The 56,360-nt window shown below is 64.1% G+C and carries 54 protein-coding genes and 1 pseudogene (2 of these 55 only partly in view); 25 read left to right on the forward strand and 30 right to left on the reverse strand.

What is annotated here, in order from left to right; translation table 11 throughout:
* Positions 1–736, reverse strand: partial view of a DUF6515 family protein gene (locus IAE33_RS02450; protein WP_201161954.1) — the 5' portion only. Its footprint begins 113 nt before the window's first position; 736 of the gene's 849 nt are visible here — the first part of the coding sequence; it begins with the start codon at positions 734–736; the stop codon falls past the left edge of the window.
* Between the two features lie 397 nt (positions 737–1,133).
* On the opposite strand from IAE33_RS02450, the gene IAE33_RS02455 reads away from it, so the two are divergent.
* Positions 1,134–1,610: an Lrp/AsnC family transcriptional regulator gene (locus tag IAE33_RS02455; protein ID WP_003249795.1), complete on the forward strand. Its 477-nt coding sequence runs from the start codon at positions 1,134–1,136 to the stop codon at positions 1,608–1,610.
* Positions 1,611–1,664: 54 nt separating this feature from the next.
* Positions 1,665–1,868 (forward strand): DUF2788 domain-containing protein, encoded by a 204-nt coding sequence (locus IAE33_RS02460; protein ID WP_028632729.1) that lies wholly within the window; start codon positions 1,665–1,667, stop codon positions 1,866–1,868.
* 3 nt (positions 1,869–1,871) lie between these two features.
* Here IAE33_RS02460 and IAE33_RS02465 read toward each other — a convergent pair whose 3' ends face one another.
* The 4 genes and pseudogenes from IAE33_RS02465 to IAE33_RS02480 form a co-directional block, all read right to left on the reverse strand.
* The gene (locus IAE33_RS02465) at positions 1,872–2,504 is read right to left on the reverse strand and encodes a pseudouridine synthase (RefSeq protein ID WP_236405982.1); all 633 of its coding nucleotides are present in this window, start codon (positions 2,502–2,504) and stop codon (positions 1,872–1,874) included.
* A gap of 6 nt (positions 2,505–2,510) precedes the next feature.
* A complete protein-coding gene (gene amn, locus IAE33_RS02470) occupies positions 2,511–3,974 on the reverse strand; it encodes an AMP nucleosidase (protein ID WP_060481677.1) in 1,464 nt (487 codons plus the stop codon).
* 146 nt (positions 3,975–4,120) lie between these two features.
* A pseudogene (locus IAE33_RS02475) lies at positions 4,121–5,772 on the reverse strand (acyl-CoA dehydrogenase family protein).
* Positions 5,773–6,005: 233 nt separating this feature from the next.
* Positions 6,006–7,994: a sensor histidine kinase gene (locus tag IAE33_RS02480; RefSeq protein WP_201161956.1), complete on the reverse strand. Its 1,989-nt coding sequence runs from the start codon at positions 7,992–7,994 to the stop codon at positions 6,006–6,008.
* Between the two features lie 257 nt (positions 7,995–8,251).
* Here IAE33_RS02480 and IAE33_RS02485 point away from each other — a divergent pair, with 257 nt between their 5' ends.
* From IAE33_RS02485 to lnt, 8 genes are all read left to right on the forward strand, one after another.
* Entirely contained in the window at positions 8,252–9,049 is a 798-nt protein-coding gene (locus IAE33_RS02485) for a hydroxymethylpyrimidine/phosphomethylpyrimidine kinase (RefSeq protein ID WP_201161958.1), read from the forward strand.
* A gap of 13 nt (positions 9,050–9,062) precedes the next feature.
* Complete coding sequence (thiE, locus tag IAE33_RS02490; protein ID WP_201161960.1) at positions 9,063–9,686, forward strand: thiamine phosphate synthase; 624 nt, start codon at positions 9,063–9,065, stop codon at positions 9,684–9,686.
* Positions 9,687–9,702: 16 nt separating this feature from the next.
* Positions 9,703–10,986: a glutamate-1-semialdehyde 2,1-aminomutase gene (gene hemL, locus IAE33_RS02495; RefSeq protein ID WP_201161962.1), complete on the forward strand. Its 1,284-nt coding sequence runs from the start codon at positions 9,703–9,705 to the stop codon at positions 10,984–10,986.
* Between the two features lie 189 nt (positions 10,987–11,175).
* A complete protein-coding gene (locus IAE33_RS02500) occupies positions 11,176–11,721 on the forward strand; it encodes a tetratricopeptide repeat protein (RefSeq protein ID WP_028632737.1) in 546 nt (181 codons plus the stop codon).
* Between the two features lie 101 nt (positions 11,722–11,822).
* Positions 11,823–12,821 carry a PhoH family protein gene (locus IAE33_RS02505; protein WP_028632738.1) on the forward strand — a complete coding sequence of 333 codons (999 nt, stop codon included), beginning with the start codon at positions 11,823–11,825 and terminating at the stop codon, positions 12,819–12,821.
* Positions 12,814–13,287, forward strand: coding sequence for an rRNA maturation RNase YbeY (ybeY, locus tag IAE33_RS02510; protein ID WP_201161964.1), 474 nt, complete (start codon positions 12,814–12,816; stop codon positions 13,285–13,287). Before IAE33_RS02505 ends, ybeY begins: the two co-directional genes overlap by 8 nt.
* Positions 13,288–13,312: 25 nt before the next feature.
* Positions 13,313–14,152 (forward strand): HlyC/CorC family transporter, encoded by an 840-nt coding sequence (locus tag IAE33_RS02515; protein ID WP_028632740.1) that lies wholly within the window; start codon positions 13,313–13,315, stop codon positions 14,150–14,152.
* 8 nt (positions 14,153–14,160) lie between these two features.
* Entirely contained in the window at positions 14,161–15,678 is a 1,518-nt protein-coding gene (gene lnt / locus IAE33_RS02520) for an apolipoprotein N-acyltransferase (RefSeq protein ID WP_201161965.1), read from the forward strand.
* 106 nt (positions 15,679–15,784) lie between these two features.
* Here the strand turns inward: lnt and IAE33_RS02525 are convergent, their stop codons facing one another.
* Entirely contained in the window at positions 15,785–16,546 is a 762-nt protein-coding gene (locus IAE33_RS02525) for a YdcF family protein (RefSeq protein WP_201161967.1), read from the reverse strand.
* A gap of 116 nt (positions 16,547–16,662) precedes the next feature.
* A complete protein-coding gene (locus tag IAE33_RS02530) occupies positions 16,663–16,977 on the reverse strand; it encodes a hypothetical protein (protein WP_028632743.1) in 315 nt (104 codons plus the stop codon).
* Between the two features lie 229 nt (positions 16,978–17,206).
* Here IAE33_RS02530 and leuS point away from each other — a divergent pair, with 229 nt between their 5' ends.
* From leuS to IAE33_RS02555, 5 genes are all read left to right on the forward strand, one after another.
* Positions 17,207–19,813, forward strand: a complete 2,607-nt coding sequence (gene leuS / locus IAE33_RS02535) for a leucine--tRNA ligase (protein WP_201161969.1) — start codon at positions 17,207–17,209, stop codon at positions 19,811–19,813.
* Between the two features lie 61 nt (positions 19,814–19,874).
* The gene (locus IAE33_RS02540) at positions 19,875–20,480 is read left to right on the forward strand and encodes an LPS-assembly lipoprotein LptE (protein ID WP_028632745.1); all 606 of its coding nucleotides are present in this window, start codon (positions 19,875–19,877) and stop codon (positions 20,478–20,480) included.
* Positions 20,481–20,519: 39 nt separating this feature from the next.
* A complete protein-coding gene (holA, locus tag IAE33_RS02545) occupies positions 20,520–21,557 on the forward strand; it encodes a DNA polymerase III subunit delta (RefSeq protein ID WP_028632746.1) in 1,038 nt (345 codons plus the stop codon).
* A 124-nt stretch (positions 21,558–21,681) separates the two neighbouring features.
* Entirely contained in the window at positions 21,682–21,846 is a 165-nt protein-coding gene (gene arfA / locus IAE33_RS02550; RefSeq protein ID WP_028632747.1) for an alternative ribosome rescue factor ArfA, read from the forward strand.
* 60 nt (positions 21,847–21,906) lie between these two features.
* Complete coding sequence (locus IAE33_RS02555) at positions 21,907–23,223, forward strand: lytic murein transglycosylase (RefSeq protein WP_201161970.1); 1,317 nt, start codon at positions 21,907–21,909, stop codon at positions 23,221–23,223.
* A gap of 40 nt (positions 23,224–23,263) precedes the next feature.
* Here the strand turns inward: IAE33_RS02555 and IAE33_RS02560 are convergent, their stop codons facing one another.
* The 13 genes from IAE33_RS02560 to IAE33_RS02620 all read right to left on the reverse strand — a co-directional run bounded on the left by IAE33_RS02560 (position 23,264) and on the right by IAE33_RS02620 (position 35,711).
* Positions 23,264–24,202 carry a S66 peptidase family protein gene (locus IAE33_RS02560; RefSeq protein WP_201162040.1) on the reverse strand — a complete coding sequence of 313 codons (939 nt, stop codon included), beginning with the start codon at positions 24,200–24,202 and terminating at the stop codon, positions 23,264–23,266.
* Between the two features lie 106 nt (positions 24,203–24,308).
* Entirely contained in the window at positions 24,309–25,325 is a 1,017-nt protein-coding gene (gene lipA / locus IAE33_RS02565) for a lipoyl synthase (RefSeq protein WP_028632750.1), read from the reverse strand.
* A 2-nt stretch (positions 25,326–25,327) separates the two neighbouring features.
* Entirely contained in the window at positions 25,328–25,975 is a 648-nt protein-coding gene (lipB, locus tag IAE33_RS02570) for a lipoyl(octanoyl) transferase LipB (protein ID WP_201161972.1), read from the reverse strand.
* Positions 25,975–26,250 (reverse strand): DUF493 domain-containing protein, encoded by a 276-nt coding sequence (locus IAE33_RS02575; RefSeq protein WP_028632752.1) that lies wholly within the window; start codon positions 26,248–26,250, stop codon positions 25,975–25,977. Before IAE33_RS02575 ends, lipB begins: the two co-directional genes overlap by 1 nt.
* A gap of 72 nt (positions 26,251–26,322) precedes the next feature.
* Positions 26,323–27,483 (reverse strand): D-alanyl-D-alanine carboxypeptidase family protein, encoded by a 1,161-nt coding sequence (locus IAE33_RS02580; RefSeq protein WP_028632753.1) that lies wholly within the window; start codon positions 27,481–27,483, stop codon positions 26,323–26,325.
* A gap of 268 nt (positions 27,484–27,751) precedes the next feature.
* On the reverse strand, positions 27,752–28,753 hold the full coding sequence (locus IAE33_RS02585; RefSeq protein ID WP_201161974.1) for a septal ring lytic transglycosylase RlpA family protein: 1,002 nt from the start codon (positions 28,751–28,753) through the stop codon (positions 27,752–27,754).
* On the reverse strand, positions 28,754–29,764 hold the full coding sequence (gene mltB / locus IAE33_RS02590) for a lytic murein transglycosylase B (protein WP_028632755.1): 1,011 nt from the start codon (positions 29,762–29,764) through the stop codon (positions 28,754–28,756).
* A 17-nt stretch (positions 29,765–29,781) separates the two neighbouring features.
* Positions 29,782–30,885, reverse strand: a complete 1,104-nt coding sequence (gene rodA, locus IAE33_RS02595; protein ID WP_042139378.1) for a rod shape-determining protein RodA — start codon at positions 30,883–30,885, stop codon at positions 29,782–29,784.
* A gap of 38 nt (positions 30,886–30,923) precedes the next feature.
* Entirely contained in the window at positions 30,924–32,813 is a 1,890-nt protein-coding gene (mrdA, locus tag IAE33_RS02600) for a penicillin-binding protein 2 (RefSeq protein WP_201161976.1), read from the reverse strand.
* A 16-nt stretch (positions 32,814–32,829) separates the two neighbouring features.
* Positions 32,830–33,297 carry a 23S rRNA (pseudouridine(1915)-N(3))-methyltransferase RlmH gene (gene rlmH / locus IAE33_RS02605; protein ID WP_028632757.1) on the reverse strand — a complete coding sequence of 156 codons (468 nt, stop codon included), beginning with the start codon at positions 33,295–33,297 and terminating at the stop codon, positions 32,830–32,832.
* A 6-nt stretch (positions 33,298–33,303) separates the two neighbouring features.
* On the reverse strand, positions 33,304–33,735 hold the full coding sequence (gene rsfS / locus IAE33_RS02610) for a ribosome silencing factor (protein ID WP_201161978.1): 432 nt from the start codon (positions 33,733–33,735) through the stop codon (positions 33,304–33,306).
* A 43-nt stretch (positions 33,736–33,778) separates the two neighbouring features.
* Positions 33,779–34,471, reverse strand: coding sequence for a nicotinate-nucleotide adenylyltransferase (gene nadD, locus IAE33_RS02615; RefSeq protein WP_201161980.1), 693 nt, complete (start codon positions 34,469–34,471; stop codon positions 33,779–33,781).
* Positions 34,440–35,711 carry a glutamate-5-semialdehyde dehydrogenase gene (locus IAE33_RS02620; RefSeq protein WP_201161982.1) on the reverse strand — a complete coding sequence of 424 codons (1,272 nt, stop codon included), beginning with the start codon at positions 35,709–35,711 and terminating at the stop codon, positions 34,440–34,442. Before IAE33_RS02620 ends, nadD begins: the two co-directional genes overlap by 32 nt.
* Before the next feature lie 171 nt (positions 35,712–35,882).
* On the opposite strand from IAE33_RS02620, the gene IAE33_RS02625 reads away from it, so the two are divergent.
* Positions 35,883–36,551 (forward strand): DNA-3-methyladenine glycosylase, encoded by a 669-nt coding sequence (locus IAE33_RS02625; protein WP_028632761.1) that lies wholly within the window; start codon positions 35,883–35,885, stop codon positions 36,549–36,551.
* Between the two features lie 3 nt (positions 36,552–36,554).
* A complete protein-coding gene (locus IAE33_RS02630) occupies positions 36,555–37,874 on the forward strand; it encodes a bifunctional DedA family/phosphatase PAP2 family protein (protein WP_201161984.1) in 1,320 nt (439 codons plus the stop codon).
* Between the two features lie 9 nt (positions 37,875–37,883).
* On the opposite strand, the gene IAE33_RS02635 is transcribed toward IAE33_RS02630, so the two are convergent.
* The 3 genes from IAE33_RS02635 to IAE33_RS02645 are packed head-to-tail and all read right to left on the reverse strand — an operon-like array spanning position 37,884 to position 39,559.
* On the reverse strand, positions 37,884–38,474 hold the full coding sequence (locus tag IAE33_RS02635; protein ID WP_028632763.1) for an LON peptidase substrate-binding domain-containing protein: 591 nt from the start codon (positions 38,472–38,474) through the stop codon (positions 37,884–37,886).
* A gap of 9 nt (positions 38,475–38,483) precedes the next feature.
* Positions 38,484–39,200, reverse strand: a complete 717-nt coding sequence (locus IAE33_RS02640; protein WP_201161985.1) for an LrgB family protein — start codon at positions 39,198–39,200, stop codon at positions 38,484–38,486.
* The gene (locus tag IAE33_RS02645) at positions 39,197–39,559 is read right to left on the reverse strand and encodes a CidA/LrgA family protein (RefSeq protein ID WP_028632765.1); all 363 of its coding nucleotides are present in this window, start codon (positions 39,557–39,559) and stop codon (positions 39,197–39,199) included. The genes IAE33_RS02640 and IAE33_RS02645 overlap by 4 nt, the downstream gene beginning before the upstream one ends.
* Positions 39,560–39,695: 136 nt before the next feature.
* On the opposite strand from IAE33_RS02645, the gene IAE33_RS02650 reads away from it, so the two are divergent.
* The 8 genes from IAE33_RS02650 (at position 39,696) to IAE33_RS02685 (ending at position 50,191) form a co-directional block, all read left to right on the forward strand.
* Positions 39,696–40,151 carry a MaoC family dehydratase gene (locus tag IAE33_RS02650; RefSeq protein WP_201161988.1) on the forward strand — a complete coding sequence of 152 codons (456 nt, stop codon included), beginning with the start codon at positions 39,696–39,698 and terminating at the stop codon, positions 40,149–40,151.
* Between the two features lie 109 nt (positions 40,152–40,260).
* Positions 40,261–41,151 (forward strand): 50S ribosomal protein L11 methyltransferase, encoded by an 891-nt coding sequence (gene prmA / locus IAE33_RS02655; RefSeq protein ID WP_201161990.1) that lies wholly within the window; start codon positions 40,261–40,263, stop codon positions 41,149–41,151.
* A 30-nt stretch (positions 41,152–41,181) separates the two neighbouring features.
* Positions 41,182–42,543, forward strand: coding sequence for a DUF3426 domain-containing protein (locus IAE33_RS02660; RefSeq protein ID WP_201161992.1), 1,362 nt, complete (start codon positions 41,182–41,184; stop codon positions 42,541–42,543).
* 233 nt (positions 42,544–42,776) lie between these two features.
* Positions 42,777–43,790, forward strand: a complete 1,014-nt coding sequence (gene dusB, locus IAE33_RS02665; RefSeq protein ID WP_201161994.1) for a tRNA dihydrouridine synthase DusB — start codon at positions 42,777–42,779, stop codon at positions 43,788–43,790.
* Positions 43,787–44,107, forward strand: coding sequence for a DNA-binding transcriptional regulator Fis (fis, locus tag IAE33_RS02670; RefSeq protein ID WP_023534526.1), 321 nt, complete (start codon positions 43,787–43,789; stop codon positions 44,105–44,107). The genes dusB and fis overlap by 4 nt, the downstream gene beginning before the upstream one ends.
* Positions 44,108–44,187: 80 nt before the next feature.
* On the forward strand, positions 44,188–45,795 hold the full coding sequence (gene purH, locus IAE33_RS02675; RefSeq protein ID WP_201161996.1) for a bifunctional phosphoribosylaminoimidazolecarboxamide formyltransferase/IMP cyclohydrolase: 1,608 nt from the start codon (positions 44,188–44,190) through the stop codon (positions 45,793–45,795).
* A gap of 182 nt (positions 45,796–45,977) precedes the next feature.
* Positions 45,978–47,270 carry a phosphoribosylamine--glycine ligase gene (purD, locus tag IAE33_RS02680; RefSeq protein ID WP_201161998.1) on the forward strand — a complete coding sequence of 431 codons (1,293 nt, stop codon included), beginning with the start codon at positions 45,978–45,980 and terminating at the stop codon, positions 47,268–47,270.
* 149 nt (positions 47,271–47,419) lie between these two features.
* Entirely contained in the window at positions 47,420–50,191 is a 2,772-nt protein-coding gene (locus tag IAE33_RS02685; RefSeq protein ID WP_201162000.1) for a hybrid sensor histidine kinase/response regulator, read from the forward strand.
* 39 nt (positions 50,192–50,230) lie between these two features.
* Here the strand turns inward: IAE33_RS02685 and IAE33_RS02690 are convergent, their stop codons facing one another.
* The 7 genes from IAE33_RS02690 to cobG form a co-directional block, all read right to left on the reverse strand.
* Positions 50,231–50,854, reverse strand: coding sequence for a hypothetical protein (locus IAE33_RS02690; RefSeq protein WP_201162002.1), 624 nt, complete (start codon positions 50,852–50,854; stop codon positions 50,231–50,233).
* Positions 50,847–51,539, reverse strand: a complete 693-nt coding sequence (locus IAE33_RS02695; protein ID WP_201162004.1) for a hypothetical protein — start codon at positions 51,537–51,539, stop codon at positions 50,847–50,849. Before IAE33_RS02695 ends, IAE33_RS02690 begins: the two co-directional genes overlap by 8 nt.
* Positions 51,540–51,597: 58 nt before the next feature.
* A complete protein-coding gene (locus tag IAE33_RS02700) occupies positions 51,598–52,278 on the reverse strand; it encodes a hypothetical protein (RefSeq protein ID WP_201162006.1) in 681 nt (226 codons plus the stop codon).
* 93 nt (positions 52,279–52,371) lie between these two features.
* Positions 52,372–54,054, reverse strand: a complete 1,683-nt coding sequence (cobJ, locus tag IAE33_RS02705; RefSeq protein ID WP_201162007.1) for a precorrin-3B C(17)-methyltransferase — start codon at positions 54,052–54,054, stop codon at positions 52,372–52,374.
* A gap of 2 nt (positions 54,055–54,056) precedes the next feature.
* Positions 54,057–54,788, reverse strand: a complete 732-nt coding sequence (locus IAE33_RS02710; RefSeq protein WP_028632777.1) for a precorrin-2 C(20)-methyltransferase — start codon at positions 54,786–54,788, stop codon at positions 54,057–54,059.
* Positions 54,788–55,414, reverse strand: coding sequence for a precorrin-8X methylmutase (locus IAE33_RS02715; protein ID WP_028632778.1), 627 nt, complete (start codon positions 55,412–55,414; stop codon positions 54,788–54,790). The genes IAE33_RS02710 and IAE33_RS02715 overlap by 1 nt, the downstream gene beginning before the upstream one ends.
* On the reverse strand, positions 55,407–56,360 hold the 3' portion of the coding sequence (gene cobG / locus IAE33_RS02720) for a precorrin-3B synthase (RefSeq protein ID WP_328804776.1). Its footprint extends 378 nt past the window's final position; only the last 954 of its 1,332 coding nucleotides appear in the window; its start codon lies off the right edge, out of view; the stop codon is at positions 55,407–55,409. Before cobG ends, IAE33_RS02715 begins: the two co-directional genes overlap by 8 nt.

A 56,360-nucleotide genomic window follows, 5' to 3' on the forward strand; every position in this document is an offset into this window, starting at 1 on the left:
GGCTGACTGCCCAGCGATGGCACTGGTAACGGTCCTGCTCCTGCTGCTGCGGGCCCTGGCCGTACATCGGGTAGGCCACCACGTCGTACCCGCCCTGTCCTGCCGGCCCAGGCCCAGGCGGCGGCGCGACGGCAGGTGGGTTGACCACCACGTACTGGCGGCTGTCATCCAGGTATTGGTAGTAGGTGTCGGCCACCAGGTAGAACAGTGCGCCGTCCCGTGTCACCTCCCGGGCATAGGGCGGCAGGTAGTCCACACGCACCCCGTGGGGCGGTGCCACCACGATGTATTCCCTGCCGTGTGGGCGGTACCAATACCCGCCTGAGTAGAAGTAGTCCCGGCCGCCGTAGGGCACCTTCCAATACTGGTCAGGGAAGCGCTCCACGGTCTGCCCCGGCCGGTACCGGGGCCCAGGGCCCCAACCGCTGCCCTGCCCGTCGGGCCGGCCATGCCAGCCTTCACCAGGACCATAGCCACGCCACGGTCGGTCGTCGCCGTGGCGCCGCGGAATATCCTGGTAATAGCCCGGGCGTGGCGGCTGGGTTTGCTGCACTTCATCGCGAGAATTCAGCGCCCGGCCTGGCGCAGGGGCAGGCGCAGCGCCAGGCCCAGCCTCACCGGGTGGCTGCGGGCCGGGTGCGCCCGGGCCCTCGCCTGGCCCGGCGGCCACAGCGCCCAGGCTGACGCCCAAGCCCAGCAAACCCACACCTGCCCACAGCCGAATACGCGACTTCATGGTATGCCTCTCGGTTGAAAAAACGGCTAGCGACGACAGTCTACCGCGCCGGCCGAGCAGGCCCATTAAATTTGCGACCATGAAAAAAGGGAGGCCACTGGGGCCTCCCTTCAGGAATTGTCGTCCGTGCTCGGCGCTTGTGGCCCCGGCTCACCTCACACCGTCTTCTGGAGGGTGCGTAGCCCGGGGGCCTGGCACATCCTGTTGGATGGCTGGCCGCGACCGCCCGCCTAGGGCGCGTCGCCGTGGACTGATGTCCGGGCAGTGATTCTGTTGATAAAGATACCTGGGCAGAGCCGGCAGAGGATTGCGAAGATTGCTCGGATAAATAGCACTTGCGCAATTTTTTACCCTGGATTGATAATTCGCCGCAATCTGAAAAGAAAAGGATCAACACGTGAGCAAACTCGACCGCTACGACCTGAGCATCCTCGCCGAATTGCAGCGCGATGCCCGCATCTCCAACCAGGAACTGGCCGAGCGCATCGGCCTGTCGCCCTCGCCCTGCTCGCGTCGGGTCAAACAGCTGGAGGACGATGGCTACATCTCCCGGCAGGTGGCCTTGCTCGACCGCAAGAAGCTGGGCCTGAGCCTGACCGCCTACGTGCTGATCGGCATGGACCGGCACACGCCCGAACGTTTCGAAACCTTCGAGGCGGCCATCCGCAACCTGCCGCAAGTGCTCGAATGCAGCCTGGTGACCGGTATGGATGCCGACTACCAGCTCAAAGTGGTGGTGCCCGACATGGACCATTACCAGAAGCTGTTGCTGGGCAGCCTGACGCGGATCGAAGGCGTTACCAGCGTGCGCTCGAGCTTCGTGCTGAACCAGGTACTGGCCAGTACCGAGCTTCCATTGACCCACCTGCGGTAAATGCCGTTGAGCCTGGGCGTATAATCGCCCGCTCAGCCTGCCTGGAGAACCCTGATGGATCCTGCCGTATTCGAAGAATGGATGATGATCATCCTGGTCACCGTGTTGATCGGTTTCATGGGGTTCATCGTGTGGGACCTGGCCAAGAAATCCAAGGCCGGGCGGTTCGGCACCTTCATCCTGTTCTTCGTGCTGGGGCTGGGCGTGCTGGCCTTCGTGATAAAAAGCGTGGTGGTAGGCTTTCTGGAGGGCGTCTGAGCGTTAAAGGGCCGGCGCCACTTCACGCCAGCAACCCTGCTCCAGGCCATCCAGTGCCCAGTCGCCGATGCGTACCCGCACCAGGCGCAAGGTGGGTAGCCCTACAGCTGCCGTCATCCGCCGTACCTGGCGGTTACGGCCTTCGCGGATCACCAGCTCGAGCCAGTGGGTGGGCACGCTCTTGCGAAAGCGTACCGGCGGGTTGCGCGGCCACAGCTGGGGCTCTTCCAGGCGGCGAGCCTCGGCGGGCAGCGTGAGGCCATCATTCAACTGCACACCCTCGCGCAACCGCTGCAACTGCTCGTCGCTGGGCTCACCCTCTACCTGCACCCAATAGGTCTTGGCCAGCTTGTGCCTGGGGTCGGCGATTCGCGCCTGCAGGCTGCCGTCGTTGGTCAGCAGCAGCAAGCCTTCGCTGTCCCGGTCCAGGCGCCCGGCCGGGTATACGCCGGGGATGTCGATGAAGTCCTTGAGCGTGGCACGGCCTTCACCGTCGCTGAACTGGGTCAACACGTCGAAGGGCTTGTTGAACAGGATCAGCCGCGGGTCGGCCGGTGGCGCCTTGGCCTGGCGGCGGGGGCCGGGAGCAGGCCGCGCCTGGGGGCGGCGCGGCTTGGAACGGGGTGGCAGTGACATGGACCCTCAGCGGAACGGCGGCTCGTCGAAGCTGCGCAGTTTACGCGAGTGCAGCGAGTTGAGCTCGGTGCGCAGCAGGTCCAGCGCAGCAATACCGATCTTCAGGTGCTGGCTGACGGCGCGGTTGTAGAACGCGTTGGCCGAACCCGGCAGCTTGATTTCGCTGTGCAGCGGCTTGTCCGATACGCACAGCAGCGTGCCGTAAGGCACCCGCAGGCGGTAACCCTGGGCGGCGATGGTGCCGCTTTCCATGTCCACGGCCACGGCCCGGGACAGGTTGATCAGCGGCCGCTCCTGAGCCCAGCGCAGCTCCCAGTTGCGGTCGTCGTAGGTCAGCACGGTGCCGGTGCGCAGGCGCTTCTTCAACTGCTCGCCGCGTTCGCCGGTCACCTGCGCAGCCGCCTCCTGCAACGCCATTTGCACCTCGGCCAGGGCAGGGATCGGAATATTCGGCGGTACTACCCGGTCCAGGATGCCGTCACGGCGCATGTAGGCATGGGCCAGTACGTAGTCACCAATGGTCTGCGACTGGCGCAGGCCGCCACAGTGGCCGATCATCAGCCAGCAGTGCGGGCGCAGCACGGCCAGGTGGTCGGTGATGTTCTTGGCATTGGACGGGCCTACACCGATGTTGACCAGGGTGATGCCATCGCCGTCTTCGGCGATCAGGTGGTAAGCCGGCATCTGGTAGCGGTGCCACACCACGCCGGCCACCAGGGCCTGCGCCTCGCCATGGTCCATGGCCTTTTCGATCACCACGTTGCCGGGCAGCACCATGCGCACGAAGCGCGGGTCGTCACGCAGCTGGTCCAGACCGTGGCTGATGAACTGGTCCACATAGCGGTGGTAGTTGGTCAGCAGGATCCAGGGCTGCACATGGCGCCAGTCGCTACCGGTGTAGTGCACCAGCCGGCGCAGCGAGAAGTCGACGCGCGCCGCGTCGAACAGCGCCAGGGGCAAGGTATCGGTGCTGTCCCAGTCGTACAGGCCGTCGGCGATGTTGTCAGTGGCAGCAGACAGGTCGGTGCTGGGGAACACCCGCGCCAGCTGCGCCGCGGTGATGCCGCTACCCGCCAGTTCATCACCCTGGTCGACCACGTAGGGGTACGGGATGCTCTGCTCGCTGACGCCCACCTCCACCGTGACGGTGTAGTCGTGCATCAACGGGCGCAGTTGCTCCAGCAGGTAACCGCGAAACGCAGCCGGCTGGGTGATGGTGACGCTGTAGGTACCGGCCACCTGCACCTTGGCGTAGGCACGCGTGGTAGCCGCGACTTCGCCGTGGCTGTAGTAGGTCAGGCGCAACGCCGGGTAGCGGAACAGGTCACGCGCCTGGGCATCGGGCTCGGTACGGTCCTTCAAGTAACGTTTCAGGGCCTGGCTGAGGGCACTGGTGGCCTGCTCGTGCAAGGCCGCCAGACGATCGACGGCCTGTTCGGGAGTATCAACGACTTCAAACGCTTGGCTCACACTGTGCTTCCTGTCTGGACATGCATGAGAATCATCTTGCCTGCCTTCTTGGGCAAATACACCCCCATTGATCGGTGTTGCACCCATTCGCCCCTTGAGCTCAGCACCGCACCTGTAAACCCGTGCCCACCCTCAGAACAGCCCGCTCATCCCGCCCAGGCTGGCGTGGCCCTTGCCACCAACGCCTCCACATCGGCCCCCCGTGGCAGCGCGCCGTACACCCGCCCACTGCCCGCCAGGCGGCTACCGATGAACGCATCGCTGACCACCGCGTTCCCCGCCTGTAGCAACAGCTTGGCCTGCAGCGCCAGGGCAATGTCTTCGGTCAGCTGCCGCGCCCGGTACTGCAGGTCACCGGTGTCGGTAAACGCGGCCTTAAGGTTGCCGATATGCGCCGCCAGGCGAGGGTCGCCATGGCCATCGCCCAGCTCGGTAAACAGCGCATCCAGCACGCCCGGTTCCTTGGACAAGGCCCGCAGCACGTCCAGGCATTGCACGTTGCCCGAGCCTTCCCAGGTCGAGTTCACCGGCGCTTCGCGGTACAGCCGCGGCAGGATGCTGTCTTCCACATAACCGGCGCCGCCCAGGCATTCGGCCGCTTCGTTGATCATGCCGGGGGCGCGTTTGCACATCCAGTATTTGCCTACCGCCGTGACCAGCCGTGCAAAATGTGCCTGCTGCGGGTCATCCAGTTGCTCCAGTGCCTGCCCCATGCGCAGGCTCAAGGCCAGCGCGGCTTCGCTTTCCAGCGCCAGGTCGGCCAGCACGTTCTGCATCAATGGCTGGGCGTTCAGCAACCGCCCGCCCACCTTGCGATGCGCACAGTGGTGGGCAGCCTGGGTCAGTGCCTGGCGCATCAGGGCGCTGGAGCCAACCATGCAGTCGAAGCGCGTCATCGCCACCATTTCGATGATGGTCGGCACACCCCGCCCCTCTTCGCCGACCATCCACGCCAGCGCCCCCCGGAATTCGACCTCGCTGGAGGCATTGGCGCAATTGCCCAGCTTGTTCTTGAGCCGCTGGATATAGAACTGGTTACGGTGGTCGTCCGGGCGATGGCGCGGCAACAGGAAGCAACTGAGGCCTTTCTCGGTTTGCGCCAGGGTGAGGAAGGCGTCGCACATCGGCGCCGAACAAAACCATTTGTGACCAACCAGCTCATAAGGCTGGCCCGGCCCCGGCGCCCCCACCGGGTAAGCCCGGGTGGTGTTGGCGCGTACATCGGTCCCCCCTGCTTTTCGGTCATGGCCATGCCCAGGGTGACGCCTGCCTTGTGCCGGTCGCCGACATTGCGCGGGTCGTACTGGCAGGCCAGGATCTTCGGCAGCCAGTACTCGGCCAGCTCGGGTTGCAGCCGCAGCGCCGGCACGGCAGCGAAGGTCATGGTCAGCGGGCAACCGCTGCCCGCCTCGGCCTGGCTGTGCAGGTAGGTCATCGAGGCCCGCGCCACATGGGCGCCGGGGCGGGGTTCGGCCCAAGGCAGCGAAGGCAGGCCATGCTCGACGGCGGTGCGCATCAGTTCATGGTAGGCCGGGTGGAATTCGACCAGGTCGATACGGTGGCCATAGCGGTCATGGCTGCTGAATTCGGGTTTGTGCGCGTTGGCCAGGAAACCTGCCTGCATCAATGGCCCACCCGCCAGCGCGCCGTAGGTATCGATCCGCGACTCGGCCCAGCCCGCCCCGTAACGCCTGGACCACTCCTGAAGCGGCAGGTCGAGGCGGTAGAGGTTGGCGCCATCCAGGGGTGGCGGCTGGTTGGTGACTTCGTGAGTTTCAGCGTACTGGTGCAGGTTCATGGAGGGCTCCTGGATCCGGGGGGAGTCAAAGCTCGCCGCAGGATTTGCAGCGCTTGAGGGATCGCGCGCCGCCCGCGCGGCGCATCGCGAGCTGCGCTCGCTCCTACAGTTTATTTGGGCCAATTATTCCTGCGCCATGCGAGCATAGCTCGCGATGCGCCGCGCGGGCGGCGCTCGTTCTGTCAGGCGCTGCACCTGCAATGGCGAACACCCACCAGCCCTACCCCATACCCTCAGGGCAAGCGCCGCGCCTGCCGGATATCCGGGCTCATCTGCACCTGCGAAATCGCCATGTTCACACTCAACTCAAACCGGCTCCCTAGTCCGCGTGTGGACTCATGGGCCAACCGTGCGCCCAGCAACTCGCCCATCTGCCGGCAGATCGACAGCCCGATACCCAGCCCGCCATAGCGCCGGGTCATCGACCCATCCACCTGGAAGAAGCGCTGGTACAGGGTCGACTGCTCCAGGTCATCGAAGCCAATGCCGCTGTCGCTCACGGTAAAGCTCAACGCCAGATCCCTCGGCCCCACACGGCGCCCACGCACCTGAACCGTCACACCGCCCTGGTGGGTGAACTTCAACCCGTTGTCCACCAGGCAACCCAGGCAACGGGCCAGCTTTTGCGCGTCACCCAGCAGCTCATCCGGGATGTCGGCGGGAATGTCCAGGCTCAGGTACAGCCCCTTGCTCAACGCCCGCCCCGCATACCCTGCGCGCAAGCCCTGCAGCAGTGCCCGCAGGCTGAACGGCGCGGGGTGCGCGCGCAGGCGGCCTGCCTGCAGCTCAGACAGGGTGAGAATGGCATCCACCAGGTCCATCATGCCCTGCGCCGACCCCACAGCAGTGCGGTGGTAATGGGCCATTTCGGCGTCCATCGGCAGGGTCTGCATCAGCTCCAGCGAGCCGATCACACCATTCATGGGCGTGCGCAGTTCATGGGTAACGCTGGCCAGAAACTCATCCTTCAGCCGGTTGCTGGTGGCTAACTGCTGGTTGACTTGCTCCAGCGTGCGGCCGGTGTCACGCAGGGCCTGCGCCTGCTGATTGCGCAAGTTGTTGATGCGGTCGGCCAACGCCAGCGACAGCAACGCCACCTCCAGCGCCGAACCCAGCTGGCTGGCGTACATGGTGATGAACAGGTTCGGCAGGTAACCCAGGACCATGAGGGTGTTGACCAGCCCACCCAGCAAAAACGCCGTCCAGGCGATGATGAACCACCGCGCTACACGCAAACCACGCCACCAGGCATACAGCCCGGCGCTGAAAATGCTCACCGTGAACAGCAGTGCCAGCGCCGTTGCCATGCGCAACGCGATGCCGTAGCGCAGGGTCACGGCCAGCACCATCACCCCTGCGCCGCCCAGCATCAATGCCTGCAACAGCCGGTCGAACCGCGGGCTGATGCTGCGCAGTTGCAAGAAGTGCCGGGCGAACTGGCAGCCAAACAGCCCGGCAGCGCCGATGAACAGCGGCGTACAGGCATTCGCCCACCAAGGGCTGTGTGGCCACAGGTAGGCAATGCCCGCGCCGTTGACCGACACCTGGTACAACCCGAACGAAGCGATATACAGGATGTAGTACAGGTAACTGACATCGCGCACGCTCAGGTAAATGAACAGGTTGTACACCAGCATCACCAACAGCACGCCATAGATCATGCCCAGCACGTAGAAATGGCTGGGCTGCGCCTCCAGGTAGGCCTCCGGCGCCCACAGGGCCAGCGGCGCCTGTACCGAACCCTGGCTGTGCAGGCGCAAGTAGACAGTGGTGGCCTGCCCAGGTGGCAACTGCAGGCTGAACAGGTAGTTGCTCTGGCGGATCTGGCGGCAGTCGTAAGGCAAGGCATCGCCCGTGCGCTGAGCCAGCTGAAAATGCCCGTCGGGGTTGGCAACGTACAGTTCAAGGTGATCGAGCGGCGGGTAGGCGAGTTCCAGCAACCACTGGCGTGGCGTGGCAGCGCCCTGCGCGAGGGGCCGCAGCTCAAGCTTGAGCCAGAACACCGAAGTGGAATAGCCGGCGTTCATCACCGCTTGCTGGTGTGGGCGAAAGTGCTGGGCGAAGCCAGGTGCGCTGACCTGCGCGATGCTGGCACTGCCGTCTGGGTCTTCATACACCTGCATGACCTTGCCCAAAGGCAGGTGACGGGTGGTATCGGCGAAGTCCACCGCCCCGGCAAGCACCGGCAGCAAACCCAACAACACAATCAGCAAATAGCGCATACAGCCCCAGCATGGCCTGGCCAGTCGCGTCGTGTTCGCCTCCTTTCCGTTTGAGACGACGTGAGCCGGCAGTACCCATTGATCGAATGATGCGCGCACTCTAGCACACCTGCGTCAGGCTGCCGCAGGCAACACTGAAGAAACCGCTCTAGAACAGTGGTTACAGGCCATTAGCGACTACAGCCCTTACCCTGACACAACTAAACCCGTGCCTGGGGCGGCCCCCTCAAACCGCTTTGGTGGTAAGCTCGCCGACCATGAATACCTACGCCTCCCGCCCCGTTGTCCTCTGTCTCTCCGGCCACGACCCCAGTGGCGGTGCCGGCCTGCAGGCAGACATCGAAGCCCTGCTCGCCCAAGGCTGCCACGCCGCGCCCGCGGTGACCGCCCTGACTGTGCAGGATACCGTCAACGTTACCGACTTCCGCGTGCTCGACCGCGCATGGGTGCTGGCCCAGGCCAATGCCGTGCTGGCCGACTCCCAGGTGGCCGCCGTGAAGCTGGGCATGCTCGGCTCTATCGAGATGGTCGACACCGTCGCCGAACTGCTGGCCGCGCACCCGCACCTGCCGCTGGTGTGCGACCCGGTACTGCGCGCGGGCGGCGGCGGGCGGCTGGGCAAGGACGAGGTGGGTTACGCCCTGCGCGAGCGCCTGTTGCCATTGGCAACCATCGCCACGCCCAACCTGCCAGAGGCGCGTATTCTTGCCGAACTGCCCGAGGGCAGCGCCGATGAGTGCGCAGACAAACTGCTGAAGTTCTGCAAGCACGTGCTGATTACCGGCGGCCACGGCGACGAAGCCGAAATCCACAACCGCCTGTACAGCCGTGACGGCCAGCACCACACCTGGACGTGCCAGCGTCTGCCGGGCAGCTACCATGGTTCGGGCTGCACCCTGGCCAGCGCCCTGGCCGGCCGCCTGGCCTTGGGCGAACAGCTGGACAGCGCTGTGCGCAGCGCCCTGGACTACACCTGGCGCACGCTGCGCGATGCAGAACAGCTGGGCAAGGGCCAGTACGTGCCGCGCCGCCTGCCGCTGGACTTCTGCTCCTGACACGAGGTGTTTGATGAAACTACGGGGCTTGTACGCCATCACCGACAGCCAGCTGCTCGCCGGGCGTTTTCTCAGCCATGTGCAAGCAGCCCTCGAAGGCGGTGTGTGCCTGCTGCAGTACCGTGACAAGGGCGACGACGAGGCACGCCGCCTGCGGGAGGCCGAGGCCCTGAAAAACCTGTGCGAGCGTTACGGCACCCAACTGATCATCAATGACGATGCCGAGCTGGCTGCACGCCTGGGTGTCGGTGTGCACCTGGGCCAGACTGATGGCCCCCTGACGCCGGCCCGCGCCTTGCTGGGCCGCCAGGCAATCATCGGTTCTACCTGCCATGCCAGCCTGGACCTCGCTGCCCAGGCGGCCAGCGAAGGGGCCAGCTATGTCGCCTTTGGCCGCTTCTTCAACTCCACCACCAAACCGGGTGCCCCCGCTGCCAGCCTCAGCCTGCTGGAACAGGCGCGCCCCCAGGTGAAGCTGCCGATCGCGGTGATCGGCGGCATCACCCTCGACAATGCCGCCCCGCTGGTTGCCCATGGCGCCGACCTGCTGGCGGTGATCCACGGCCTGTTCGGTGCCGATAGCGCGCAGGAAGTCACCCGCCGCGCCCGCGCCTTCAACGCCTTGTTCGCATCCTGATTCGAGAGAGCCCTCCATGTCCCGTTCCGAAGCCCTGTTCGCCCAAGCCCAGAAGCACATCCCCGGGGGCGTCAACTCGCCCGTGCGCGCCTTCAAAAGCGTTGGCGGCACGCCGCTGTTCTTCAAGCACGCCGAAGGTGCCTACGTCGTAGACGAGGATGACAAGCGCTATGTCGACTATGTGGGTTCCTGGGGCCCGATGATTCTTGGCCACGGCCACCCCGACGTGCTGGATGCCGTACGCCGCCAGCTGGACCATGGCTTGTCCTACGGCGCCCCTACCGCCATGGAAACCGAAATGGCCGACCTGGTCTGCGCCCTGGTACCGTCCATGGAAATGGTACGCATGGTCAGCTCGGGCACCGAAGCGACCATGAGCGCCATCCGCCTGGCCCGTGGCTACACCGGTCGCGATGCCATCATCAAGTTCGAAGGCTGCTACCACGGCCACTCCGACAGCCTGCTGGTCAAGGCCGGTTCCGGCCTGCTCACCCAGGGCGTGCCAAGCTCGGCGGGCGTGCCGGCCGATTTCGCCAAGCACACCCTGACCCTGCCGTTCAACGACATCGCTGCGGTCGAAAAAACCCTCGCCGAAGTCGGCCAGACCGTCGCCTGCATCATCGTCGAGCCGGTTGCCGGCAACATGAACTGTGTACCGCCGGCCCCGGGCTTCCTCGAAGGCCTGCGTGAGCAGTGCGACAAGCACGGTGTGGTGCTGATCTTCGACGAAGTGATGACGGGCTTTCGTGTCTCGCTGGGCGGCGCCCAGGGCCACTACGGCATCACCCCCGACCTGTCCACCTTCGGCAAGATCGTCGGCGGCGGCATGCCCGTCGGCTGCTTTGGCGGCAAACGCGAAATCATGGGCTGCATCGCCCCCCTCGGCCCGGTTTACCAGGCAGGCACGCTGTCGGGCAACCCGCTGGCGATGGCCGCCGGCCTGACCACCCTCAACCTCATCAGCCGCCCAGGCTTCCACGCCGAGCTGACCGACTACACCACCCGCATGCTGGACGGCCTGCAGCAACGCGCCGATGCCGCAGGTGTGCCGTTCGTCACCACCCAGGCGGGTGCCATGTTCGGCCTGTACTTCAGCGGCGCCGACGACATCGTCACGTTCGAAGACGTGATGGCCAGCGATGCAGAGCGCTTCAAGCGCTTCTTCCACCTGATGCTCGACGGCGGCGTGTACCTGGCCCCGAGCGCGTTCGAGGCAGGCTTCACCTCCATCGCCCATGGCGACAAGGAGCTGCAAATCACCCTGGATGCAGCTGAGAAGGCCTTTGCCGCGCTGAAGTGATGCAGCGCCGGTAATGGCCCCGCACAGGTGCTGGAGGGGGCCATTACCGGCAATCAACACCGCGCACAATCAGCCGACTTCCCCAACCCGAGATAAATTCCAGTAAAACTTTGTAAGGTTGGCGCTGCTTATCCCATAATGTGCCACCAGAGACATTGGCCGCAGCTTTGCAGAGGTAAGTCGATCCCCATGAACCGCACCGGCCGCGCCCTCACCCTGGGCTGCCTGCTGCTTCTTCAGCCCCTGCTGGCCCTGGCGGAGGGCGGTAACTCGTTGCTTATCCCGGCAACGGGGCGCTGCACGTTGAATGTGCAGCCTGAAGACCTGGCAAATGCACTCAAGGCTTGTGAGCAGACCGCGACCGCAGGGGATGCCCAGGCGCAGTTCGAACTGGGCGAGCATTACTACACCCAGGCACCCAAAGACCTGAACAAAGCACTGGACTGGTTCCAGAAAGCGTCGCTTCAAGGTCATGCCGAAGCCCAGTACCGCCTGGGTGCCATGTTCTTCCGTGGTGAAGGGGTCAAGGCCAACAACGTGCAGGCCTACATCCTGCTGAAGATGGCGGCGGTCAACGGCGCTGAAGATGCCCTGGACATGGCCGACGAGGTCACCGAGCAGATGCCCCGCGACGAGCTGGAACACGCCACTCAGGTACTCGGCCAGATCTTCCGCAAGTATTTGCTGGAACTGCAGAACGCCGACGGCCGCTCACCGTTCTCGCCACTGCCCTGAGTGCTGCATATAGGGCAGCGCCGATCGGGGCTTTCGCCACTGCCATTCAAGGGTTATTCTTGGGCTCACACCCATTGCCGTCGAGCGGCTAAAAAAAGACCTTGAACGCACCCATAGAACCCCATCGTTTCATCCTCGAGCCCTTCGAGGCCCCCCGTTTCGCCAACTTGTGTGGCCAGTTCGACGAGCATCTGCGCCTGATCGAGCAACGCCTGGCCATCGAGATCCGCAACCGCGGCAATCAGTTCGAACTGATCGGCGACCCCAAGACCACCAGCGCTGCCGAGCAGCTGCTGCGCCGTCTTTACCGTGAAACCAAGGCCACCGAGCTGTCACCGGAGACCGTGCACCTGTACCTGCAGGAATCGGCCGTCGAGAACATCGACAACCCGGCGGTCAACGAGGTCAGCGTTTCGCTGCGCACACGCAAGGGCAATATCCGCCCCCGTGGCGTCAACCAGCAGCGCTACGTGAAGGAAATTCTGGCCAACGACATCAACTTCGGTATCGGCCCAGCAGGCACCGGCAAGACTTACCTGGCCGTTGCCTGCGCTGTCGACGCCCTGGAGCGTGAACAGGTACGGCGCATCCTGCTGGTACGCCCGGCGGTTGAGGCCGGCGAGAAGCTCGGCTTCCTGCCGGGTGACCTGGCGCAGAAGATCGACCCGTACCTGCGACCGCTGTACGACGCACTGTATGAGATGCTGGGTTTCGAGCATGTGGCCAAGCTGATCGAACGCCAGGTGATCGAGATCGCTCCGCTGGCCTACATGCGCGGGCGCACCTTGAACAACAGCTTCATCATCCTCGACGAAAGCCAGAACACCACGCTCGAACAGATGAAAATGTTCCTTACCCGTATCGGCTTCGGTTCAACCGCCGTGATTACCGGTGACATCACCCAGGTCGACCTGCCGCGTGGCACCAAGTCGGGCCTGGCCCACGTGATCGAGGTGCTCAGGGACGTACCGGGTATCAGCTTTACCCACTTCCAGCCCAAGGACGTGGTCCGTCACCCACTGGTACAGCGCATCGTCGAAGCCTACGACCGCTTCGATGCCCGCCAGGCCAAGCCCGAGGCGCCTGGCAAAGATGCTTGAACTGGACATGCAACGGGCGACCGACGCGGCCGCCCCGGATGACGCGGCGTTCCGCCGTTGGTGCGAACTTGCCTTGCGTCAGCGCCAGGCCGATTCCGAGATGACCATTCGTCTGGTCGACGAAGCCGAAGGCCGGGAACTCAATCACACGTACCGGCACAAAGACTACGCCACCAACGTGCTGTCGTTCCCTGCAGACGTGCCCGATGACCTGCTCGATATCCCGCTGCTGGGCGACCTGGTCATTTGCGTGCCCGTGGTCGAACGTGAGGCTGCCGAACAAGGCAAGCCGCTGGAGGCCCACTGGGCGCACCTGGTCATCCACGGCTGCCTGCACCTGCTCGGCTACGACCACATCGACGATGACGAGGCCGAAGAAATGGAAGGCCTGGAACGGGATTTGCTGGCGCAACTGGGTCACCCCGACCCTTACGCCGACGATGAAACCGACTCAATCACACACTGATACACCAAGGATCACGAGAACCGCCATGAGCGAAGATCGATCGAGCAACGGGCAGAAGTCCTGGCTGGGCAAACTGACCCAGGCTTTTGCCCATGAGCCGAAAAACCGCCAGGAGCTCCTCGAGCTGCTGCGCGAAGCCCACCAGAACAAACTGCTGGACAGCGAAGCGCTGACTATCGTCGAGGGCGCCATCCAGGTGGCCGACCTGCAGGTACGCGACATCATGGTGCCGCGCTCGCAGATGAACAGCATCCGCGCTGGCCAGTCGCCGCGCGAATTCCTGCCGGCGGTGATCGATGCGGCGCATTCGCGCTACCCGGTCATCGGCGAAAGCCACGACGATGTGCTGGGCGTGCTGCTCGCCAAAGACCTGCTCCCGCTGATTCTCAAAGAGAATGGCGACAGCTTCAACATCAAGGACCTGCTGCGCCCCGCCACCTTCGTGCCGGAGTCCAAGCGCCTGAACGTGCTGCTGCGCGAGTTCCGCGCCAACCACAACCACATGGCCATCGTCATTGATGAGTACGGTGGCGTGGCCGGCCTGGTTACCATCGAGGACGTGCTGGAACAGATCGTCGGCGATATCGAAGACGAGCACGACGTCGAGGAAGACAGCTACATCAAGCCGCTGCCCAGCGGCGACTTCCTGGTCAAGGCGCTGACGCCCATCGAGAACTTCAACGAATTCTTCGACAGCGGCTTCTCCGATGACGAGTTCGATACGGTCGGTGGCCTGGTCATGAGTGCGTTCGGGCACCTGCCCAAACGTAACGAGACCACCGAAATCGGCTCGTACAAGTTCCGTGTCCTGAATGCCGACAGCCGGCGCATACACCTGCTGCGCCTGACCCCGATCAACCGTTAAGGACAAACATGCACTGGATCACCCGCCCCGGCTGGCCCGGTAACCTGCTGGCCCTGGCGGCCGGTGCTTCCACCCTGCTGGCGCTGGCGCCCTTCGATATCTGGCCGCTGGCGCTGCTGTCCATAGCGGTGCTCTACCTGGGCCTGCGCGAGCTCAGCCCGCGCCAGGCCCTGTGGCGCGGCTGGTGGTTCGGCTTTGGTCTTTACGGGGCCGGCACCTGGTGGATCTACGTCAGCATGACCACCTACGGCGGCGCTTCGCCGGTGCTGGCGATCGCCTTGCTGCTGGCATTCTTTGCCGCCCTGGCCTGGTTCTTCGCCTTACCCACCTGGTTGTGGGCCCGTTGGCTGCGGCGCAACGAAGCACCGTTGGCCGATGCCCTGTGCTTCGCGGCATTGTGGCTGCTGCAAGAGGCTTTCCGTGGCTGGTTTCTCACTGGCTTCCCGTGGCTGTACGCGGGTTACAGCCAACTGGACGGCCCACTCGCAGGCCTGGCACCGCTCGGCGGCGTGTGGCTGGTCTCGTTCACCCTGGCTTTGACAGCTGCGCTGTTGTGCAACCTGCACCGCTTGCGTGCGCGCCCGGCATTCCTGGCTGTGGCGTGCGTGCTGCTGCTCAGCCCCTGGGGCCTTGGCCTGGCGCTTAAAGGCCACGCCTGGACTACCCCGGCAGGCGACCCACTGAAGGTGGCTGCCATCCAGGGCAACGTCGAGCAAGACGTCAAATGGGACCCCGCACACATCGACGCGCAACTGGCGCTGTACCGTGACCTGAGCTTCAGCTCCCGGCCAGTGGACCTGCTGATATGGCCGGAAACCGCAGTGCCGGTGCTGAAGGACCAGGCCCAGGGCTACATCGACATGATGGGCCGCTTTGCCGCCGAACGTCATTCGGCGCTGATCACCGGGGTGCCGGTGCGCGAGGTGGTGCACCGCCAGCGCCGCTACTTCAATGGCATTACGGTTGCTGGCGAGGGTGACGGTACGTACCTCAAGCAGAAGCTGGTGCCATTTGGTGAATACGTGCCGCTGCAGGACATGCTGCGTGGGCTGATCGAGTTCTTCAACCTGCCCATGTCCGACTTCGCTCGCGGGCCGGAAGACCAGGCTTTGCTGCAGGCCAAGGGTTACCAGATTGCACCGTACATCTGCTACGAAGTGGTCTACCCGGAGTTCGCCGCAGGCCTTGCCGCGCGCAGCGACCTGCTGCTGACCATCAGCAACGACACCTGGTTCGGCACCTCCATCGGCCCGCTGCAACACCTGCAGATGGCCCAGATGCGCGCACTCGAAGCCGGGCGCTGGATGATCCGTGCCACCAACAACGGCGTCACGGCCCTGATTAACCCATATGGCCGCATCACAGCCCAGGTGCCTCAGTTCCAGCAGGCGGTGATGTATGGCGAAGTGGTGCCGATGCAGCAGCTCACGCCGTACCTGCAGTGGCGCTCGTGGCCGTTGGCGATCGTGTGCGGCCTGCTGCTGGGCTGGGCGCTGCTGGCCGGGCGGGTTGCCAGGGCTGTCTAAACCTGCACCAATGTAGGAGCGAGCGCAGCTCGCGATGCGCCGCGCGAGCGGCGCTGGCTATCACAGGCGAAACCATCATCAAGACGGGCACTAGGGCGCGGGCGATTCAATAAAACAACCGGTAGCCTGCCAAGCCTGCCATTTCATTGATTAGCTGCCCGTTCTGCCACACCGATCGGCTCTCGGGCAGCAAGCCAGCGAAGGGGCGGCCATGTTCGCGCCCCAGGAACCCCACCGGTGCTGACACCACCGTGAACCCCGCCTGCTCGAAGCTCCAGCGCGAGCGCTGCATGTGCCAGGCTTGCGTCACCACCACCACCCGGCGCACGCCAAGCGGCTGCAACAGCGCTGCGGTCAGCTGGGCATTCTCCCAGGTGGTACGGCTGGCTTCTTCACGCCACTTCACCTGAACCCCGAAATCCTCGGCCAGGCTATCAGCCATCAACCCGGCTTCGCTCGGCGGCGTGCCGTAATGCAGGCCACCGCTGGTCACTACCGGCAGCCCCGAGGCCTTGGCCAGGCGCGCCGCAAAACGCAGGCGCTCCAGCGCAGTCGGCGTCGGCTGGTCAGCCCCGGCCCAGGCAGGGTCGCCGCGCTCACGGCCAGCCCCCAGCACCACGATGGCATCGGCCCGGCGGCTGAGGTTCGCCCACTCGCCAGGCTCCAGCGCCGGCTCGGTTTCCAGCAACCGCGCCGCTTGCTGCACCGTCAACGGCAGGCTCATCAGCCACAGGCCGCCAAGCCCCAAGGCGAAGCACATTGCAGCAAGCCTGGGCCGTGTTCGCCGCAGCCACCAGGCGGCACCCAGTAACAGCAGCAACAGGCCAGGTGGCAGCAGCCATTGTTTGATGAAGTATCGGATGGGCATCAGCTACACCTCCTGGGCAGGCGTGCAGCCTAAAAGCATCGGCGCCGGTCAACAAGAGCAGACCGGCACCGATGGAGTACGCTCAGAAAATGGACCCAGGCCCGACGATGGCCTGGTCAGCGATGAGACGTTGCTCTTGAACGCGGCGCATGCGCGGGGCGTTTTCTGTCCTTGAGCCAGATGATCCTGGCCGATGCCGGCTCCGCTTGTGGGTAACTGCCGGCACAGCCCTCGGGGCGCGCCCGGAACGATTCCAGGTAAGCCCTGATCACCTCGAACTCGGCGTGGCTCAAACCACGCAATTCCAGTTCCGCAGGCATCTCGTCACGCAACTGCACCGACGCCCTGGCCGTCTCCAGGGCCAGCCCAAGGCGGTCGATCAGCCGTTCGTAAAGTTCTGGTTTGATTGCAGGTAGCTGCGACTCTCCCATCCGTTCACCTCATTGAAGATAAGACCATATCTCCCCCCACCACTGAGCTTAGCGTCGATGCCAAAAGCAGCCGGGCGCCGCGACCAGCGGGCATTCGCAACGAAGGTTTCCCACGATACGCAGCGCTGCTGTATGCTACGGCGTTCACTCCAGGCGACACCGGAGTGCCGGATGCAGCTAGGTTTCGCTGCCTGCAACAAGGTCTTTTCTCTCTCAGCCAAAAGTAGCCATGCACGAACAATACACGCCCCGTGACATAGAAGCCGCCGCCCAGACGTTCTGGGACGAGCAACAATCGTTCGCTGTTACCGAACAGCCAGGCAAAGATACCTACTACTGCCTATCGATGTTCCCGTACCCGAGCGGCAAGCTACACATGGGCCACGTGCGCAACTACACCATCGGTGACGTGATCGCGCGCTACCAGCGCATGCTGGGCAAGAACGTCCTGCAACCGATGGGCTGGGACGCTTTCGGCATGCCTGCTGAAAACGCGGCGATGAAAAACAACGTCGCCCCGGCCAAGTGGACCTACGAAAACATCGACTACATGAAGACCCAGCTCAAGAGCCTTGGTCTGGCCATCGACTGGGCCCGTGAAGTCACCACCTGCAAGCCTGACTACTACCGTTGGGAGCAGTGGCTGTTCACCCGCCTGTTCGAAAAAGGCATCATCTACCGCAAGAACGGCACCGTTAACTGGGACCCGGCTGACCAGACCGTACTGGCCAACGAGCAGGTCATCGACGGCCGTGGCTGGCGCTCGGGCGCGCTGATCGAAAAGCGCGAAATCCCGATGTACTACTTCCGCATCACCGACTACGCCGACGAACTGCTGGAAAGCCTCGACGAACTGCCGGGCTGGCCCGAGCAGGTCAAGACCATGCAGCGCAACTGGATCGGCAAGTCCCGCGGCATGGAAGTGCAGTTCCCGTACGACCAGGCCAGCATTGGCCATGCAGGGGCGCTCAAGGTCTTCACCACGCGCCCTGACACCCTCATGGGCGCCACCTACGTTGCCGTCGCCGCCGAGCACCCGCTGGCCACCCAGGCCGCGCAGGGCAACCCGGCGCTGCAGGCGTTCATCGACGAATGCAAGGGCGGCAGCGTTGCCGAGGCCGACATGGCCACCCAGGAAAAGAAAGGCATGGCCACTTCCCTGCTGGTGGAGCACCCGCTCACCGGCGAGAAGCTGCCGGTCTGGGTCGCCAACTACGTGCTGATGCATTACGGCGACGGCGCCGTCATGGCGGTACCGGCCCACGACGAGCGCGACTTCGAGTTCGCCCACAAGTACAACCTGCCGGTCAAGGCTGTGGTGCGCACCAGCGCAGGCGATGAAGTGGGCACCGAATGGCAGCCTGCCTACGGCGAACATGGCCAACTGATCAACTCCGGCGAATTCGATGGCCTGGACTTCGCCGGCGCCTTCGACGCCATCGAAGCCGCCTTGCTGCGCAAGGACCTGGGCAAGTCACGCACCCAGTTCCGCCTGCGCGACTGGGGTATCAGCCGCCAGCGCTACTGGGGCTGCCCTATCCCGATCATCCACTGCCCGTCCTGTGGCGACGTTCCAGTGCCGGAAGACCAGTTGCCGGTCACCCTGCCAGAGAATGTGGTACCCGACGGCGCCGGTTCGCCGCTGGCGCGCATGTCTGAGTTCTACGCGTGCACCTGCCCTAAATGCGGCGCCGAGGCCAAGCGCGAAACCGACACCATGGACACCTTCGTCGAGTCGTCCTGGTATTTCGCCCGCTACGCCTCGCCCAACTACGAAGGCGGCATGGTAGACCCGAAAGCCGCCAACCACTGGTTGCCGGTCGACCAGTACATCGGTGGTATCGAACACGCCATCCTGCACCTGCTGTACGCACGCTTCTTCCACAAGCTGATGCGCGACGAAGGCCTGGTCTCCTCCAATGAGCCGTTCAAGAACCTGCTGACCCAGGGCATGGTGGTGGCCGAAACCTACTACCGTGTGGCCAGCAACGGCGGCAAGGACTGGTTCAACCCGGCCGACGTCGAAATCGAGCGCGATGCCAAGGCCAAGATCATTGGCGCGCGCCTGAAAACCGACGGCCTGCCGGTTGAAATCGGCGGCACCGAGAAAATGTCGAAGTCGAAGAACAACGGCGTTGACCCGCAGTCGATGATCGACCAATACGGCGCCGACACCTGCCGCCTGTTCATGATGTTCGCCTCGCCGCCTGATGCCAGCCTGGAGTGGTCCGACTCCGGCGTCGAGGGTGCCAGCCGCTTCCTGCGCCGTGTCTGGCGCCTGGCCCAGGCCCATGTCGCCCAGGGCCTGCCGGGCAAGCTGGACGTCGCCGCCCTGGACGACGCGCAGAAGGTCATCCGCCGCGCCATCCATGCCGCCATCAAGCAGGCCAGCACCGACGTGGGCCAGTACCACAAGTTCAACACCGCCATCGCCCAGGTGATGACCGTGATGAACGTGCTGGAAAAAGCCCCGCAGGCCACCGAACAGGACCGTGCCTTGCTGCACGAAGGCCTGGAAGCGGTAACCCTGCTGCTGGCACCGATTACCCCGCACATCTCGCATGAGCTGTGGCAGCAACTGGGCCACCAGCAGGCGGTAATCGACGCAGGCTGGCCGGCCGTGGACGAAGCTGCCCTGGTGCAGGACAGCATCACCCTGGTGGTGCAGGTCAACGGCAAGCTGCGCGGTCAGGTCGAAATGCCCGCCGCCGCCAGCCGCGAGGAAGTCGAAGCCGCCGCCCGCAGCAACGAGAATGTCCTGCGCTTCATCGATGGCCTGACCATCCGCAAGGTCATCGTGGTACCGGGCAAACTGGTCAATATTGTCGCCAACTGATGGCAACGTCGGCCCGCAACCACTGCGGGCCGACGGAACAGGCTCACGAGGGAGCATCAACATGATCAAACGCAATCTGCTGGTAGTCGGCCTGGCGGTCATGCTCAGTGCCTGCGGTTTCCAGCTGCGCGGCACCGGTTCCAACGAACTGAACATCAAGGAAATGGACGTCAGCGCGCGCAACGCGTATGGCCCGACCGTGGTACAAGTACGCCAGGTGCTGGAAAGCAGTGGCGTGAACGTTCACGCGGGCGCACCGTACCGCCTGGCGCTGACCAACGAACAGGAGCGCGAGCGCTCGGTCACCTACAACAGCGGCAACCGCACTGCTGAATTCGAGCTCACCACCGAGCTGGACTACAGCATCCAGGGCCTGAACAACCTGGAACTGCTGAGCGACAAGGTGCAAGTGCGTAAAGTCTATGTGCGTGACGCCTCCAACATCACCGGCTCCGAGCAGGACGCCAAGCGCGCCCGCGACGAGATGCGCCGGGACCTGGTAAACGCCCTGATGGTGCGCCTGCAGAACCTGACCCCGTCGCAGTTGGACGAGCTTCAGCGCAAGGCAGACGCGCGCGCCAAGGCGGAAGCTGAAGCACTGGAGGCTGCTCGCCGCCAGCAGGCTGAGACGCCGCAGCAGTCGCCACTGGAAGTGCCGGGCAACTAAGCCCGTGCAGGGCGCCTTCGGGCGCCCTGCTCATCGCCCATGAAGCTCGCCCCCGCCCAGCTCAACAAACACCTGCAAGGCACTCTGGCCCCGGTCTATGTGGTCAGCGGCGACGACCCGCTGCTGTGCCAGGAGGCCGCCGACGCCGTGCGCAATGCTGCCCGCCAGCAGGGCTTCGATGAGCGCCAGGTGTTCAGCGCCGATGCCAATTTCGATTGGGGCACACTGCTGCAGGCTGGGGCCAGCCTGTCGCTGTTCGCCCAACGCCGCCTGCTGGAGCTGCGCCTGCCTTCGGGCAAGCCGGGTGACAAAGGTGCCGCTGCGCTGATCGAGTACTGCAACAACCCTGCTGAAGACACCCTGCTGCTGATCAGCTTGCCCAAGCTGGACGGCAGCGCGCAAAAGACCAAGTGGGGCAAGGCGCTGGTCGAGGGCGCTCACTGCCAGTTCATCCAGATCTGGCCGGTGGACGTGCACCAGTTGCCGCAGTGGATCAACCAGCGCCTGCAGCAGGCTGGCTTGAGCGCACAGCGTGACGCGGTGGACCTCATTGCTGCCCGCGTCGAAGGCAACCTGTTGGCTGCCGCCCAGGAAATCGAAAAGCTCAAGCTGCTGGCCGATGGTAGCCAGATCACGGTTGAAACCGTCCAGGGCGCGGTCGCCGACAGCGCTCGCTTCGATGTGTTTGGCCTGGTCGATGCCATTCTCAACGGCGAAGCGGCCCATGCATTGCGCATGCTCGAAGGGCTGCGCGGGGAAGGCGTGGAGCCACCGGTAATTCTGTGGGCCCTGGCGCGAGAGCTGCGCTTGCTGGCCGGCTTGGCCCAGCAATACAGCCAGGGTGTGCCACTGGACAAAGCGTTCAGCCAGGCGCGCCCGCCCGTTTGGGACAAACGCCGCCCACTGGTCAGCAAGGCCCTGCAACGGCTGACCGCGCAACGCTGGTCACAATTGCTGCAGGACGCTCAGCGCATTGATGCGCAGATCAAAGGGCAAGCCCAGGGTTCGCCCTGGCCCGGCCTGGCACGGCTGTGCCTGCTGATGGCTGGCCAACGCCTCGCCCTGCCGCCCCTGTAGCCGCGAAGGCCACCTTTCAACAGGTCACCCTCGTTGAAGCACGACCATAAACACAATCAATTAGCCTCATCCGGCTGCAACCCCTACAGTGCGCCGCGAACCCACCCACACCGGGAGCTCCGCCATGAGCAAAAAGCCGAAAAAACACGGCCCCAACAAGGCCAAGTCCATCGTCGCCCAACCGCTGTTCCGCTGCCGCCAGGAACAACCGGAAAAAGGCAAAGGCAGCTACCGCCGCGAAGCCTTCCAATCGAGAGATTGGGAGGCTTCCTACTTTTTGGCTGCATGAAAGCATCCGGGCTGCAGGCATGATATGGTCTTCACCTGACCTGTAATTCTGGATCTGTGCATGCTCCTCCGTCCTCTTCCTCGTTGGGATACCCGCCAGCTGATCGCGGCGTCCAGCTTCATCCTGCTGGTCGCGTGTGCCGAAAAGCCCACGGCAGCCGACGCACTGCCGCTTGCACCTGCGCAACCGGCACCTGTGGTGAACGTGCCTGGCGCTGCACCTGACACCAGCACCGATATCCAACCCCTGCAAACCTTCGCCCAATGGCAGGCAGGCTTCCGCCAACAGGCCCTGCAAGCGGGTATCGCCCCGTCCACGTTCGACCGCGCCTTCATTGGCGTCACGCCCGACATGGACGTGATCAAGGCCGATCGCAGCCAGCCCGAGTTCAGCCGGCCAGTGTGGGAGTACCTCGAGGGCGCGCTGTCCCCGCTGCGTGTGCGCAACGGCAAAAAGCTGTTGGAGCAGAACGCCGAGCTGCTGACCCGCATCGAGCAGCGTTATGGCGTGGACCGCCAGGTGCTGGTGGCGGTGTGGGGCATGGAGAGCAATTTCGGCCAGTTCCAGGGCAACAAGTCCGTCATCCGCTCACTGGCCACCTTGGCGTACGAAGGCCGCCGCCCGCAGTTCGCCCAAGACCAGCTGATTGCCGCGCTGCAGATCATCCAGCACGGCGATATCCAGCCAGAGGCCATGCGTGGCTCCTGGGCCGGCGCCATGGGCCAGACCCAGTTCATCCCCACCACCTACAACACCCACGCCGTGGACTTCGACGGTGATGGCCGCCGTGACATCTGGAACAGCACACCCGATGCGCTGGCCTCCACGGCCCACTACCTGCAAAGCTCAGGGTGGAAGCGCGGTCAGCCATGGGGCTTCGAAGTGCAGGTGCCGGCCGGCTTCGACTACTGGCAGGCAGACGGCACCCAGCGCAAGCCCGTAGCCGAATGGCTGGAGATGGGCGTAAAACTGCCCGCAGGCACGCAATTGCCGGCAGGCAGCAACCAGCTGTCGGCAGCCCTGCTGCTGCCCGCGGGGGCGAAAGGCCCCGCGTTTCTGGTGCTGGACAACTTCCGCGCCATTCTCAAGTACAACAATTCTTCGGCTTACGCGCTGGCAGTGAGCCTGTTGGGTGACCGCTTCACCGGCTGGGGTTTCATTGCCGGTAGCTGGCCGAAAGAGGACCTGCCACTGAGTCGCAGCGAGCGTGTGGAGCTGCAAAACCTGCTCAATGCCAGAGGGCATGAGGCGGGGAACGCGGATGGCATCATTGGTGCCAATACCCGCAAGGCGATACGCACCGCCCAGCAAGGGCTGGGATGGCCGGCAGACGGCTACCCGACCCAGAAGCTGCTCGAAAGCTTGCGCCAGCAGTAACGCTACCGGGCTGCAGGGCTACCCTGCAGCCCCGGCACGGTCACACCTCGAACAGGTTCTGCTCCAGCACCAGCGCCTGAGCATCGCTGTCCAGGGTCACCCGTGCGCCAAGCGGCAGGCACACGTTGGGGTCGCAGTGGCCGCTGCGCCACCCCGCCAGCACCGGCACACCCAACGGCGCAAATGTATCACGCAGCAACGGCGTCAACGCCGCCGTGGTGATGCCGGCAAAGTCACCCACCAACACCCCTTTCACCCCCTGCAGCTTGCCCGCCAGACGCAACTGGGTCAGCAGGCGATCAACCCGGTAGAGCGGCTCATTGACGTCCTCGATGAACAGGATGCAGCCCTGGGTGTCCAGCTCCGCCAGCGTGCCCATCGTCGCGCCCAGCATCGACAGGTTGCCACCCAGCAGCGGCCCGCTGGCAGCACCTGGCAGTACGGTCGTCAGCGCGAAGTCAGCCGGGTGCACAATTGGCTCCCCTGCCCTCACCAGCCCGCTCAATTGTGCCAACAGCGACGCCTCGGTGGGTGCCCGCTTGGCACCCAGCAAGTCGGCATTGAGCATGCCACCGTGGAAGGTAATCAACCCCGTGTGCCGGTAGAAGGCGGTGTGCAGCGCCGTGATGTCGCTGTAACCGATCAACGGTTTAGGGTTGCGCCGCACCTGCTCGAAATCGAGCTGATCGAGCAGGCGCATGCTGCCGTAACCCCCGCGCATGCACAAAATGGCGTCGACCTCAGGGTCAGCAAACGCACCCTGCAGGTCGTGCAAGCGCTGGCTGTCCGCGCCCGCCAGGTACCCTTCGGCCTGGGTGGCGCCCGGGAAAACACGGCAGCGGTAACCGCGGTCGGCAAACCACTGCATCGCCTTCTGCGTGTACAGCCGTGCCGGGCCCGCAGGGGCAACCACCGCAAAACAGCTACCCGGGCGGACCGGCCTGGGCAGCGCAGTGGCAAGGGCTTCAACACAGTTCATCATGCAACTCCGAATAGCGTATGCCCGACAGCTTAAGGCCTGTGAGCCGCAAAAAAAATGCCGATGCTACCCCAGGGCGCACCGGCATTTTTGCACACGCTACAACTCAGAGCTTGATCTTGGCTTCGTGCGCCTGCTGGTCGGCATGGTAGGACGAGCGCACCAGTGGCCCGGACGCAACGTTCTTGAAGCCCATCTTGTAGCCTTCCTCGGCGAACCAGGCAAAGGTATCCGGGTGCACGAAACGCTGCACCGGCAAGTGGCTGCGGGACGGTTGCAGGTACTGGCCCAGGGTAAGCATGTCGATGTCATGCTCGCGCATGCGGTGCATCACCTCGATGACTTCTTCGTCGGTTTCACCCAGGCCCAGCATCAGGCCCGACTTGGTCGGTACATGGGGCACCAACTGCTTGAATTTCTGCAGCAGGTCCAGGGACCAGTCGTAGTCCGAACCAGGGCGCGCGGCCTTGTACAGGCGCGGTACGGTTTCAAGGTTATGGTTGAACACGTCTGGCGGCTCTTGCGCGGTGATTTCCAGCGCAACGTCCATGCGGCCGCGGTAGTCCGGCACCAGGGTTTCCAGCTGCACACCCGGCGACAGGGCACGAATTTCGCGGATGCAGTCGGCAAAGTGCTGGGCACCACCGTCACGCAGGTCATCACGGTCTACGGAGGTGATAACCACGTACTTGAGCCGCAGGTCGGCGATGGCAACGGCCAGGTTCTTCGGCTCGTCCACATCCAGTGGCTTCGGCCGGCCATGCCCCACGTCGCAGAACGGGCAGCGACGGGTGCAGATGTCGCCCATGATCATGAAGGTGGCGGTGCCGCCCGAGAAGCACTCGCCCAGGTTAGGGCAAGAGGCCTCTTCGCAGACGCTGTGCAGCTTGTGCTTGCGCAGCAGTTGCTTGATACGGTCCACCTCGGGCGATACCGGGATGCGCACGCGAATCCAGTCGGGCTTCTTCGGCAGCTCGTCTGTGGGGATGATCTTCACCGGAATGCGGGCTACTTTTTCGGCACCCCGCAGCTTGACCCCGGCTTCCACCTTCTTTGGCGCCGGGCGCGGGGTGACGTCCTGGGTAGGGATCAGGTTGGGCACGGCTTCTTGCACAATAGTCATATTCAGTCGATTCCGCCCGTGAGGGTCGTCTGCTCAGCGTAGTCGAGGTGCTTGACCAGCTGTCCGCGCAGCCTCGTCCTGACCTCGTCGAGTTCGATCGGGCCTGCCAGGTCACGCAGCTGGGTCATGGCCAGCCCCGCATAACCGCAGGGGTTGATTCGGCGGAATGGCGCAAGGTCCATGTCCACGTTCAGGGCAAGGCCGTGAAACGAACGGCCGTTGCGAATGCGCAGGCCGAGGGAGGCAATCTTGGCTCCGTCGACGTAGACACCCGGCGCGTCGGGCTTGGCGGCAGCCTGCACGGCGTAACTGCCCAGCAGGTCGATCAAGGTGCGCTCGATGCGGCTTACCAGGTCGCGCACACCAAACCCAAGCCGACGCACATCCAGCAGCAGGTAGGCCACCAGTTGCCCGGGGCCATGGTAGGTCACCTGGCCACCGCGGTCGGTCTGCACCACCGGGATGTCCCCCGGCACCAGCAGGTGCTCGGCCTTGCCAGCCTGGCCCTGGGTGAACACCGCTGGGTGCTCGACCAGCCAGACTTCGTCTGGAGTATCCGGGCCGCGCTGCTCGGTAAATCGCCGCATGGCCTCCAGCACCGGTTCATAGGGCTGCAGGCCAAGCTCGCGAAAACCGAGACAGCCGGGCATCACAGTACCATTTTCACGATGCCGGTCGCGCGCAGGGCGCTGTTGATATCGTGCAGCTGGTTTTCGCTTTCCGCCACGATGTGCAACTGCACGGTGGTGTACTTGCCTTCCTTGCTTTGCCGCTCGGCCAACGTGGACAGATCGACCTTGGCGTACTTGCTGAGGATTTCGATCACGGTGTCCTTGAAGCCGACAACGGTGTCGCCGATGACCTTGATCGGGTAATCGGCGCAGGGGAATTCGATTTTATGGGACTTGACGTCTGGTTCGCTCATGGCGGAAACGGCCTCACAAGCCGTGGCAACAACAACGCCCCCGCCACTGCGCGGGGGCGTGCAGGTCACGTATCAGTTGAACAACCCGAAGAAGAATAGGCGGATGCTATCCCACATACGGCGGAAGATACCACCTTCCTCGACGCCATCGAGGGCGATCAGGTCGGCGCTGTGAACCACTTTGTCGTCCAGTTTGACTTCGACCTTACCGATCACGTCGCCTTTGGCGATGGGGGCAGTCAGCTGCGGGTTCATGGTCATCGAAGCCTGCAGGCGCTTGAGCTGGCCTTTAGGCATGGTCATGGTCAGGTCTTCTGCCAGGCCGGCCTTCACTTCGCTGGTAGCACCCTTCCACACCGGAGCCTTGGCCAGTTCGGTACCCTTCTGGTAGAAGGTCTGGGTTTCGAAGAAGCGGAAGCCGTAGGTCAGCAGCTTCTGGGTTTCGGCAGCGCGGGACTGCTCGCTGTTGGTACCAAACACCACGGCAATCAGGCGCTGGCCGTCACGTACGGCGGAGGCCACCATGCAGTAGCCGGCTTCCTCGGTGTGGCCGGTTTTCAGGCCGTCGACCGTCTTGTCGCGCCACAGCAGCAGGTTGCGGTTAGGCTGCTTGATGTTGTTCCAGAAGAACTCTTTTTGCGAGTAGATGGCGTAGTGGGCAGGGTCGACGTTGATGATCGCACGGGCCAGGGTCGCCATGTCGTGGGCAGAGGAATAGTGCTCTGGGTTCGGCAGGCCGGTCGGGTTCATGAAGTGGCTGTTGGTCATGCCCAGGTCGGCAGCCGTCTTGTTCATCATGTCGGCGAAGGCATCTTCGCTGCCGGCGATGTGCTCGGACAGGGCCACAGACGCGTCGTTGCCCGACTGGATGATGATGCCGTGCAGCAGGTCGCTGACGGTGACCTGGCTGCCCACCTTGATGAACATGCGCGAACCACCGGTACGCCAGGCGTTCTCGCTGACGGTAACGGGGTCGTTTTCACCAATTTGGCCACGACGGATGTCCAGGGTGGCGATGTAGGCGGTCATCAGCTTGGTCAGGCTGGCTGGCGGCAGACGCTCGTCACCGTTGTTCTCGACCAGCACGTTGCCGCTGGACGCGTCCATGAGTACATAGGACTTGGCTGCCAACTGGGGCGGTGCCGGGGTCATCTGCTCGGCCGCGAAGGCGGCCGGCGTGATCATCAGCAGTACGGGCAGGCAAAGTCGTTTGGCAAGGTTGGTGATATTCATCCGTCTCTCGAAAATCGCTAATGGTCTGAGATGTTTCCTGGGCAAGCGCATGCGCCCAGCACCCGTCATTCTGCTTGTATGGCCGTCGGCCTGATGCGGCATCATGCCGCTGCGGGCAAAACCGGCATTGTACATGGCCGGCACCGGCAGTTCATGACAAAAGCGGCAAGCTGCAAGCTTCAAGCTGCAAGAAAAGGCAGATTGGCTTTTCCTTGCGGCTTGCAGCTTGCCGCTTGCAGCTCGAAGCTGGCGGCGTGCCGCCCGCCGGTCAGTCTGTGACCAGCTTGGCCTGGCCCAAGTTCGCCAGGCGGATGCTGTTCTGCGCCTGCTGGATTTCACCCTGGCTGTTGATCGGCCCCAGGCGCACGCGGTGCAGGGTCTGCTGGTTGCGTACGATCGAGCTGATGAACACGGGCGCGCTGACCATGCTGCTGAGCTTGGAGCGCAACAGCTCGGCGGCGTCCGGGTTGGCGAAGGCCCCCACCTGCAGGAAGCTGCCGGCGTTGCCACCCGGCACATTGTTGCCACCCACCTGCACCGGCACCACAGGCGCAGCGTGCTGTTGCGGCGGCGGGGTCCACTGCTCTACGCGGCCGGTGTTGGCCGGTATCGCCTGGGTCTGGGCTACCTGCGGCTCCTTGAGCACCAATGGCGGGGTCTGGCCACGCTGGGCCCACCACTGCTGAGGGTCGATGCCTTCCACACGCACGTGTGCGGTGCCGGTTTCGGCGTAGCCAAGCTTTTTCGCAGCCGCATACGACAAGTCGATGATGCGGTCCGAGTAGAACGGGCCACGGTCATTTACACGCAGGATGACGCTGCGGCCGTTGGCCAGGTTGGTGACCCGCACATAGGCAGGCAGCGGCAACGTCTTGTGCGCGGCGCTCATGCCATACAGGTCATACAGCTCACCGTTGGCGGTGTTCTGGCCATGGAACTTGGTGCCGTACCACGACGCAGTACCCTCGGCGCGGTAGTTGCGCGCATCCTGCATCGGGTAGTAGGTCTTGCCCAGCACGGTGTACGGGTTGGCCTTGTAGTTACCGGTGTGCACGGTGGGGGTGGCGTCCGGGATCTTGTTGACATCCACATCCCACCAGGGCGCGCCGTCTTTGTGCGCCCGGTTGATGTCCAGGCCAGGCTGGCTGCGCACCACATTACCACCGCTGCTTTGCGGTGCCGGGCGGCTGGAGGAACAGCTGGCCAGCACCAGGCCGACGGCCAGGCAGGTGAACAGCTTGAAAGAAGTGGCAGAGATGATTGCGCGCATTTACTTGACGCCCCGTGCTTGGACCAGCTGTTCCGAAAGCTGATGCACCGCCATGGCATACATCACGCTGCGGTTGTAGCGAGTGATCGCATAAAAGTTCTTCAGGCCCAGCCAGTACTCAGGGCCGTTTTCACCCTCCAGGCGGAAGGCGGTTACTGGCAGATCGTCACGCAGCGCATCATGAACCGACCAGCCAAGGGCACGCAACTGCCCCACCGTGCTCGCCGGCTCGATGCCGGTGGTCAGGCCCTGGTCGGCGCGCTCACCCTGCACCGTGGCACGGCTGACTACGCCTTGGCCGGCAACCCAGCCATGGCGCTTGAAGTAGCTGGCAACGCTGCCAATCGCATCGTCCGGGTTGGTCCAGATGTTAATGTGACCGTCGCCGTCGAAGTCCACCGCGTAGTTGCGAAAGCTGCTCGGCATGAACTGCGGCAGCCCCATGGCGCCGGCATACGAGCCCTTCAGCGTAAGCGGGTCCAGCTGCTCATCGCGGGCCAGCAGCAAGAACTCGCGCAATTCCTTGCGGAAGAACTCCGCCCGTGGCGGGTAATCGAAGCCCAAGGTCGACAGGGCATCGATCACCCGGTAGTTGCCGGTGTTGCGGCCAAAGAAGGTTTCCACGCCGATGATGGCGACGATGTACTGCGCCGGCACGCCATATTCCTGCTCGGCCCGCGCCAGCACCGCCTCGTGCTGCCGCCAGAAGTCCACGCCCCGCGCGATGCGGGCATCGGTGAGGAACATCGGCCGGTATTCCTTCCACGGCTTGACCCGTTCGGCCGGCCGCGAAATGGCGTCAAGAATCGACTGCTTGCGCTGCACTTCACGGAACACGCCCATCAGTTGCTCGGGGGCAAAGCCATAGTCGCGGCTCATCTCGGCAACCAGCTCGGCCACCTGGGGCGAATGCTCATAGTCGCCGGCATGGGCCAGCTGTACAGCGCCGAACAGGCCCACCGCACCAAACCACGGCGCACAACGGGCAGCCCAGTTACGCACTGCTTGCATCAAATTCTTCACCTTTTTCAAACCTGTGCGATCCATTTGCGGTGCGTATGGATCGACATCAAAACGCCAAACGCTGACAGCAGCGTCACCAATGAAGTTCCGCCATAGCTGATGAAGGGCAGCGGTACGCCTACTACGGGCAGAAGGCCGCTCACCATGCCGATATTGACGAATACGTATACAAAGAATGTCATGGTCAGGCTGCCGGCCAGCAGCTTGCCGAACAGGGTCTGGGCCTGGGCGGTGATCATCAGGCCGCGGCCGATCAGCAGCAGGTACACGATCAACAGCAGGCAAATACCCACCAGGCCGAATTCCTCGCCAAGCACGGCGATGATGAAGTCGGTGTGGCTTTCGGGCAGGAAGTCCAGGTGCGACTGGGTGCCCAGCAGCCAGCCCTTGCCAAATACCCCGCCCGAACCGATCGCCGCCTTGGACTGAATGATGTTCCAGCCGGTACCCAGGGGGTCGCTTTCCGGGTCCAGGAAGGTCAGCACGCGCTGTTTCTGGTAGTCGTGCATCACGAAGAACCACATCGCCACGGCCACCGGCACCGTGGCGGCCAGCACGCTGAGAATCCAGCGCCAGCGCAGGCCACCCATGAACAGTACGAAAGCCCCGGATGCCAGAATCAGCAGCGCGGTGCCCAGGTCTGGCTGGCGCACGATCAGGATGAACGGCACGCCGATCAGCACCAGGCTGATGGCCACGTGCTTCAAATGCGGCGGCAGCGTGCGCTTGGACAAGTACCAGGCGATGGTCGCCGGCATGATGATTTTCATGAACTCCGAGGGCTGGAAGCGTATGACCCCCGGAATGTTGATCCAGCGGGTCGCACCCATGGCGTTATGGCCCATGACGTCCACCACCACCAGCAGCAACACCCCCGTGAGGTAGGCAAGCGGCACCCAACGGGCCATGAAACGCGGCTCCAGCTGGGCGATGACGAACATGGACACCAGGCCGATGCCGAACGAGGTGGCCTGCTTGAGCAGCAGGTCCCAGTTCTTGCCACTGGCCGAATACAGCACAAACAGGCTGCCCGCCGCCAGGGTGAGCAGAATGATCAGCAGAGGGCCGTCAACGTGGATGCGCTGCAGGAAGCTGGCGCGGCGACGCATCACATCCTCGCTGGAGAGCATGCGGTCGAAATTGTTCATCACAGGGGCGATTCCTGGGTAACGGTGGCAGGTGCGAGCTCAGGCTTGAGCCGCCCATTTTCATCGAGCAACCAGGCATCCATGATCTGGCGTACCACCGGCGCCGCCACACCCGACCCCGACTCGCCGTTCTCGACCATGACCGACACCACGATCTTCGGGTCGTCAGCCGGCGCAAAGGCGACGAACAGCGCGTGGTCGCGGTGGCGCTCCTGAAGCTTGTTGCGGTCGTACTTCTCGCCCTGCTTGATGGCCACTACCTGGGCGGTACCGCTCTTGCCGGCGATGCGGTACTGGGCGCCGAGGGCTGCCTTGCGCGCGGTGCCGCGGGCGCCATGCATCACCTGCTCCATGCCGTGGGTAACCCTGCCCCAGTCGGCCTTGTCCCGCAGCACGATGTTGTCCATGGGGTTTTCGTCCACCGGTGGCTGGCCTTCGATGGTCTTGGCCAGGTGCGGGCGGTTCCATACCCCCTTGTTGGCGATCAGCGCCGTGGCCTGGGCCAGCTGCAAAGGCGTTGCCTGCATGTAGCCCTGGCCAATGCCCAGAATGAGGGTTTCACCCGGGAACCACGCCTGCCTGCGGGTGGCGCGTTTCCATTCGCGGGACGGCATCAACCCGGCAGACTCCTCGAACATGTCCAGCGACACCCGCTGGCCGATGCCGAACTTGCCCATGTAGCTCGACAGCCTGTCGATGCCCATCTTGTGCGCAAGGTCATAGAAGTAGGTGTCGTTGGAACGCATGATCGCGGTGTCCAGGTCTACCCAGCCGTCGCCGGTGCGGTTCCAGTTACGGTATTTGTGGTCGTAATTGGGCAGTTGGTAGTACCCCGGGTCGAACACCCGGCTGCTGGCGTTGACCACGCCGCTGTCCAGGCCGGCAATGGCCACGGCAGGCTTGATGGTCGACCCCGGCGGGTAAAGGCCACGCAAAATGCGGTTGAACAGCGGCCGGTCGATCGAATCGCGCAGCTCGGCATAGGCCTTGAAGCTGATGCCGGTAACGAACAGGTTGGGGTCGAAGCTCGGCTGGCTGACCATGGCCAGCACCTCGCCCGTGCGCGGGTCCAGCGCCACCACGGCGCCACGTCGGCCCGCCAGGGCAGCCTCGGCGGCTTCCTGCAGCTTGATGTCCAGGCTCAGCACAATGTCCTTGCCCGGCTTGGGGTCGGTGCGCTTGAGTACCCGCAGTACACGGCCGCGGGCGTTGGTCTCGACCTCTTCATAGCCCACCTGGCCGTGCAACGCATCTTCGTAGAAGCGCTCGACACCGGTCTTGCCGATGTGATGGGTACCGCTGTAGTTCACCGGGTCGAGGGTTTTCAGCTCTTTTTCGTTGATGCGCCCCACGTAGCCTACCGAGTGGGCGAAGTGCGCACCCTGGGGGTAATGCCGCACCAGCTGGGCAACCACCTCCACCCCAGGCAGGCGAAACTGGTTCACGGCCACCCGGGCGATCTGCTCTTCATTCAACTCGAACAGGATGGGCACCGGCTCGAACGGCCGACGGCCCTGGCGCATGCGCTTCTCGAACAGGGCACGGTCGTCGGGGGTGAGTTCCAGCACCTCGACGATGCTGTCCAGCACCTCCTCCCAGTTGCCGGCACGTTCGCGGGTCATGGACAAACTGAAGCTGGGACGGTTGTCGGCGACGACCACCCCGTTGCGGTCGAAGATCAGCCCGCGGGTGGGCGGGATCGGCTGCACATGCACCCGGTTGTTCTCCGACAGCGTCGAATGGTAGTCGTACTGGATGATCTGCAGGTAATACAGCCGCGCAATCAGCACGCACACCAGCAGCATGACCGCCACGGCGCCGACCACGACGCGGTTGCGCACAAGACGGGCGTCTTTCTCGTGGTCCTTGAGGCGGATCGGCTGCGACATCGGGCTGCTTACAGGTTCATTTGTGGTAAGGGTGCCCGGACAATACCGTCCAGGCGCGGTAGATCTGCTCGCCGATGAGTATCCTTACCAACGGGTGCGGCAATGTCAGCGGCGACAACGACCAGCGTTGCTCGGCCCGTGCGCACACCTCCGGCGCCAGGCCTTCCGGGCCACCGACCATCAGGTTGACCGTGCGTGCATCGAGCCGCCAGCGGTCCAGCTCGCCTGCCAACTGCTCGGTGCTCCAGGGCTTGCCATGCACCTCGAGCGTAACGATGCGCTCGCCCTGCTGCACCTTGCCGAGCATGGCCTCGCCCTCCTGACGAATCAGGCGGGCGACGTCAGCATTCTTGCCGCGGGTGTTCAGCGGAATTTCCACCAGCTCCAGCGACAACTCTGCGGGCAGGCGCTTGGCATATTCGTGCCAGCCTTCCTCCACCCACTTCGGCATGCGCGAGCCGACCGCGATCAGGCGCAGACGCACGGCGCCTTACTCGCGGTCTTTGAGCTTGTCGGTGAAGTAGTCACTGGTGTTTTCCGGGCTGTGATGCTTGGCATCGGCGGCGCGGCTTTGCTCGGCACCCACCCACAGGCGCTCCAGGTCGTAGAACTGGCGGGCAGCGGCGGTCATCATGTGCACGATGACATCGTTCAGGTCCAGGAGCACCCAATCGCTGTCACCCTTGCCTTCTTCACCCAGTGGCTGGGCGCCTTCTTTCTTGACCGCTTCACGGACCTTTTCCAGCATCGCGTTGATCTGGCGGTTGGAGGTACCGGTGGCGATGATCATGTAGTCGGTCAGGCTGTGCTTTTCACGCACGTCGATGACCTGGATATCTTGTGCCTTGACGTCTTCCAGTGCGCTGATGGTCAGTTTGACCAGTTCTTCGCCAGCGATGCCGTTGGTTTTCTGCTTGCTCATATAAAACTCGTTCAACTCGTTGAATGAGGCGCCAGGGGCGCCGTCAGTTGGGTGCACGATACAGCTCGTGCGCCTCGATGTAGGCCAGTACGGCGTCCGGCACCAGGAACCTCACCGACCTGCCGCTGGCCAGCAACTGTCGGATCTGTGTAGCCGACACCGCAAGCGGCGTCTGCCAGACGAACGAAATATTTCCCGCCGGGCCGGACATGGCGGTGGGATCGCTCTCGGAGCGCGCAGCCAGCAGGTTGCGCAACTCGTCAGGGGGTTCTACGTCGGCATCCGGGCGCTGCAGCACCAGGATGTGACAGTGTTGCAGCAATTCGTCCCAACGGTGCCAGCCAGGCAGCCCGCAAAAGGCATCCCAGCCCAGCAACAGGAACAGCTGGTCGTCAGCGGCCAGTTCCGCGCGCACCGACTCCAGGGTATCGATGGTGTACGACGGCTTGTCTCGTGCCAGTTCGCGCGCATCCACACTCAGGCCTGGCACACCTTGTACAGCACATTGCACCATGGCCAGGCGATGCTGCGCGGTCACCTGCGGGGTATCGCGGTGCGGCGGCCGGGCATTGGGCAGCAGGCGCAGCTCATCCAGCCCCATAAACTCGGCCACTTCCAGCGCACTGCGCAGGTGGCCGATGTGCACGGGGTCGAAGGTGCCGCCAAGAATGCCGACGCGCCGGGTAGCCTGGGCCTTGCTCAACTCAGCAGGACTCCAGGCCACGCAGTTGGCCATCACCGATGACCACGTACTTCTCGCACGTCAGGCCTTCCAGGCCAACCGGGCCGCGCGCGTGCAGTTTATCGGTGGAAATGCCGATTTCAGCACCCAGGCCGTATTCGAAACCGTCAGCGAAGCAGGTAGGGGTATTGAGCATGACCGACGCCGAGTCGACTTCTGCCATGAACCTGCGCGCTTCACCTTGATGCTCGGTGAGGATCGAGTCGGTGTGGTGCGAACCGTAGTGGTTGATATGTTCGATGGCCTGGTCAACGCCGTCGACCACACGAATGGAGAGCACCGCGTCGAGGTATTCGGTGTGCCAGTCCTGCTCGGTGGCGGCCTGTGCGTCAATCAATGCGCACGTGCGCTCGCAACCGCGCAACTGCACGCCCTTGTCCTGGAAGCGGCGGGCCATTTCCGGCAGGAAGCGGGCCGCCACCTGCTGGTCGACCAGCAGGGTTTCCATGGCACCGCAGATGCCGTAACGGTAGGTCTTGGCATTGAACGCCACAGGCCAGGCTTTCTCCAGGTCGGCATGCTGGCTGACGTAGATATGGCAGATACCGTCCAGGTGCTTGATGACCGGCACACGGGCATCGCGGCTGATACGCTCGATCAGCCCGCGCCCACCACGGGGCACGATGACATCGACGAACTCGGGCATGCTGATCAGCGCGCCCACCGCTTCGCGATCGGTGGTTTCCACCACCTGCACCACGGCAGCTGGCAACCCCGCAGCCGCCAGGCCGCGCTGAATGCACGCGGCAATGGCGCGGTTGGAATGAATGGCCTCGGAGCCGCCGCGCAGGATGGTGGCGTTACCCGACTTGAGGCACAGGCTGGCCGCATCGATGGTCACGTTCGGCCGCGATTCGTAGATGATCCCGATCACCCCCAGCGGCACGCGCATCTTGCCTACCTGAATACCGGACGGGCGGTAGCTCATGTCACGGATGGCACCGACCGGGTCGGGCAGGCCGGCCACCTGACGCAGGCCAGTGATCATGCCATCGATGCGCGCAGGGGTGAGCGCCAGGCGATCGAGCAGCGCCGGCTCCAGGCCATTGGCGCGGCCTTGGGCGAGGTCCTGCTCATTGGCAGCCGTGAGTTCAGCACGACCGGCGTCCAGAGCGTCGGCAGCCGCTTGCAGCGCGCGGTTTTTCTGCGCGGTGGTGGCACGGCCGATCACCCGGGACGCTTCGCGTGCGGCGCGACCAAGGCGGGTCATGTAGTCAAGAACGGACTCAGTCATGGGTTCGGTGTCTTGGCGAAGGGGAAATCGGCTGATTATAACTGTCATGCAGGTGTACGCCCAGCGGCGGGTGGCGGATGGTCGAAATAAGGTGGGACTGGATTGAAGCGTTCAGCCTCGATTAAGCATTTCATTGCTATCATTGCGCCTTCCCACCCGCGAACCGCCCGCATGCCAGCACTGCCCGACAGCTTCTTCGACCAGGATGCGCAGGCCTTGGCCAAAGCCCTCCTGGGCAAGGTCATCCGCCACCGCCAAGGCAACCTGTGGCTGGCCGCCCGCATCATCGAAACCGAGGCCTACTACCTCACCGACAAAGGCAGCCACGCCTCGCTGGGCTACACCGAAAAGCGCAAGGCGCTGTTTCTCGAGGGCGGCCACATCTACATGTATTACGCCCGTGGCGGCGACTCGCTCAACTTCAGTGCCCAGGGCCCCGGCAACGCCGTACTGATCAAGTCTGCCTACCCCTGGCAGGACGCCCTGTCCGGCCCCGACAGCCTGGCGCAGATGCAACTCAACAACCCCGATGCCAGCGGCAACCTGCGCCCGCCCGAGCGCCTGTGCGCCGGCCAGACCTTGCTGTGCAAGGCACTGGGCCTGAAAGTGCCGCACTGGGACGCACAGCGGTTCGACCCCCAGCGGCTCTATGTGGAAGACTGCGCCAGCCCAGTACCCCGGGTGATCCAGGCCGCCCGCCTGGGCATCCCCCATGGCCGCGACGAACACCTGCCCTACCGCTTCGTCGACGCCGAGTACGCCCGCTTCTGCACACGGAACCCGTTACGCCGCGGCCAAGTCGAAGGCCGCGACTTCTTTACTCTGCAACAAGGGAGCTGAACCATGGACCAATGGCTCGACAGCCTCACCGGCTGGCTGGGTGCCAACCCCCAATGGCTTGGCCTGGCGATTTTCGTGGTGGCCTGCATCGAATGCCTGGCCATCGCCGGCATCATCGTGCCGGGTACCGTGTTGCTGTTTGCAGTGGCAGTGCTAGCCGGTAATGGCGCCCTGAGCCTGGGTGAAACACTGCTGCTGGGTTTTCTCGGCGGCCTTCTCGGCGATGCACTGTCGTACACAGTGGGCAAGTACTTTCACCAGAACATTCGGCGCCTACCCTTGCTGCGCCACCACCCCGAGTGGATCGGCGGCGCAGAAGCCTACTTCCAGCGCTACGGCATCGCCAGCCTGCTGGTAGGCCGCTTCATCGGCCCGCTGCGGCCTATGCTGCCGATGGTGGCCGGCATGTTCGACATGCCGCTGCTGCGCTTCGCCGCTGTCAGCCTGCTGGCGGCCGCCGGCTGGTCGGTAGCCTATCTGCTGCCCGGCTGGGCCACGGGTGCAGCCATGCGCCTGCCGTTGCCCGAGGGGTTCTGGCTACAAGCCGGCATCGTCGCGGGCACCCTGGCGGTGATTATCGGGGTGAGCCTGAGCACCAGCATCCGGGACCACCGCCACGGCACCCGGGTAATTGCCGGGCTCAGCCTGCTGGCCTTGACCGGCGTGTTCCTGGGGTGGCCTTACCTGCACGCGTTCGACCAGGGCGTGATGACGCTGGTGCAGGAACACCGCAGCCAGGCCTATGACGGCACCGTGGTCCTGGTGACCCGACTGGGGGACTTCCGTACCCAGCTGTTTCTGGGCGGGCTGCTGACCGGTCTGCTGTTGCTGGCCCGGCAGTGGCGCCATGCCTTCTTCGCCGGCGGCGCGCTCATGGGCACCGCCATCGCCAACGGTACGCTGAAGTGGCTGTTCGCCCGTGCCCGCCCGGAGGTACTGACCGACCCACTGACCAGCTACAGCATGCCCAGCGGGCACAGCTCTGCTTCGTTCGCGTTCTTTCTGGTAATGGCAGTGCTTGCCGGGCGCGGCCAACCGCCGAGAATGCGCCTCACCTGGGTAGTGATCGGCTGCATCCCTGCCTTGTCGATCGCGCTGTCACGGGTGTACCTGGGTGCACACTGGCCCACCGACATTCTGGCCGGGGCCTTGTTGGCCTGCTGTGTGTGTGCGCTAAGCCTGACACTGGTCCAGTATCGCCAGCCTTTGGCGCCGCTGCCGCAAAAGGTGTGGTGGCTGATACTGCCAGCATGCCTGGCCCTGTTCGCCTACTTTGCCACCCATTCGTTCCCCCACGCCCTGCTGCGCTATCAGTATTCGTGAGGCAGCAGCCTAGGCGAACAACTCGCCCTGTATCCGCTCCAACAGCTTCTGGATTTCGCCCAGCCGCTGCTGGGGCGAATCGAGGCTGAGCAAGTCCAGCTTGTCTTCTTCCATGAACGGCAGCAGGTAAGCCAGCTGGTTGGCCAGCGCCTGCCGCCCGTCTACCGGGCGCGGCATGTCCAGCGCTTCGACCATGGGGTGTTCACCCAGCGCCACCAACAGCGCCAGCAGGTCGTCGTCCGCGTCCTGCAAGGGGCTGTCTGGCGCCTCTGACAGCCACTGCACCTGCCCCACCAGCAACTGGTCCTTCTGCACCTCGGTGGCATCCAAGGTGAAACGCCGCACACCCTCCACCCGGATACCAAGCAAGCCATTGTCCTGCTGGGCGAAGTCGCGGATCACCGCTTCGCAACCAATGGAGGCGACCACCGGCGGTGCCTTGCCGACCTGCTCACCTTCGACGATGCACACTACACCGAAGCCCTCGCCCTGCTTCATGCAGCGCCCGATCATGTCCAGGTACCGGGCCTCGAATATCTGCAGGTCCAGGAAGCAGCCCGGAAACAGCACGGTATCGAGGGGAAACAGCGGTAACGTCATTTCAAGTCCTCATGCCACCAGGCTGACAGCCAGCGGCAGGAACACCGCAGTCGCCACGCCCATCAGGCTCATCGCCAGCGCGGCAAAGGCGCCGCATTCGTCACTTTCCTGCAAAGCCACCGACGTGCCAACCGCGTGGGCGGTTACCCCCAGCGACATGCCACGGGCTTCTGGGCTGTGCACACCGCAGCGGCTCAGCAAAGCCGGGCCAAATATGGCCCCGAGCACCCCGGTAATCAGCACGAACACCGCCGCCAGTGCCGCCACGCCCCCGATCTGTTCGGCCACCAGCATGGCGATGGGCGAGGTGACCGACTTGGGCGCCATGGTCATCAGGATCATGTGTTCGGCACCAAACCACCAGCCCAGCAGCAGGCAGCAAAGCGTGGCGAACAACCCCCCGAGTACCAGCGTAGTAAAGGTTGGCCAGAACAGCTGACGAATGCGCCGCAGGTTCAGGAACAGCGGCACCGCCAGGGCGACCGTAGCCGGGCCCAGCAGGATATTCATGATTTCAGTGCTCTTGCGGTACTCGCGGTAGTCGATACCACAGATGAGCAGCACACCGATCACCAAGGCCATCGACACCAGCACCGGTTGCAGGAAGATCCAGCGCGTCTTCTCGTACCCTGCCAGCACCAGTTGATACGCACCCAGGGTGATGCCGATACCGAACAGTGGATGATGCACCACGGCGTCGAGTGCGCCCTGCCAGTCGAGCATCATGGCTGCTCCTCGCGCCTGGCCTGGCGATGGATGAGCTTCTGCATCAACACGCCGACGAACACCAGGGTGAGCAGGCACGAAATCAACAGCGCCCCCACAATCGCCCAGAAGTCATCGGCGATGTCGCGGGCGTACACCATCACCCCTACCGCAGGCGGCACCAGCAGCAGCGGCAGGTAACGCAGCAGGCTGCCAGCCGCCAGGTTCAGGGGCTCGCCCACCTCACCGCGCACCATCAGGAAGCACAGCAACAGCAACAGGCCCAGGATCGGCCCCGGCAAGAACGGCAGCAGCAGGTGATTGAGCGCCGTACCCAAGAGCTGGAACAGCACCAGCCAGGTCAAACCACGCAACAGCATAAGCATCTCCCTATGGCATGCGGCCCATTATAAGCATGCACCTGCAGTAGTCATCGAACCCTGCGTAACTTGACTGAACGCAGGGCGCGTGCTGACCTTGCACTTTCGTACCAACTACAACAGTGGAGACCTTGCGATGCCCCAGGTACCGGTAACAGCGCTGTCGCAGTACGTTGGCAAGCCACTTGGCCATTCGGCCTGGCTGAAAATTGACCAGCAGCGTATCAACCTGTTCGCCGAAGCGACCGGGGACTTCCAGTTCATTCACGTCGACCCGCAGAAGGCCGCCCAAACGCCTTTCGGCGGCACCATCGCCCATGGCTTCCTCACCTTGTCCCTGATACCCACACTGATCGAGGACATTTTGGTGCTGCCGCAAGGCCTGAAGATGGTGGTGAACTACGGGCTGGACAGCGTGCGCTTCATCCAGCCGGTAAAGGTAGGCAGCCAGGTGCGGTTGAAGGTGGACCTGGCCGGGGTGACGGAGAAGAAACCGGGGCAGTGGTTGCTCAAGGCAATTGCCACCCTGGAGATAGAGGGTGAAGAAAAGCCGGCCTACATAGCAGAGTCGCTCTCGCTGTGTTTCGTCTAGGCACCACGGGGGCTATCCCAGCCTTCTCTACAAACCCTCTGCACTCGCGTAAACTGCCAGCCTTTGTGCAGCCCAGGCTGCCCCTGTCGATTTAGCAAAGGTGCCCGCCATGCCCTGGCTGCAAGTACGCCTGGCCATCAGCCCGGAACAAGCCGAAACCTACGAAGATGCGCTGCTGGAAGTGGGCGCAGTTTCGGTGACCTTCATGGACGCCGAAGATCAGCCGATCTTCGAGCCAGACCTCAACACCACGCCACTGTGGTCGCACACTCACCTGCTGGCCCTGTTCGAGGCCGATACCCAGCCCGAGCAGGTGTTTGCCCACTTGCGCCTGCTGACCGACGGCGAGCTGCCGCGACACCAGGCCGAGGTGATCGAGGACCAGGACTGGGAGCGCAGCTGGATGGACAACTTCCAGCCGATGCGCTTCGGCCGTCGCCTGTGGATCGTGCCCAGCTGGCACGACGCCCCGGAAAAAAACGCCGTCAACCTCCTGCTCGACCCGGGCCTGGCGTTCGGCACTGGCACCCACCCCACCACCGCGCTGTGCCTGGAATGGCTGGATGGCCAGGAACTGCAGGGCACCCAGGTACTGGACTTCGGCTGCGGCTCGGGCATTCTGGCCATTGCAGCCCTGCTGCTGGGGGCCCGTGAAGCCGTGGGTACCGACATCGACGTGCAGGCCATCGAAGCCTCGCGGGACAACGCCCAGCGCAACGGTATCGCCGATGACAGGCTGGCACTCTACCTGCCTGAGCACATGCCGGCCATGCAGGCCGACGTACTGGTCGCCAACATCCTGGCCGGGCCGCTGGTAGCGCTGGCACCGCAGTTGTCCGGGCTGGTTCGCCCAGGCGGCCTGCTGGCATTGTCGGGCATCCTCGCCGAACAGGGCGAAGAAGTGGCCGCCGCCTATGCTGCCGATTTCGAGCTCGACCCCATCGTCGTTCGCGACGGCTGGGTGCGTATCAGTGGTCGCCGCCGCCCAGCGCGCCCATAACCGTCCCCTGCACAGCCTCCGGATTGCCGCATGACCGACAGTTTCGTCACCCAGTGCCCGCATTGCCAGACCAGCTTTCGCGTCACTCACCACCAGTTGAGCGTGGCCCGTGGCGTGGTGCGCTGCGGCCAATGCCTGCAGGTGTTCAACGCCGCCAAGCAACTGCTGGAGCAAAACCGCGCCCAGGCAGGCAGCACACCGGTGGCACCCGCGGCCGACAGCGAGGGTGCAGCAGCGCCCGCCAGCCAACCGGTGGTGGCCGCCGCGCCCGTGGAGCCCGTCGCGGGCGAGCCGGCCGATACGCCAGAAGCCGCCCTGGCGCGCACCACCCAGGCCCTGGACGAACTCGACCTGGACATGGAACTGGAGCGCCTGGAGCGCCGCGGGCAGTCACCGCAATCGCGCCCGGCCAATGCTGACGGCGGCTTGCAGGCACGGCGCGACGAGCCCCATGCGCAAGACCCTGCAGACGATCTGTTTGGTACCGCCACCGACGAGCCGCTGGAGCCGCAACAGGCCGCAGCCGCCCCGCTGCTAAGCGAACCACCGCCCCCAGGCCTGGTGCCCGGTGAGCGTACCGAACCCACCTTTACAGGCAGCCTGGACCTCGACACCGACGATGAGCCCACCCTGCAGCGCGGGGTCGTGATCGAGGATGAACCACACCGCGGCCCGCCCATGCGTACTGACGCTGACGATGTCCCCATCCAGGGCCTGAGCGCCCTGGACGACGAACCGCCGGCACTGCACATTACCGCCCGCGACGACGATGACGCCACCCCGCCCCCCGTGGCAGGCGAGCGCCTGGAGCCTGGCCTGTCCGGCAAGCCCGAGCGCCCACGGCGCAAGGAGCCCTTGGTGGACGTGGTGGACGACCCGCTGCAGCTGGGCTGGGAAAAGCCCGCCCCCAACTGGGGCAAGCGTATTCTGTGGACGGTACTGACGCTGCTTGCCGCAGGCCTGCTGGCCTTGCAGTACGTGTGGTTCCACTTCGACGAGCTGGCCCGCCAGGACCAGTATCGTCCCCTGTTCGAAAACATCTGCCCTGCCGTAGGCTGCCAGGTGCCGTCACGGGTCGATATCGCCCGCATCAAGAGCAGCAACCTGGTGGTGCGCAGCCACCCGGACTTCAAGGGCGCCCTGATCGTGGATGCAATCATCTACAACCGCGCCCCCTTCGCCCAGCCGTTCCCGCTGCTGGAACTGCGCTTCGCCGACCTCAATGGCCAGTTGATCGCCAGCCGGCGCTTCAAGCCCAGTGAATACCTGTCTGGCGAACTGGCGGGCCGCGGCGAAATGCCCAGCCAAACCCCCATCCACATCGCCCTGGACATCCTCGACCCAGGCCCGAAAGCCGTCAACTACAGCCTCAGCTTCCGTTCCCCCGAGTAAGCGGCAAGCTGCAAGCTTCAAGCGGCAAGATAAAGGCAGCTGCGGTTCGGGCCTCTGTCTTGCAGCTTGCCGCTTGCAACTTGTCGCTTGCCGCTTGCAACTTGCAGCTCGAGGCCGGAGGCCGAGAACTGCTCAGATTTTATCCAAATCCATCTTTATCCAGTCATCGAGAGCGGGTATCATGCCAACCCTTTTTCGAACTCCAAGATTCGGCCCCACAACAGGGATCACCTATGTCGGCGGTACGCATCGGCCCATACACACTGCGCAACAACCTGATCCTCGCGCCCATGGCCGGGGTCACGGACCAGCCTTTCCGAACACTTTGCCAGCGCATGGGCGCAGGCATGGTGGTGTCAGAAATGGTGTCCAGCGACATGTCCTTGTGGAACAGCCGCAAGTCGAGCCTGCGCCGCATCCATGAAGGCGATCCCGAGCCCCGTTCGGTGCAGATCGCCGGGGGTGATGCGCAGATGATGGCCGCAGCTGCCCAGGCCAACGTGGCGGCGGGTGCGCAGATCATCGATATCAACATGGGCTGCCCGGCGAAAAAAGTCTGCAACAAAGCTGCAGGCTCTGCTTTATTGAGAGATGAGGCACTGGTCAGCGAAATTCTGCACGCGGTAGTCGGCGCGGTGGATGTTCCGGTGACCCTGAAGATCCGCACCGGTTGGGACCGGGCGAACAAGAACGGCCTGAACGTGGCAAGAATTGCCGAACAGGCTGGCATCCAGGCGCTTGCGGTGCATGGCCGCACACGCGCCGACCTGTACACCGGTGAAGCCGAATACGACACCATCGCTGCCATCAAGCAGGCGGTATCGATCCCGGTCTTCGCCAACGGCGATATCACTTCGCCAGAAAAGGCCCGGGCAGTGCTGGACGCCACGGGGGTTGACGGCTTGCTGATTGGCCGGGCTGCCCAGGGGCGGCCCTGGATCTTCCGTGAGGTCGAGCATTACCTGCGCACTGGGCAACACCTGCCAGTGCCGCAACTGGACGAAGTGGAACGCATCCTGCTGGAGCACCTGGCTGCGCTGCATGCCTTCTATGGCGATGTGATGGGCGTGCGTATCGCCCGCAAGCACGTAGGCTGGTACCTGGCAACACGACCCGGCGGCAAGGAGTTTCGCTCCCGGTTCAACGCTTTGGAAGACACACAAGCGCAGTGCGCCAACGTTCGCGCGTATTTCAGCGAACGTCGACAGAGCCTTGAGACAGAGGACGGACAAGGGGTGGCCGCATGACGATGATGACCGAGACTTTTGTGAGTGGAACAACGCCCGTGAGCGACAACGCCAACCTGAAACAGCACCTGAACACGCCGAGCGAAGAGGGCCAGACCCTTCGCGACAGCGTCGAGAAGGCGCTGCACAACTACTTCGCCCACCTGGAAGGCGCGACCGTCACAGACGTGTACAACCTGGTGCTCTCCGAAGTCGAGGCGCCCCTGCTCGAAAGTGTCATGAGCTACGTCAAGGGCAACCAGACCAAAGCCAGCGAGATGCTCGGGCTCAACCGAGGCACCCTGCGCAAGAAGCTCAAGCAGTACGACTTGCTGTAAGCCAGAATCCCAATCAGAAAAGGCGGCTCTTGACAGAGACGCCTTTTTTGCTGACTCCACCGCGTTATTTGGAACCCGAAATGACCGACCAGACTACCCGCCTGCCAGTCCGCCGCGCCCTGATCAGCGTCTCCGACAAGACCGGTATCCTCGAATTCGCCCGTGAGCTGCAACAGCTCGGTGTCGAGATCCTGTCCACCGGCGGCACCTACAAGCTGCTCAAGGACAACGGTGTCAACGCGGTGGAAGTGGCTGACTACACCGGCTTCGCCGAAATGATGGATGGCCGGGTGAAAACCCTGCACCCGAAAATTCACGGTGGCATCCTGGGCCGTCGCGGCACCGATGACGCCATCATGAACGAGCACGGGATCAAGCCGATCGACCTGGTCGCCGTCAACCTCTACCCGTTCGAAGCCACCATCGCCAAGCCTGGCTGTGACCTGCCGACCGCCATCGAGAACATCGACATCGGCGGCCCGACCATGGTCCGTTCGGCAGCCAAGAACCACAAGGACGTTGCCATCGTGGTCAATGCCGGCGACTACGCCAGCGTTCTCGACGGCCTCAAGGCGGGTGGCCTGACCTACGCCCAGCGCTTCGACCTGATGCTCAAGGCCTTCGAGCACACTGCCGCCTACGACGGCATGATCGCCAACTACATGGGCACCATCGACCAGGCCAAGGACACCCTGAGCACCGAAGCGCGCAGCGAATTCCCGCGCACCTTCAACAGCCAGTTCGTCAAGGCCCAGGAAATGCGCTACGGCGAGAACCCGCACCAGAGCGCGGCGTTCTACGTAGAAGCCAACAAAGGCGAAGCCAGCATCTCCACCGCCGTGCAGCTGCAAGGCAAGGAACTGTCGTTCAACAACGTGGCCGACACCGACGCTGCGCTGGAATGCGTAAAAAGCTTCGTCAAACCGGCGTGCGTCATCGTCAAGCACGCCAACCCGTGCGGCGTGGCCGTGGTGCCTGAAGACGAAGGCGGCATCCGCCAGGCGTACGAGCTGGCCTACGCCACCGACACCGAGTCGGCGTTCGGCGGCATCATCGCCTTCAACCGCGAGCTGGATGGCGAAACCGCCAAGGCCATCGTCGAGCGCCAGTTCGTCGAAGTGATCATCGCACCGAAAATCTCCCAGGCTGCCCGCGACGTGGTGGCGGCCAAGCAGAACGTTCGCCTGCTGGAATGCGGCGAGTGGCCAGCCGAGCGTGCTGCCGGTTGGGACTTCAAGCGTGTCAACGGCGGCCTGCTGGTACAAAGCCGCGATATCGGCATGATCGGCGCCGATGACCTGAAGATCGTCACCAAGCGCGCACCGACCGAACAGGAAATCCACGACCTGGTGTTTGCCTGGAAAGTGGCCAAGTTCGTCAAGTCCAACGCCATTGTGTACGCCAAGCAGCGCCAGACCATCGGTGTGGGTGCCGGCCAGATGAGCCGCGTCAACTCCGCGCGCATTGCTGCCATCAAGGCTGAGCATGCTGGCCTGCAGGTGCAAGGCGCGGTCATGGCTTCGGACGCGTTCTTCCCATTCCGTGATGGCATCGACAATGCCGCTAAAGTGGGTATCAGCGCCGTGATCCAGCCAGGTGGCTCGATGCGTGATGCCGAGGTGATTGCTGCCGCTGATGAAGCCGGCATTGCCATGGTGTTCACCGGTATGCGCCACTTCCGCCACTGATTTACGGCAATCGGCCGCACTGAAGCAGGCATCTGCTGCGTTGGGGCCGGTTCCGCTGATGCTCATTGCCAGAAGGCAACTCCGCTCATCGGAACCGGCCCCGCCTTGCATCTACCTGCTTCATTGCGACCTCGTACAGCGAGAGGCAAAGCCTCTCGTTCGACAGACTTCGAGGTTTTGACATGAAAGTTTTGATCATTGGCAGCGGCGGCCGTGAGCACGCCCTGGCCTGGAAAGTCGCCCAGGACCCACGCGTCGAGAAGGTCTTCGTTGCCCCGGGTAACGCTGGCACCGCCATTGAAGCCAAGTGCGAAAACGTTGCCATCGACATGTGCGCCCTTGAGCAACTGGCCGACTTCGCAGAAAAGAATGTCGACCTGACCATCGTCGGCCCCGAAGCCCCTCTGGTGATCGGCGTGGTGGACCTGTTCCGCAGCCGCGGTCTGGACTGCTTCGGCCCAACCAAGGGCGCGGCCCAGCTGGAGGGCTCCAAGGCATTCACCAAGGACTTCCTGGCGCGCCACAAGATCCCCACCGCCGACTACCAGAACTTCACCGAGATCGAGCCGGCCCTGGCCTACCTGCAGGAAAAAGGCGCACCGATCGTGATCAAGGCCGACGGCCTGGCAGCGGGCAAAGGCGTGATCGTCGCCATGACCCTGCAGGAAGCCGAAGAGGCCGTGCGTGACATGCTCGCTGGCAATGCCTTTGGCGATGCCGGTTCGCGCGTGGTGATCGAAGAGTTCCTCGACGGTGAGGAAGCCAGCTTCATCGTGATGGTCGACGGCCACAACGTGCTGCCCATGGCCACCAGCCAGGACCACAAACGTGTCGGCGACCAGGACACCGGCCCGAACACCGGCGGCATGGGTGCCTACTCCCCTGCCCCTGTGGTGACCGCCGACGTGCACCAGCGCGTGATGGACCAGGTTATCTGGCCGACCGTGCGCGGCATGGCTGAAGAAGGCAACGTGTACACCGGTTTCCTGTATGCCGGCCTGATGATCGACAAAGCGGGCAACCCCAAGGTCATCGAGTTCAACTGCCGCTTCGGCGACCCAGAAACCCAACCCGTCATGCTGCGCCTGGAATCGAGCCTGGTGTTGCTGATCGAAGCCGCCTTCGCCAAGGCGCTGGACAAGGTCGAGGCCCAGTGGGACCCGCGCCCGAGCCTGGGCGTGGTGCTGGCTGCCGGCGGTTACCCGGGCGACTACGCCAAAGGCGCGGCCATCAGCGGCCTGGACGCAGCGGCCAAGCTGCAAGGCAAGGTGTTCCATGCAGGCACCACGCTCAAGGATGGCCAGGTGGTCACTGCCGGTGGTCGCGTGCTGTGCGCCACCGCCATGGGTGACACGGTGCAGGCCGCCCAGCAGCAGGCCTACCGCCTGGCTGAGCAGGTGAAGTGGGACGGCAGCTTCTACCGTACCGACATCGGTTACCGGGCCATTGCCCGTGAGCGTGGCGAGCAGCACTAAGCCGCATCGCTGCGCCGTAACGCCCGGGCAGTGCAAGGCCCGGGCGCACGGCAGCCGCCCCGTCGGCAGGGCCCAGCCAGGCCTTGCCATCGGCTTGGCGCGCCGCGCATAGTTATCACCCCGCACATCGGCTAAGAAGGGATTTCGTAGTGCGCCGGCTCCGGATTGCCTCAGCGTTGTTCATCAGTTTGCTGTCCCTGCTGTGCGTGCTACCGGCCATGGCGGAGCATGATGGCGGGTGGGCGCTGCTGCTCGACGAACATGCCAACCTGCAACTGAGCGACGTGCGCTCCGAACGCTATCGCAACCAGTTCAGCCCCCTTGAGCTCGACGAACTGGATGCGGCCCCCGCCGACCAGGCGCTGTGGTTGCACTACCGCCTGGAGCCTGGCACTCAGGAACAACTGCTGCGGGTATTTGCCCCGGACCTTTCCGGCCTCGACCTGTACGCCCTGCAGGGCGACAAGCTGTTGCGCCAGCTGCATCACGGCCGCCACGCGGGTACGGCACAACCCACCCTGCGGGGCAGCGATCACGTACTGCCCCTGCCCAACAGCACGCAACCCCTGGACATCTACCTGCGGCTGGTGTCGGAACACCAACTGCGCCCTGCCATCAGCCTGGAACCCGCCGCCGAGGCGGCTGCCAGCCAGCACCAGCCGCTGCTGTTCGGCATGCTGTTTGGTGGGCTGGTGATGCTGATCCTGCACAACCTCATCCGCTTCATCTACAGCCGCTCGAGCACCACGCTGGTGCTGGCGCTCTACCACAGCCTGATGCTGCTCAGCGGTTTGATCCTGCTCAACCTCAGCGGCCCCTGGTGGCACGTGTGGCACAGTGCACAAACCCCTGCGGCCTACCTCACGTTGGTGCTGGCGGGCTTGGCGGGGTTGTATTTCACTCAGCGGTTCTTCTACCCCTTCCACTCGGCGCGCCTGAACAAGCTGTTGAATGGCGAAATGCTGGTTGTGGCGCTCAGCGGCTTGATCCTGCTGTTCGTCGATACCTTGCCGCTGAACCTGATGACATATGCCCTGATGGCTTTGGGCAGCGTCACGATGCTGATGGTCAGCAGCTACTACTGGTACAAGGGCTATGCGCCTGCCCGGCTGTTCAGCGTCGCCATGATCGTGTTCAACGTCGGTGGCCTGGTACTGCTGCCTGCGCTGCTGGGGCTGACGCGCACATCGACACCCTGGCTGCTGTGCATTCTGCTGGGGCTGGCCGTGGCCAGCGGGCTGCTGCTCAACCTGGCCGTCAGCGACCGCTTGCGGCGCATGAACGAAGAACGCTTCAGTGCCAGCCGAGCACTGGCCGCCAGCGATGCCGAAATCAATGCCAAGGCCGAATTCCTGGCCAAGATCAGCCACGAGATCCGCACCCCCATGAACGGCGTGCTGGGCATGACCGAACTGCTGCTGGGCACGCCGCTGTCGGTGAAGCAGCGCGACTACGTGCAGACCATTCACAGCGCCGGTAACGAACTGCTCACCCTGATCAACGAGATCCTCGACATCTCCAAGCTCGAATCCAGGCAGATTGAGCTGGATGATGTGCAGTTCGACCTCAACGCGCTGATCGAAGACTGCCTGAATATCTTCCGGGCCAAGGCCGAGCAGCAGAATATCGAGCTGATCAGCTTCACCCAGCCGCAGGTCCCGCGGGTGATCAGTGGCGACCCGACACGCCTGCGCCAGGCCTTGTCGAGCCTGCTGGAAAACGCACTCAAAAACACCGACCAAGGCGAGATTCTGCTGGTGGTGGCCCTGGACCAACGCGGCGAAGTACCGCGCCTGCGCATCGCCGTGCAGGACAGCGGCGAGCCGCTACCGGCCGCCGACCGCGAAGCCCTGCTGCAGGCCAAGTTGCACAGCCATCACTTTCTCTCCAGCAACAAGCTGGGCGGCCACCTGGGGCTGATGATCGCCAAGCAGTTGATCGGGCTGATGCAGGGTGAATTTGGCATCAAGAGCAGCACGGGCACCGGCAACACCCTGTGGCTGACCCTGCCGCTGGACCCTTCCGCCCTGGAGCAGCCCCCGGCAGACCTTGACGGCCCGCTGCGCGATGCCCGGGTGCTGGTGGTGGACGACAACGACACCTGCCGCAAGGTGCTGGTGCAGCAATGCAGCGCCTGGGGCATGAACGTAAGCGCAGTGCCTTCCGGCAAGGAGGCCCTGGCACTGCTGCGCACCAAGGCCCACTTGCGCGACTACTTCGACGCTGTGTTGCTGGACCAGAACATGCCGGGCATGACGGGCATGCAGCTGGCGGCCAAGATCAAGGAAGACCCCAGCCTGAACCACGACATTCTGGTGGTCATGCTCACCGGCATCAGCAACGCCCCCAGCAAGATCATCGCGCGCAATGCCGGGGTCAAGCGGATCCTCGCCAAACCGGTGGCCGGCTACACGCTCAAGACGACACTGGCCGAAGAGCTAGCCCAGCGCGGCCGCGACCAGCTATCGTCCGTCACCGCGCTGGGCAAGCCCCAGGCGCTGGAGCTTCCCGGTGATTTCCGGGTGCTGGTGGCCGAAGACAACAGCATTTCCACCAAAGTGATTCGCGGCATGCTTGGCAAGCTGAACCTGGAGCCAGACACCGCCGCCAACGGCGAAGAAGCCCTGCAGGCGATGAAAGCCAAGCGCTACGACCTAGTGCTGATGGACTGCGAAATGCCGGTGCTGGATGGTTTTTCCGCCACTCAGCTGTTGCGTGAGTGGGAAGCCGCCCACCAGCGCCCACGCACCCCGGTGGTGGCACTGACCGCGCACATTCTCGCCGAGCACAAGGAACGCGCGAAACTGGCGGGCATGGACGGGCACATGGCCAAGCCGGTCGAGCTCTCACATCTGCGCGAAGTGGTGCAGTACTGGGCCAGACAGCGGGATGCCAAAACCGACCCTGTACCGCCCCGCTGACCTGCGGGACCATAGCCGGCCCCGCAGGTGGACCGGGTATCAAAAGGCGTAGTCAAGCACACGCTGCAGGCTCAGCTGCACGACGCGGTCCTGTACCTTCGGTAGAAAGCTGTGCTCGAACGCCAGCAGGTTGAAACGCACCAGTTCCGCCCGCACGTGCTTGTGGCTGCGCTTGCGGTTGATGAACCCTGCGCTGAATGCCGAGCGCACATCCGTTTCGTGGTAAACCACCATATCTACGCGGTTGGCACCGGCCGGCGCACACGGCAGCAGCTGGAAATGCTGGCGTTCCAGTGCGTAGTGCTCCAGCTTCTGCAACACCGAGGGGTTGGCCACCAACTTGTGCAAGGCAATGCCCGTGGCCGTGGCGAAATGCTCACCCGCTGTTGCAGCAATGGTTTCCAGCACCTGGTCCACCTGCCTGGTGCGCTGTTGATCGGGCCAGTGCACCTGCTCGGGCGACAGCGCATCCCAGCCCATGAACTTCAGTTGGTTGCGGTAGTAGGCAAACCAGTCCTGCACCAAGCCCTCCCGGTGAGCAGTTTCGGTCGCGCGCTCGGCCAGCGCCAATGCCAGTTTCACCTTGTACTTGTGCGCGGCGGGCACGCCATCCAGAAACGACACGACACCCGCGCCAATCACGGCAGCTGCAGCTTCACTCATGGCCGGCCCCTGTCTGCGGTGCGTGAGGATCGAAGCGGTACTCGCCCTGGCCATCCTTGGTTTGCATCAAGGCATGCAGCGCCTCGCGCTGGTGCTGGAAGCGCGCGTTATCCAGGGCCAGGGAAATGCCCTTGAACGCGGCCTCGCCCTTGAGCACCTGGTCGCTCAACAACTGCGCCAGCGACAGGCCCGAGAGCGGCGTTTCGGTGTGCAGGGTAATGCTGCACAGGTCCAGCACCGGGCCTGGTTTGAGCAGCCCGAGCTCAATGACCACCTGCGAACCACCGGCCTGGTCCTGTACGCAGAATTTCTTCAGATGCGCCACGCCGTCCGCTGACTGGCCTAAACCCGCAGCGAAGGCTGCCAATACGGCTTGCTGTTGAATCGAGCGCACCTTGAGCCAGGCGTCCAGGGGCTGCAGCCGCGTACTACGGGTCGGCTGCCCCAACTGCCTCTGATCGTAAGTGCTGGCCAGCTTGATCCAGCCCAGCCGGCGCAGGGCCGACCGGTAGGCGTCGTACCAGGCGTCATGGTCGGCAAAACGCGAGCCTGCCTCCTTGTTCGCAACCAGCTGCGCGTACAGTATCGAGTCGAAGGCGGCCTGGCGCTCAACCCCGGCCCCGGCCGGTGCATACAACAGCGCCGTGCCGCCGATCAGCATGAGCTGCTCGTCTGCTTTATCCATGGTGTCGTCTCTTCGGTAAACCCAGGAAAGGCGGCGCCGTCACAGCGCCGCCCGGCGATCAGATGTCGTACTGCAGCACGTTCTCGACGCTGCGCACGCCGAGCTTGTTTTCCACGGTTTCGCGCACTTTGTCGTAGACGAAGTTGTTCAGCGTGAGCACCGCGGTGCCTGCGTAGTAATGGGTCTTGTCCAGCTTCCACTGGATGCCCAGCACGTCATCGTCCAGCTTGGGTGCCGAGGCCTGGACGCAACTGACCACCATCACCACATCGTTGTTGGCGGTTTCGATACAGGCGGCCATGCCGACCATGCCGCGGGCCTTGTTCTGGCGTTTATGGTCGACCACCTTGGCGTCATCCTGCACGGTGGTGAGCTTGTCGAACGCCAGCTTGGCCAGGCCGCCGAGCTTGGTGCCGCCGAGGATGGCATTGCCCGCCACGCCGATGGCGCGGATGGCGACTGCACCCACGGTCACCGACAACTCTGCCGAGGTTTCCAGCTCGAAACTGCGCTTGGGGATGGTAAAGCCCAGGTCGCGCATCACATCGACGAATTTGTCGTACCACTCGCGCGACTGTTTTTCCGCATCGAAGGCCTTATCAGCTACCAGGGTGGCGAAGTGAAAGGCGTTCTTCACATCGTGGCGGCTTTGCGTGGACATGCCTGCGCCGCAGGCCAGCAGGTTGCCTTCGACCAGGATGGCGGAATCGTTGGTTGTGATTTGTGTTGCATCGGACATCTGCAAACTCCTTGGTGATTACCCCTGAGAGCAGGGGTAATCACCTTATCCAGCACGCCGACAAGGCGGCGCGCTGAAGGGTTTCCAGAGCAGCTAGCCAGCGCCGGGGTACCAGCGCGGGGTATAGGCCCAGACCCCGCCCGAAGTCCTCGGGAATACGCAGGTGGTCGACGAGCCAACCAGTACCATGGTGCGCATATCGACCATTTCGGGCACCAGTTCGTCCAGGGTGACTACCCGCAGTGTCTGCCCCGGCCTACCGATATCACGGCCAAGGACTACAGGCGTGCGCCCTTCGCGATGGCGACGCACCACTTCCAATGCTGTGCCCAGCTGGTGAGGGCGGGCTTTGGAAATGGGGTTGTAGAACGCCAGCACCAGGTCCGCCTGGGCAGCCAGGTCGAGGCGTTTCTCGATGATCGACCACGGCTTGAGGTTGTCCGACAGCGACATCACACAGAAGTCGTGCCCCAGCGGCGCGCCAGCCTGTGCGGCAGTGGCAAGGCATGCCGAAACGCCGGGCAGCATCTGCAAGTCAACCCGGTGCCACGCAGGGTCGTCGGAGGCGTGCAGTGCTTCGAGTACAGCAGCCGCCATGGCGAATACGCCGGGGTCGCCTGACGACACCACCACCACCGAGCGGCCTTCGGCGGCCAGCCGGAAGGCATGGCGGGCACGCTGCATTTCTTCACGGTTATCGGTGCAGTGCACCACCTGGTCGTCGCGAAACGGGCCGGCCATGCGCACGTAGGTCTCATACCCCAGCACATCCTCGGCCTGTGCCAGCTCGGCCTTGACTGCCGGCACCATCAGCTCGGCTGCCCCGGGGCCCAGGCCAATCACCGCCAGCCGGCCGCGTCGGCGCCCCACCCCAGCGACATCGACCGGCGCTGGCGCCACACCGATCACCAGGCCCGGCTGTTCGATCAGCCGGGCACCGGGCACGGCAGCTGCAACCATGTTCGCCAGCCCTGTTGGGCTTGGCGCGAACCGCAGGGCCACGCCAAGCGCCTGCGCGGCTTGATGCAAATCGGCATCGGCCATGTCCTGCTCGTCGGCCAGCACACAGGCCAGCGAAAGCGGCGCGATGCCCGCCTGCTGCAACACTTCAGGCAGGTTAGCCAAGCGGCCACCGGCAACGCCTGCCACCACCGAGCGCGGGTGGATGAGCAGTTCATCGCGGCTGGCCGGGCGTGCTTCGCAGCCCACATGAATGGTGCGGGTGGCCGCGTCACTGGCCGGTAACTGCGCCTGTATCAACCATGGCGCCTCGCCTGCTATGCGCACGGGCTCGCCGGCCAGCAGGTCGGAAACAAAGCGCTTGCCCTGCTCCAGGTCAGCCAGTGCATAGCCCGCGGGCGGGTTCAGCAGGCAGGTACCGAAGCGCAGCTCGCCGCTGGTGGTGATGGCCGGTGTGGCACCCAACTGTTCGGCGATTTCGCGGGCCATCCGGTTTACCCCGGCCAGGCCCCCGAGCAACGGCACCACGGCGCTACCGTCTTCGGCGACGGCCAGCACCGGCGGCTCGTCGTCCTTGTCGCCAAGTACGCCGGCAAGGCTGCGAATCACGATACCCGCAGCGCACAGGGCAATGAGGGGCGTGCCGTCTTCATACAGGCCACGCAAGGTATCGCCGAACGCGGTGTAGTACGCATCCGCGCCCGGAACGCGGCCGGCCAGGCCGTGGATACGCGCCTGGGGGTAGCGCTGCTGAATGCGCTGCGCCGTGGCCAGACTGCCCGGCCCCAGTACGACGATAGCCGGCGCCCTGTGCATGTTCACCCCTGCCATTTTTCACCCGGCACGATAATCAGCGAGAAATACGGCGACGATTGCGGGTCGACAGCGTCCAGCGGCACGATCTTCTGGTTGGCCATGGTCGCCCGTTCCACGTACAGCGCACGGCGGTCCAGGCCAAGCTCGGCGAGTACCTGGCGCACCTTGGGGAAGTTGCGGCCAAGCTTCATGATCACCGCCGCGTCGGCGTCGGCCAGGCGGCGCTTGAGCTCTTCTGCCGGCAACACGCCAGAGAGCACAGACAAACTCTGGTTGCGATACACCAGCGGCGCGCCCAGCACGGACGCGCCACCGAGCATGGAGCACACGCCCGGCACTACCTCGGCTTCATAGCGCTGGGCCAGCCGGTCGTGCAGGTACATGTAGGAGCCGTAGAAGAACGGGTCGCCCTCGCAGATGACCGCCACGTCGCGCCCGGCATCCAGGTGCTCGGCAACCTGCACGCTGGCTTCGTCGTAGAAGTCGCTGATCACCTGCTCGTAGGACAGGGGGGCAGGCAGCACCTCGGTGGTCACCGGGTAAACCAGTGGCAGCAGCGTCTGCTCGGCCTGCAGGTGCGCTTCGATGATGCCGAAAGCATTGCCGCGCTTGCCCTTGGCCACGAAATAACCCACCACTGGGGACTCACGCAGCAGTCGCAGGGCCTTGAGGGTGATCAGCTCGGGGTCGCCAGGGCCTACACCCAGGCCGATCAGCCTTCCACGCGGGGCCATCACTCCACCTCCGTGGCCAGGGCGTTGACGGCAGCAGCGGCCATCGCACTGCCCCCCAGGCGGCCTTGCATGATCACGAACGGAACGCCGCGGCTGTCGGCGGCCAGCATTGCCTTGGATTCCGCGGCGCCCACGAAGCCTACCGGGAAGCCCAGGATCAGCGCCGGGCGCGGGGCGCCGGCGTCGAGCATTTCCAGCAAATAGAACAGCGCAGTGGGGGCATTGCCAATCACCACCACACTGCCTTCCAGGTGCGGCCGCCACAGTTCCAGGGCGACGGCCGAACGGGTATTGCCGGCTTCCTTGGCCAGCGCTGGAACGCTGGGGTCGCGCAGGGTGCAGATGACCGGGTTGTTGGCTGGCAGGCGCGCCCGGGTAATGCCTTCAGCCACCATGTGCGCATCGCAGAGGATCGGTGCACCGCCCAGCAGCGCCTGGCGCCCCGCCTGGCCTGCGCCTTCGGAAAATTGCAGGCCGTCGATGGCGTCGACCATGCCGCAGGCATGGATCACCCGTACAGCGAGCTTTTCGAGGTCTGCGGGGATCCGCTCCAGCCGTGCTTCCTCACGGATGATCCGGAAGGAATTGCGATAGATCTCCTGACCATCGCGGATGTAGTCAATCATCAAGGTGCTCCGTCGGCAGGGCGAGCATGGCGCCTGCTTCATTCAAGGTAATGTCGGTGGCGCGCAAGGCGCCAAACCCCGGTTGACGGGGGTTGCGCAGGTACAGGTCGTAGCGGCCAGGGGCACGCGCCAGCAAGGTGACCGGGGCAACGTGGGCCACCGCGCAGGAACGCTCGCAGCCACTGAGGTGCACGCTGCCCGGGGCGCCCGGGCCCAGCAAGGCAGCCAGGGCAACGGCATCTGCCTTGGTTTCGGCCATGGCTTTGGCGCAGCCGCTGGCGCCGGTACAGGCACTGATGCGCGCCAGCGGTTGCTGGCCGTCGCACATCAGGCCGGCCGCTGCCAGGGTGGCCTGGGCCTGCTCGTGGCCGTTGGCGTCGAGGTTGGTCAGCACCAGGCTTTGCCAGGGGCTCATGCGCAGGCTGCCATCACCCTGCTGGCGCGCCACCTGGGCCGCTGCACGCAGCATGGCCGGCGTCAGGCGGCCCTGGGGCGGGGCTACACCCAATGCCAGCCCCTGCGCCTGGGGCAGCAGCCCCAGCCACGACACCTGGCAGGGCTGGCGGCGCCAGCCGAGCACGGCAGCATCGCGGCGGATGGGCAGGCCAAGCCCGTCGACGAACGCCGCAGGTGGACACTCGCCCAGCAGGTGGCGCATGCGCGTCTGCGCCGGTGTCGCCAGGTCCAGAAAACGCTCCAGCACCCCACGTACCAATGCCAGGCCATGCGCCACCGGCACCGCGCCAAGCACCTGGCCATCAGCCGGGCAGCTCGCCAGGCCGAACGCCAGCCAGGTTTGCCCCTCCACGCGCAGGGCAGACAGCCACAGGTCATGGGGGTGTTCCAGCATGGCCAGGCGCTCACCCGCGTCCAGTTGCACGGCAAATTTGGCCGATAACTGGTGATAACGCGGGGTGCCTTCGAGCAGGTCGAGGATCTGCCCGGC

This window comes from Pseudomonas sp. S60, from assembly GCF_016647865.1.
Taxonomy (GTDB): domain Bacteria; phylum Pseudomonadota; class Gammaproteobacteria; order Pseudomonadales; family Pseudomonadaceae; genus Aquipseudomonas; species Aquipseudomonas parafulva.

What these genes read in the sequence shown, in the direction of transcription:
- IAE33_RS02540 (WP_028632745.1), top strand. Translation starts at nt 19,875, where the DNA reads ATGATCAAACGCAATCTGCTGGTAGTCGGCCTGGCGGTCATGCTCAGT.
- IAE33_RS02695 (WP_201162004.1), bottom strand. Translation starts at nt 51,539, where the DNA reads ATGGATAAAGCAGACGAGCAGCTCATGCTGATCGGCGGCACGGCGCTG.
- mrdA (WP_201161976.1), bottom strand. Translation starts at nt 32,813, where the DNA reads ATGTCGCAGCCGATCCGCCTCAAGGACCACGAGAAAGACGCCCGTCTT.
- IAE33_RS02630 (WP_201161984.1), top strand. Translation starts at nt 36,555, where the DNA reads ATGGACCAATGGCTCGACAGCCTCACCGGCTGGCTGGGTGCCAACCCC.
- IAE33_RS02690 (WP_201162002.1), bottom strand. Translation starts at nt 50,854, where the DNA reads ATGAGTGAAGCTGCAGCTGCCGTGATTGGCGCGGGTGTCGTGTCGTTT.
- IAE33_RS02515 (WP_028632740.1), top strand. Translation starts at nt 13,313, where the DNA reads ATGAGCGAAGATCGATCGAGCAACGGGCAGAAGTCCTGGCTGGGCAAA.
- arfA (WP_028632747.1), top strand. Translation starts at nt 21,682, where the DNA reads ATGAGCAAAAAGCCGAAAAAACACGGCCCCAACAAGGCCAAGTCCATC.
- lipB (WP_201161972.1), bottom strand. Translation starts at nt 25,975, where the DNA reads ATGCCCGGCTGTCTCGGTTTTCGCGAGCTTGGCCTGCAGCCCTATGAA.
- rsfS (WP_201161978.1), bottom strand. Translation starts at nt 33,735, where the DNA reads ATGAGCAAGCAGAAAACCAACGGCATCGCTGGCGAAGAACTGGTCAAA.
- hemL (WP_201161962.1), top strand. Translation starts at nt 9,703, where the DNA reads ATGTCCCGTTCCGAAGCCCTGTTCGCCCAAGCCCAGAAGCACATCCCC.
- IAE33_RS02580 (WP_028632753.1), bottom strand. Translation starts at nt 27,483, where the DNA reads ATGAATATCACCAACCTTGCCAAACGACTTTGCCTGCCCGTACTGCTG.
- rodA (WP_042139378.1), bottom strand. Translation starts at nt 30,885, where the DNA reads ATGCGTCGCCGCGCCAGCTTCCTGCAGCGCATCCACGTTGACGGCCCT.
- leuS (WP_201161969.1), top strand. Translation starts at nt 17,207, where the DNA reads ATGCACGAACAATACACGCCCCGTGACATAGAAGCCGCCGCCCAGACG.
- ybeY (WP_201161964.1), top strand. Translation starts at nt 12,814, where the DNA reads ATGCTTGAACTGGACATGCAACGGGCGACCGACGCGGCCGCCCCGGAT.
- IAE33_RS02645 (WP_028632765.1), bottom strand. Translation starts at nt 39,559, where the DNA reads ATGCTGTTGCGTGGTTTGACCTGGCTGGTGCTGTTCCAGCTCTTGGGT.
- holA (WP_028632746.1), top strand. Translation starts at nt 20,520, where the DNA reads ATGAAGCTCGCCCCCGCCCAGCTCAACAAACACCTGCAAGGCACTCTG.
- purD (WP_201161998.1), top strand. Translation starts at nt 45,978, where the DNA reads ATGAAAGTTTTGATCATTGGCAGCGGCGGCCGTGAGCACGCCCTGGCC.
- IAE33_RS02480 (WP_201161956.1), bottom strand. Translation starts at nt 7,994, where the DNA reads ATGCGCTATTTGCTGATTGTGTTGTTGGGTTTGCTGCCGGTGCTTGCC.
- thiE (WP_201161960.1), top strand. Translation starts at nt 9,063, where the DNA reads ATGAAACTACGGGGCTTGTACGCCATCACCGACAGCCAGCTGCTCGCC.
- IAE33_RS02710 (WP_028632777.1), bottom strand. Translation starts at nt 54,788, where the DNA reads ATGGCCCCGCGTGGAAGGCTGATCGGCCTGGGTGTAGGCCCTGGCGAC.
- IAE33_RS02700 (WP_201162006.1), bottom strand. Translation starts at nt 52,278, where the DNA reads ATGTCCGATGCAACACAAATCACAACCAACGATTCCGCCATCCTGGTC.
- IAE33_RS02525 (WP_201161967.1), bottom strand. Translation starts at nt 16,546, where the DNA reads ATGCCCATCCGATACTTCATCAAACAATGGCTGCTGCCACCTGGCCTG.
- mltB (WP_028632755.1), bottom strand. Translation starts at nt 29,764, where the DNA reads ATGCAAGCAGTGCGTAACTGGGCTGCCCGTTGTGCGCCGTGGTTTGGT.
- purH (WP_201161996.1), top strand. Translation starts at nt 44,188, where the DNA reads ATGACCGACCAGACTACCCGCCTGCCAGTCCGCCGCGCCCTGATCAGC.
- IAE33_RS02530 (WP_028632743.1), bottom strand. Translation starts at nt 16,977, where the DNA reads ATGGGAGAGTCGCAGCTACCTGCAATCAAACCAGAACTTTACGAACGG.
- IAE33_RS02625 (WP_028632761.1), top strand. Translation starts at nt 35,883, where the DNA reads ATGCCAGCACTGCCCGACAGCTTCTTCGACCAGGATGCGCAGGCCTTG.
- IAE33_RS02575 (WP_028632752.1), bottom strand. Translation starts at nt 26,250, where the DNA reads ATGAGCGAACCAGACGTCAAGTCCCATAAAATCGAATTCCCCTGCGCC.
- IAE33_RS02650 (WP_201161988.1), top strand. Translation starts at nt 39,696, where the DNA reads ATGCCCCAGGTACCGGTAACAGCGCTGTCGCAGTACGTTGGCAAGCCA.
- cobJ (WP_201162007.1), bottom strand. Translation starts at nt 54,054, where the DNA reads ATGCACAGGGCGCCGGCTATCGTCGTACTGGGGCCGGGCAGTCTGGCC.
- IAE33_RS02560 (WP_201162040.1), bottom strand. Translation starts at nt 24,202, where the DNA reads ATGAACTGTGTTGAAGCCCTTGCCACTGCGCTGCCCAGGCCGGTCCGC.
- IAE33_RS02485 (WP_201161958.1), top strand. Translation starts at nt 8,252, where the DNA reads ATGAATACCTACGCCTCCCGCCCCGTTGTCCTCTGTCTCTCCGGCCAC.
- IAE33_RS02660 (WP_201161992.1), top strand. Translation starts at nt 41,182, where the DNA reads ATGACCGACAGTTTCGTCACCCAGTGCCCGCATTGCCAGACCAGCTTT.
- IAE33_RS02555 (WP_201161970.1), top strand. Translation starts at nt 21,907, where the DNA reads ATGCTCCTCCGTCCTCTTCCTCGTTGGGATACCCGCCAGCTGATCGCG.
- IAE33_RS02715 (WP_028632778.1), bottom strand. Translation starts at nt 55,414, where the DNA reads ATGATTGACTACATCCGCGATGGTCAGGAGATCTATCGCAATTCCTTC.
- lnt (WP_201161965.1), top strand. Translation starts at nt 14,161, where the DNA reads ATGCACTGGATCACCCGCCCCGGCTGGCCCGGTAACCTGCTGGCCCTG.
- IAE33_RS02585 (WP_201161974.1), bottom strand. Translation starts at nt 28,753, where the DNA reads ATGCGCGCAATCATCTCTGCCACTTCTTTCAAGCTGTTCACCTGCCTG.
- IAE33_RS02620 (WP_201161982.1), bottom strand. Translation starts at nt 35,711, where the DNA reads ATGACTGAGTCCGTTCTTGACTACATGACCCGCCTTGGTCGCGCCGCA.
- IAE33_RS02465 (WP_236405982.1), bottom strand. Translation starts at nt 2,504, where the DNA reads ATGTCACTGCCACCCCGTTCCAAGCCGCGCCGCCCCCAGGCGCGGCCT.
- dusB (WP_201161994.1), top strand. Translation starts at nt 42,777, where the DNA reads ATGTCGGCGGTACGCATCGGCCCATACACACTGCGCAACAACCTGATC.
- IAE33_RS02640 (WP_201161985.1), bottom strand. Translation starts at nt 39,200, where the DNA reads ATGATGCTCGACTGGCAGGGCGCACTCGACGCCGTGGTGCATCATCCA.
- lipA (WP_028632750.1), bottom strand. Translation starts at nt 25,325, where the DNA reads ATGACTATTGTGCAAGAAGCCGTGCCCAACCTGATCCCTACCCAGGAC.
- IAE33_RS02635 (WP_028632763.1), bottom strand. Translation starts at nt 38,474, where the DNA reads ATGACGTTACCGCTGTTTCCCCTCGATACCGTGCTGTTTCCGGGCTGC.
- fis (WP_023534526.1), top strand. Translation starts at nt 43,787, where the DNA reads ATGACGATGATGACCGAGACTTTTGTGAGTGGAACAACGCCCGTGAGC.
- IAE33_RS02500 (WP_028632737.1), top strand. Translation starts at nt 11,176, where the DNA reads ATGAACCGCACCGGCCGCGCCCTCACCCTGGGCTGCCTGCTGCTTCTT.
- nadD (WP_201161980.1), bottom strand. Translation starts at nt 34,471, where the DNA reads ATGGCCAACTGCGTGGCCTGGAGTCCTGCTGAGTTGAGCAAGGCCCAG.
- IAE33_RS02460 (WP_028632729.1), top strand. Translation starts at nt 1,665, where the DNA reads ATGGATCCTGCCGTATTCGAAGAATGGATGATGATCATCCTGGTCACC.
- prmA (WP_201161990.1), top strand. Translation starts at nt 40,261, where the DNA reads ATGCCCTGGCTGCAAGTACGCCTGGCCATCAGCCCGGAACAAGCCGAA.